Below are 56,914 nucleotides of genomic sequence, written 5' to 3'. Positions count from 1 at the left end.
AACTCCTGAAGCCAGCCTCGCAGGCCGTCAATGCCTCGATATGCCGCGTACGGGTAGCGCCGACGATACAAGCGTCTACCTGCCGATGATGAAAGGCGTAGTGCAGCGCAGGCGCCAGCGGAATATCGCCGCCCGCCAGGCAATGCACGGCGTAGAGGCGGGATCGGGCCTTGATTTGGCGCAAGTAGCCGGCGTAGCTTGGGCATTGCATGTTCAGCAGGTTGACCGGCACCGCGGCGCCGGCGAACGATCGCTCTCTCAACACCTGCAGGAAGCCGGCGCTGGGGTGGAACCCCAGGAGAATTCGCGAGGCAATCGCAATGGCCGCCTCCATCTGTTGCAGGATCGCTTCGAGCAGCGCGTATTGCTGTTGCGCAAGCAGAATGTCCAGCCAGTCGCCCCCCAGGGTCACTAGGCCCGGCTGGCAGTAGTGGATGATATCGAGGTCTTCGGCTATCTGTTGCGCATCGGCGGCGAAAGTATATCCAGGAGCCGTGTAGTAGTACTCCGGGTTGGCCTGGATCTGACGGACACTGACGCCCTGCCCCGTTGCCTGCTCGGTGACTCGCAGCAAAAACCGCGAATGATAGATATGCCGCGTTCGTGCGCCCCCAGCCAAGGCATTGCTGACAGCCTTGGCTGTGGACCAGTCGCCGCTGGCCAGGCCCAGTCCGGATTTGGCCAGAACCCTGCGCGCGATCTCCTCGACCTGTTGCGCCGAGTAAGGACTGCCGTAACGTTTAAGAAACCCCCGGTCGCCCAAGTACAGAATCGGCTCATCCATGAGTCTTTCCTCGCTCCGGGCAATCAACTACCAGCTCGCCGAGCTCTATGTCATTTTCCAGTCGGCAACGATGATCCACCAGCACCAGGGTGTTACCGCTACGCTCGGCGTAAAGGTGCAACGCTTGCACACGCTCGGCCAACTGCTCCGCGCGCAAAGCACTGAACGGCTCGTCCAGCAACAACAGATGATGGTGGTCCTCCGGCAACGCGCTCAGCCAAGTATCCAGCCAGCCGCTTGCCCCGGGTTCACCGCCGAGCAGCGCCTGGGAATTACTGTCCAGGTAATAGCAGTTTGATGTCATGGCCTGCACCATGCCCGCCTCTTCGATGATCACGTCGGTGATACCGGCCACGCCCTTGAGGTAATCGCTCTTGCCAGAACCGGAGTGCCCCGATAGCGAATACAACCGGCTCCGTTCCAGGCTCAGGGCACGATAGGCATGTTGAGCAATAAAGGGAGCAATGCTCAGGCTTTGCCCAGCAATCGCCACGACCACCGAGCTTTTGGGCCGGGCAAAATGCTGCAGACGCTCCACCGACACCGACTGCGACTTGAAACCTGTGACGGCCAAAAACACATTGGCCAGATCGGAACGCACCAGTAACAAAGCCGTGACCGCGAGCACAAAAGCCGAATCGCTGGGCCGGTAGAGCCAGCCCATCAGGACCACCAGAATAATCACTAGGTCGCTGAGCAAAGTGCAACTGGCTGCCGTGACGGTACGGGTGATAACACTGCGCATGCGAGTGGTGTAGAAATGCCTCACCCCCTCGACTATCGTCCCCCGCTGAGTGAGCGCTAGCCAATCTCCCATGCGTTCAAAACCCACGCCACCGGCCCGGGAAATAGAAAACGTCACATGGGCCGAGCGCAATAGGGAGTCAAATCCCTTAACGCTTTCCACCCGGGTCCGATATAGCTCGTTGATCGAAAGCCGGTACAACCCCGCCAGCAAGCCGCTGAACAGCAGCGCCACCGCGATGCCGAACAGGCCGAACCCCATCCACAAGGCCACGCCATTGCACAGCAATAGCGCGATAATCCAGGCAATGTCGTGGGCATACCAGGCAATACGTTCGAATGTCGTGGTGACGTCGCGAGAAACCACCTGCAGCGCATCGGCCAGGCCAGTGACCCGAATGTCTCGCAAGCCATCGGTGAACAAGCGGGAAAAGCGGCTGCGCAACAGATTCTCGATAAACAGCCCGGCAGCGATTCCTGCCCCTACCCCGACCACGGCATACAACAGAACCTGCCAAGGCGAGAAGCCTGCCTCTGGTAGCGTCAGGTTGGCGGCATAACTCATCATCAGCGCCGGCACCATCAACATCAGCACACCCCAGCCACAATACTTGAACAGATCGCCGAGACTGAAGCGATCCAGTGCCCGGCAGTTAGCCGGCACCGTCGAAGCCGTCCGCTCACTAACCTGCACGGGTGAGCCTTTGCGCTGCGCTATCGCTCTTGCTGCCGATGGGCTGAAGCTTACCCAGGACAGGCACTCCAAGGCGTCTTTCACTGCCAGCGCGGCCGCAGCGTCCAACGCCGAGAGGTCGTGGTCGATATTCAGGGTTCCGTCCTGGGCACGGGCCAGAAACACCCCGCGCAGCAGTTGCAGGCGCAGGCGTTGTCCGGCAGAGAGATTGCTCCCGTCCAGCTCGATGGGCAGCTGCAGGACCTGCTGTGGGTTCGGCCCCAGCTCGGGTACCAGCCGGAAAGCGCCCAGCAAGGCGTGCAGGTCCTCGCGCTGGCTCTCCAGCGGGCCAGGAATCAGTTCGACCAGCTTCGCAGGCCAGACCGGCCAGTCGGCATCGAACTCGATCACGCCCCGGGCCAGATCGGCGGCGGCGGGTCGCAGCACCGAATGCCTGGAGGAATTCTGATACAGACCATTGAGTGCTTCCAGAGAGCGGCCGATGGCCTTGTAACTCACATAGGATCGGGGCAGCGCTAGCACCGACGCCAGCAACGGGATGCTCAGCCAGAAAATCGCCCCTTCCCAGACCGTGGCCGATTCCGAGGTGCCCAGCAGCCCCAGCAACACAAAGGGAATCAAGCGACCGAAACCGATGATGTAGCTGTCGGCACCACGCAACAGAGTATCCAGGTTGCGCAGGCAGCGTTCGCCCCCCAGTGTCCGCTCGATGCTCTGCAAGACCGTCCGGTCGGCGAACTGCTTGAGCCACGGGCCTTTACGCAACCATGCCGAACACCGTTCGATACGCTGCGCCGCCATATCCATGATCCGCTGGTAGTTGCGGTCTGAGAGCCAGGACAGCAGATAGGAAAGCGGCAGGAACACACCGATCACCGCAACCGCCCAGAAACCTGCCGTGCCAAAGACCAACAACGCCAGCAGGATTGAAAGCAGCAGGAAAACCGGAATAGCCAACAGGTTAACGCTAGCACCGATGCCATCGAGAATGACGCTGAAATCCCGCGAAACCACCCGCTCCAGCACCGACACATCTACACGGGGCTGCATCTTGCGCGCCAGAAGGCGCTCGAACTCGCGGCATAACGTCAGGGAGATGTAGCGTTCCAGATTGAGCTCGCTCACCATCAGCAAAAAACCGCTGATGGCCAAGAACGCCAGGAGCACGGTGTCCGTCAGTACAATATCGACGATGCCTTGGGCCGCCACCAGTGTGCTCAGCTTGTAGATGAACAACAGCGGCACGGCGTATTGCAACAACGACACCCATACATAAGCGCCGACCGCCCAGGGCGCAAGGCTGAAGGCCAGGCCGAAAAAGCCGTCGGCGAAAGCTCGCTCTTCGGAGCGAGCGAACGGCTGATAGCGTAATGTCGGCGTAAAACAGTACATCCACTTCACGACAGCGCCTCCTCGCAGTACACCCGACCAGGCTCCAGGGCCTGTACACGCAGCAGGCAGTCTTGGATTTTCTGCAGATCATAATAGTGGGCGGGAATCTTCCGGCACTCACAGTAACGGGCCACCCATTCCTCCAGACTCCACGAACTTACCGGCCCCACCCCCAGGAAGCGGCTCAAGGACAAGATGTCGAACCACACACTGCGCTGCAGGGAATGAGTCTCCAAGTCGAGGATGCGCACGCCATCCACGGTAACGAGCAGATGCTCCGACTTGCAGTCACCGACGCTGATGCATTGCAGGTCGAACGGCGGCAAACGGCAGCGCGACGACAGGCAGGGATCGAGAAACTCAGGGGTACTGCGGTGCCCCATGACCCGCTGGATATTCGCAAGGGCCGTGGCATGCATCGCCGCGTAGGCCGCGATCACTTCAGGCAGGTCGGCCGGACCGGGCAAACGCCCTTGAAGAGACTCCAGCACGAGTACCTGGTGCCGCGCATCCTGACAGCGCATGCCTGCGATCGGCCCCGAGCGGAACAGCAAGTATCCGCTGGCTTCGGCGGTATAGGCCGCCTCATCGAAATAACGTTTGATCACCACCTGCTCGCCCGAGGCCATGCACACGCCCGAGCAGACCAGGGACTTCACCGACTGGCCAAGTACCCGCAGAACCTGATAACGCTCGGCCAACAGCTCGGCAAGCGCCTGTCGCTGCTGCTGTACCTGAGCTGCGCCGAGGAGTTCGAGATGCACATGCTCAAAGGCTCTTTGCCGGCTCATGGCGCAGTCACCAGGGACAGCTCATAACTGCGCAAGGCACGTCCATAGTCCACTTGCTCGTTGTAATACTCGAGCCAGAACGCCAGTGGGCTGTCATAGCGATCGCAGACATACCACTGCGATGCCGACAGGTTGAGCAGCTCCCATATCTGCAACTCGCCGAGAACCAGCTTGCAGAAATCGCCATGGTCGACACGGATGCCGTAGGGATAACGCTTGATCGCCCCCTCGCCTTCGTCCGGCACCTCGATGAACTCGACCCTGGACACATCCAGCACCCACTGTTGACCGGCGCCGTCGTCCCGGATCAATTGCAGCACCGCACGGCACGGACTAACGGGGCGCCCCAGGTAGTTGCTCTGGGCCATCAGGACCTGGCCGTAGCGAGTAATCAGCCAGGTCCTGGCCATTTCGTCGAGATGGGCCTTGATCCGCTGTGTATCAAGAGAGACCGTCTGGCGTCGCCCTTTCGGTGGGCAGGGCCCTACCTGTTCCTCGGATGCGCAGATCCAGCCAGCCGGTTCGCCAGGCCGAGCCGGCGCCACGTCAAAGCTTTCGCCGGGTGTCAGTGAGTGCACCGCCCGCAACAAAGACAGTTCGCTACAGATCTGCGCAAGTTCGAGGTTCGACCAGGGGTGATGCGTCTTGCCAAAGGGATCGCGATATCCATTGCCCGCGAGGAGCAGGGTCGGCACCTGGTTCAGTCGGCGCATCGGTCTATGTACGATTTCGTCCAGCAGACGCAAGCCGGACAGCCGGGTGTAGCGTTGGTCCGGCACCGGCAACAGGTTGTCCAGGCCAATCGGCCCTTGCGTCCCGCTGCACTGGAAATTATTGGTCATAACCATCACCTGGGGCCAGGCAACGGCTCCATTATTGACATCGGCAAAGTAGGCGTCGGCGATTCGGGTGTCGGACTGGATGAACACCGCCTCGCGGCCCTGATGCTCGACATGCAGCGACGCTACCCGGCTGTCCCAGAACAGTACCTCGGTGAAGGGCATGTAGAAGCGCAGCCTCAGCGAGCCGATAACGAACTCTGCCTGAGTATCGACCCGCCGCACCTCGTAACCGCATGCACGGACAATCGCCTCGGCCGCGCCGGGAAACAGTTCCGGGACATAGACCACTTTGCGCTTGAGCAAATGCCCGCAGTCCGACGACAGACGGCGCAAGGAGGCCGGGTGAAAGTGCTGCAGGTGCTCGGTGGTCAAGACAATGCCATCCACCGCCGGCATACGCTGCAGATCGACGTTGCGCGCCGGGATTATCGCAAACTGCCGGTCAGTATCGGAACCGAAGCCACCACCCAGCACCGGGTCAATCAACACATGGCAATCACCAGCCTGCAGTGACCAGCTTTCGTGGCCGATCATCGTCAGTTGCATGGGCACACCTCAAGATTGCGCATGCTGCGCCAGATGATTTTCGCCAAGAGCTCAGGGCTGCCGTTCTCGCCGTAATAGCTGTAGAAGAACGGGATCAGGCCATCGAAGATGCCGGTCTCAAACCAGGACTGGACCGAAACGCCGACGATGTCCCAGACCTGCAGGTCCCCTTCGACCATGCCGATGAAGTCCACCAAGGGCAGGCATACTCCAAAGGGATACAGCCCCACCAGCGATTCGAGCTGGTTATGCGCCTCAGCCTCGAACTGGCCGCTGATCAGATTCAGTGCATAGCTGTCCTGACGCCCCAGGGCATGGGCGACAAAACTGAAAACGATTCTTTTCGGCCCGAGCTTGCACCCGTTGTAGTGAGACATCGCCAACACCTTGCGTCCGGTGATAAACAACATCAGGCTTTTCGCCAGGCGTTGCAGCTCGGCTTGCGCACGTCGCAGCAACTCTTCATACGCCTCGGCGTCCTGCACGTCCGGGCGTACCGATGCGACCACCTCGACGGTCTTGCGGGCATCGATGAACTGGTCCAGCTCCCCCATTAGCAAGTTGTGCTGCACCTTATCCACCTGAACCCAGTCGATAACCGCCTGAGGCCTGGGATCAGTGTCCAGGGAAAAGGCTTCGCCTGGCAGCAGGCCGACAATATTGGTGTCCAGGCTGAGCTGATTGGCCAAGCGGCTCAATGTCGGCTGATCGGAAAACGGGAAAGCGGCGAAAGCGCCCAGGCGCTTGATGAACCCACCGCCGCAAAGGGCGATGTTCTCGGGTTGCACCGGAAAATCGTCCATGTAGCTGGTCAGCACGGCGCTGAGCACACCAATCCCCAACGGACCGACTTTACGGTTGCTGTCACTCGCGTTCTTGCCCCAGTTTTCCAGGGACTGAAAGGCTCCTGGAGGCGATACCCTAGAGTTGTTCGAGACGATCACCAGCTTGGGCGGTACCAGTCGTCCTGCGACGATATCGGTCTTGAACACTTCGGACACCAGGGCATCCACAGCAATGAAGATGCCACCGCTCGACTGCTCGGCCTCCTCGATATGCACCTGGGTGACCCGGCTTTCCCAGAAGGCAGTCTTCGGATCCGCCGGGTAGAAGCGTAGGCTCAAGTCGCCGACCCGCATTTGATCGGTGTCGTTGACTTGCGTAAGGGTGAACCCGAGGTCACGGATGCATTGTTTGACCGGTTCAACAATGGTCGCCCCCACCACAAACCGGGCGGAACGTGGTAACAGATTCAGCGACTTGATATCGAAATGATCGGAATGTTCGTGACTGAGGAAAATCAGGTCTATATCGGAAAGTGCGGCGGCATCGACGGTACGCGGCGGATAGATCTCGATCCGGTGCTCGTCGACTAGCCCGAAGTCTTCACATAACAGCGGGTCAATCAGGATCCTTGTACTTCCATGTTCCACTAGCCACGTTTGATGGCCGATAAAGATCGCCCTCATGTCCACCTCCCTGATCGACAACTGAATACTCAGTACCCAAAAAATGAAAAAGCAAGAAAGGACTTTCTTGCTTTTTCGGGGTCAGTTCAACGGTGGTACGCGCAGCTCGCAGCCTTGGTTTCGGAAACACGGGTCTTGGACTTCTTGATGGCATCGCTCAAGACCTGCAACTCTTCCTTGCTGAAGAATACTTTCTCTACGTCTTGATGATTGGGTGCGGTCGCACCTTTCTGGATATTCTGGTTCATGGCTTGCTCCTTGTCTAAGTGTTTACAGGTATGCCAAAAGGGTAATGGCACTTGCAAAAGCCGAGTCGCGGATAGGCAGCGACATGCCAACACTAGAACCCCGGTAGGGTGCCCGCAATGGAAAATGACCGGCAACAGCATCTTTGGGAAACGTCCGACAAGAAGGCGAGAACTCTAGTTTTCCGGCGCAAATACACATCACAAAGCTTGTCTAAGTGCGTGAACAGAAGCAGAAGGGCTCTTGCATCAATGGGCGTCTCGAGTTGAGCGAATTCAAACGCAAAAAAGGGTCGCGGCGCCATTGGCGTCGCGGCCCTTTTTCATGCCGTTAACATAAGCCCTGGCGGGCGGCCTCATTCTTTGCCTGTACACGGTTGGTGACATCCAACTTGCCGTAGATGTTGCGCAGATGAAATTTAACCGTGGCTTCAGAGGTGGCGCGAATCTGGCTGATTTCCCAGACGGTCTTGCCCTCGGAGGCCCATCGCAGGATTTCCAGCTCGGTGGAAGTCAGAGGCTTGCCGGACAAGCTCATGCGTTTTCTGATAGCCGTCGGCACGATAACCAACGGGCGATACGTCTCCTCGGGGCCACTCATTGTTCTCTCCTTATATCTGCTGATGCGCTGCCATCTTTCGGATTCCTCCCATTGACAGATGGCATAAACATTGACGCCGAACAGAGAGTTACATAAAGAGTGGAATCAAAGCGCACAGCACCGAACAAACAGCTTTGCCCTACAAATAATTAAGTTTCTTCCCACAGCAACTTCCAACTTGCCAGGGTTGAACATTCAGTTATCTATGCTTAGTCATCCAGCCCTGGAAAGCGGGTGGCAATCGCATCACCGGTCAAGGAGGGCACAACGCCTCGGGCCGTGTTGAACAAACGCAGTGTCACACAGTGCGGGTTTTCGCCGATGTCGAACCAGTGCGGTACACCGGCCGGGATGATCAGCAAGTCATTCTTCTCACAGCGCAAGCTGTACACATAGTCGCCTATGTGCAGCGTAAACAGCCCCTGGCCTGCGATGAAGAAACGCACTTCATCTTCACTGTAGGTACGTTCATCCAGGAACTGTGCGCGTAACTCGTCTTTCTGTGGATGGTCGTGGGTCACGCTGACCACTTCAACAGCGGCGTAGCCCAGAGCATCGGTCTGCGCCTGGTACGCGGCGATCATCTGCGCCGCACTGGCGCCCTTCTCGATTGGGCTGGGCTGCCAGCGCTCGAACCGCACACCGTGCTCGGCCAGGGTCGACTGGATGTCGTCGGCATGGGTCAACACTTTGTTCGGGGTGTCCGGGGTGGCGATGGAGTAGACGGCTACATAGCTCATTGCACGGTTCCTTGGTTCGGCTCTTGCAATCGAAGGCCAATGATAATGGCGGCGGCCAGGGCCGCGAGGCTGGCGATACTGAACGTGAAGGTTGGCCCCAGCAGGTTCCAACTGTAACCGGAATACAGGGCGCCGAGCGCGCCGCCGGTGCCGGCCAGCGCGGCATAAAGGGCCTGGCCCTGGCCTTGCTGGCGGTCACCGAAGCTGCGTTGCACAAAGGCAATTGCCGCCGCGTGGAAGCTGCCAAACGTGGCGGCGTGCATCAACTGCGCCACCAGCAGCAGCCAGAAAACCTCGGCAAATGAACCCAGCAGCCACCAGCGCAGCGCCGCCAGCAAGAAGCTGGCGAGCAGCACCCGGCGCACCGAAAAGCGCGCAAGAATACGGCTCATGGCCAGGAACATCAGCACTTCCGCCACCACCCCCAGCGCCCACAGCAGGCCGATCACGCCACGGCTGTAGCCCAAATGCTCCAGGTGCAGGGTGAGGAAGGTGTAATACGGGCCATGGCTCATTTGCATCAGCGCCACGCAGGCATAAAACGCCAACACGCCGGGGCTGCGCAATTGCTTGAGAAAACCATCGCCAGCCAGGCGGTTGCCGTGGCTGGCCGGCTGCGCGTTCGGTACCCACAGGCTGGCGCCGATGATGCCGGCCATGATCACCACGACCACCACCGGGTAAATATCCAGGCTCAGCCAATCGAACAGGCGCCCCATAACCACCACGGCGAGGATAAAACCAATGGAGCCCCACAGACGGATCTGGCTGTAGCGCGAGGTTTGCTTGTGCAGGTGGGCCAGGGTGATGACTTCAAACTGCGGCAGCACCGCGTGCCAGAAGAACGCGTGCAGGGCCATGACCATCGCCAGCCAGGCGTAGGTCTTGCTGACAAAAATCAGGCAGAAGCTGGCCAGGGTGCACACCGCGCCGAATCGCACAATGGCCAGGCGCCGGCCGGTGTAGTCGCCGATCCAGCCCCACAGGTTGGGGGCCACGCAGCGCATCAGCATGGGGATGGCCACCAGCTCGCCGATGCGCGCGCTGGAGAAACCGAGGTGATCGAAGTACAGCGCCAGGAACGGCGCGGTCGCCCCCAGCAGGGCGAAATAGAAGAGGTAGAAGCTGGAGAGGCGCCAGTATGGGAGCGGTGGGAGCATGTTATTGGGGCTGCTGCGCAGCCCAGCGCGAGCAAGCTCGCTCGCCACAACAAGCTCGCTCATTGCCCCAGGCGATCACAGTTGGCCCAGTATCGGGGTACTCACGCGCACATCGGCATTTTGCCCGCGGTTGCGCAGCAGATGGTCCATCAACACGATGGCCATCATGGCTTCGGCAATCGGTGTGGCACGGATGCCGACGCACGGGTCGTGGCGGCCCTTGGTGATCACATCCACCGGGTTGCCGTGCACATCGATCGAACGGCCAGGCGTGGTAATGCTCGACGTGGCCTTGAGCGCCAGGTGCGCCACGATCGGCTGGCCGGAAGAAATACCGCCGAGGATGCCGCCCGCGTTGTTGCTGAGGAAACCTTCAGGGGTCATCTCATCACGATGCTCGGTACCGCGCTGGGATACGCAGGCGAAGCCGGCGCCGATTTCCACGCCTTTCACCGCGTTGATGCTCATCAACGCATGGGCCAGTTCGGCGTCGAGGCGATCAAAGATCGGCTCACCCAGGCCCGGTTTCACGCCTTCGGCCACGACAGTGATCTTCGCGCCGACCGAGTCCTGGTCGCGGCGCAACTGGTCCATGTAGGCCTCCAGTTCCGGCACCTTGTCCGGGTCGGGGCAGAAGAAGGCGTTGTCTTCGACGCTGTCCCACGTCTTGAACGGGATTTCAATCGGGCCCAACTGGCTCATGTAGCCTCGGATGACGATGCCCTGGGTAGCCAGGTATTTCTTGGCGATGGCGCCAGCGGCCACGCGCATGGCGGTTTCACGCGCCGAGCTGCGGCCACCGCCACGGTAGTCGCGTTCGCCGTATTTGTGGTGGTAGGTGTAGTCGGCATGGGCCGGGCGGAACAGGTCCTTGATCGCCGAGTAGTCCTTGGACTTCTGGTCGGTGTTACGAATCAACAGGCCAATGGCGCAGCCCGTGGTGCGGCCTTCGAACACTCCGGAGAGGATTTCGACTTCGTCCGGTTCCTGGCGCTGGGTGGTGTGGCGGCTGGTGCCGGGCTTGCGGCGGTCGAGGTCGCGCTGCAGGTCGTCCAGGCTCAGCTCGAGGCCTGGCGGGCAGCCGTCGACAATGGCGACCAACGCCGGGCCATGGCTTTCGCCCGCGGTGGTGACAGTGAACAGCTTGCCGAAGGTATTGCCGGACATGCAGGGCGCTCCGTGAAATCAGTTGAATCAAGTCAACCGTAATAACTTAAGGCGGCCAGTATACGCAGGCTAACCGACTAGTTCATCCTCGAAACCTTACCGGTAGACGTTGGTCCAACCGGCACCTCTCCAATGATGGCGCTATGATGCTGCGAGCTCTGCTGTTCACCCTCACCCTGTTCACCGCCGTGGCCCAGGCCGCCTCCCCTGTTGTCTTGCAACGCCCGATCAGCCTGGACACCGGCAGCGGCCAACTCTTTGGCTCCCTGCTGTTGCCGCAATCGGATAAACCGGTGCCGGTGGTGCTGATCATCGCCGGCTCCGGCCCCACCGACCGTAACGGCAACAGCGCCGACGGCGCGCGCAATGACAGCCTCAAGCGCCTGGCCTGGGTACTGGCCCGGCATAACATCGCCAGCGTGCGCTACGACAAGCGCGGCGTGGCCGCAAGCCTGGCGGCCACGCCGGATGAACGCAACCTGACCCTGGAGGCGTATGTGGCCGACGCCGTGGCCTGGGGCAAGTTGCTCAAGGCCGACAAGCGCATGGGCCCGCTGATTGTTCTGGGCCACAGTGAGGGCGCGCTGGTCGCCGCCCTCGCCGCGCCGCAACTTGAACCGGCCGGGGTCATTTCCTTGTCTGGCAGCGCCCGCCCGGTAGATCAGGTTATCCGTCAGCAACTGGCCGATCACTTGCCCCCTGCCCTGCTGCTGCGCAGCAATGAAATACTCGATCACCTCAAGGCCGGCCAGGTGGACGCCGACGTGCCGCGCCCATTGGAGGGTATTTTCCGACCCAGCGTGCAGCCGTATCTGATCAGCCTGTTCCGCGCCGATCCGTCGGCCGCCTTTGCGCGCCTGGACATGCCGGCGCTGATCATTCAGGGCACCAACGATATCCAGGTTGGCGTAGGCGACGCCCGGCAACTGAAGCAGGCCAAGCCCGACGCGCAGTTGACGGTGATCGAAGGCATGAACCACGTGATGCGCATCGTGCCCAATAACGTGAAGCAGCAACTGGCCTCCTACAATGACCCGAAACTGCCGCTGGCCGCGGAGTTGGGCCAACGTATCGTCAGCTTTATCGAAGGACTTCAACCCCGTTAAGCGGCAATTGGCCTCCAGTCCTGGAAAAAACGGCCGATAAGTCCAGTGTCGACAGTAAAAAGACTGTCGGCTCGCAGGGCTTGGACAGGATCGCGCCGCATGACAACCACCGAAACAACACCCGAATCTACCGCCGAGACCACGGCCGCAACCGAAGCTGGCGCCGCAGCGGCCCTGCCGTGGGCCGACGTTCACGCCGAACATTTCAAGATGCTGCGCCTGGCCCCGCTGGCCACCGACCGCGCGACCGGCGCACGGCCGTTGCGCTTTGTGCAGTTCGGCTATGCCGAACGCCACGACAAACACCACAGTCTGTTGCGCATGGTCATCCAGTTACCGGGCCAGCGAGTACGGCGCGAGCAGAACCACCTGGATATCTGGGTCGATCACGATAAACACCGCGTGCACTTCGGGCCCGGCAACAGCCTGGAAATCGAGCCGGCCAACCGCGGTATCGGGCGCTTCCTGGTGGCCCAAGGCGCCGCCTGGGCGAAGAAGAAGTGGTCACACTACCGCGTCGACGGCGTGGACCTGGCCAACAAGGACGCCCTCAACGAAGCCACGCGCCTGCGCCGCGATCACTTCCTGCGTATCCAGGGATTTGATGTGGCCTATGCCGATGTGCAGCACCTCAAGGGCAATGTGCAACCCGGCAAGGTCAGCGACGTGCTCGACAGTTGGAACACTGAAAAAGTGCAGTTCGTAGAGATCCTGGAAGCCGCGCAGATGCTGCAACAGGCAGAGCAGAATCTGGCGGAGCAGGAAGTGAAGCTGCGCAAGGAAGAGGAAAAAGTCACCAAGTTCAAGCGTGAAGACAGCGGGCTGCGCTTTACCATCACCTGTCTGGTGGCGTTTACGGTGTTTCAGGCGGGGTTGTTGATCTGGATTGCCACGCACCGCTGATAGATTGAAATGCAATTAAAATGTGGGAGCTGGCTTGCCTGCGATAGCGATGTATCAGTAGCACAAGTGCAAGCTGACCCACCGCTATCGCAGGCAAGCCAGCTCCCACATTGGCCCAGTTTCTTCAGTTAGACCCGTGCGGCAAATACTGCCTGATGATCGCGGCACTGTTCAGCCGTGAGCATGAACACCCCATGCCCACCGCGCTTGAAGTCCAGCCAGGCGAAATCCACTTCCGGGTACAGCGCCTCGACATGCACCTGGCTGTTGCCCACTTCGACAATCAGCAAGCCCTTCTCGGTCAGGTGGTCCGCCGCTTCGGCCAGCATCCGGCGTACCAGGTTCAGGCCGTCGTCACCGCAGGCCAGGCCCAGTTCCGGTTCGTGCTGGTATTCATCGGGCATGTCGGCGAAATCTTCGGCATCCACGTAGGGCGGGTTCGACACGATGAGGTCGAAACGCTGGCCGGGTAACCCGTCAAAACCATCGCCCTGCACGGTGTAGACCCGCTCGTCGACGCCATGGCGCTCGATGTTCTGGTTCGCCACTTCCAGGGCTTCGAAGGACAAGTCTCCCAGCACCACTTCGGCCTCGGGGAATTCATAGGCACAGGCGATGCCGATGCAACCGGAGCCGGTGCACAGGTCGAGGATGCGTGCCGGCGGCTGGGCCAGCCAGGGTTCGAAGCGGTCTTCAATCAGCTCGCCTATGGGTGAACGCGGGATCAATACGCGCTCATCGACGATAAACGACATGCCGCAAAACCAGGCCTCCTTCAACAGGTAGGCCGTTGGCACTCGCTCGTGGATACGTCGATGCAGCAAGCGCTGCACATGGGAGATCTCCTCTTCTTCCAGGTTGCAATCCAAATAGCTGTCGGCGATTTCCCACGGCAGGTGCAAGGCGCCCAGCACCAATTGCCGGGCTTCGTCCCAGGCATTGTCGGTGCCATGGCCAAAAAACAGGTCTTCCCCATGGAAACGGCTGACAGCCCAACGGATATGGTCGCGCAAGGTGCGCAGGCGGGAAGTGATCACGGGGGCAAGCTCCTGGAAAAAACGACTGGCGATTCTAACAGCCTTCACCTGTACCGACGATGTACGAAAAACCTGGCGCCGTACGTCGGATTTCATCAAATCTGCCCGCATTGTGTTAAACAGGCCTGCCTCTTGACATGGCTGCACGCCAGCAACGGCGTACCTTACGATAGTAGCGATTCACAGAAGCGCTCAGCCAGTGGACAATGTCGCAAAAGCCCCACTCACAGGAGCCCCAGAATGTCCGTTCCAAAGACGATGTTTCAACTCAGCGGTCGCGGTTACGCAGCAGCCAACCTCAATCATGCGACCCTGGTGATCATCGACGCCCAGAAAGAATACCTCAGCGGCCCGCTCGCCCTCTCGGGCATGGACGCGGCGGTAGAGAACATCAAGCAGCTTGTGACCGCAGCGCGCAATGCCGGGCGCCCGATTGTGCATGTGCGCCACCTGGGCACCGTGGGCGGCCTGTTTGACCCCCAGGGCGAGCGCGGCGAATTCATTCCGGGCCTTGAGCCTGAGGGTGACGAAACCATTATCGGCAAACTGCTGCCCAGCGCCTTCCATGGCACCGGCCTGGAAAAACACCTGCAAGACCTCGGCTCCCTGGACCTGATCGTCTGCGGTTTCATGAGCCACTCCAGCGTCAGCACCACCGTGCGCGCGGCCAAGAACCTGGGCTTTCGCTGCACCCTGGTGGAAGACGCCTGCGCCACCCGCGACCTGCCCTACAAGGGCGGTATCCTGAGCGCCGAGCATGTGCAGCAAACCGAAATGGCCATCATGGCAGACAACTTCGCCACCCTGGCGCTGGCCAAAGACTTGATCTGATGCTGCTGGCGGTGAGCGGTGTGTTTATTGCTCCGCTCATCCGCAAAGCCCTCTCATTTGGCGCATTTACCTCTCCCCCCGGAACAACCTGTGTATCTTCCGGTCGAAGGGCCGATACCCTGGAGGAAAGGTCGGAATGAAGATATCCGATGGTTTTGATGCTCGTCGCTTGCGCCCCAAGGGCCCGAGCAATTGGCGTCTGCGCCTGGTAGCGTGCATTGCCGCGTTGCTGGCGATAGTAGGCTTGTTGTTGGCGGGCGCTGGTGGCGCCGGCCTGTTTGGGCATTCGCCCGCCCTGGGCGAACTGAATGCCAGCCCGGGCGGCTCGGCACTCCTGCTGGGGATCGGCTTGCTGGTGCTGTGGTTGGGCGTGTGGTTGTGGCGTCGCAGCCGCCGGAAAATGCGCCAGCCGCTGTCGCTGAATATCGCCTCTCACCTGATGAAAAAGCACGACTGATGGCGCTTGGATAGCGTTTCCTGCGCCCTGGCCGCCGCGATTTAGGTAAACTGCCCGCCCTTCGCGGAGGCTGACATGCAAGACGACGATTTTTCCCTGTTCAAAAACGAGCTGCGCGGCGTCAAGCCGATCAAGCACGACCGCGCCGACACCGGCAAACCCAAGACTGACCGGGCGCAGATCGCCAAGCTGCGCCAGGCCGCGACCGTGCGCACCGATGCCACTACCGTGGACGGCCTGTCGGACCAGTTCGTGATCGACGTCGGCCCCGAAGATGAACTGATGTGGGCCCGCGACGGCGTGCAGGAAAGCCAGATGCGCAAGCTCAAGGCCGGCCAGATCCCCTTCGAAGGCAGCCTCGACCTGCACGGCATGACCGTGGAAAAAGCCCGGGAAACCCTCTGGGCCTTCCTGGCCGAAGCGACCAAATTCGAAATCCGCTGCGTACGCGTCACCCATGGCAAGGCTGTGCGGTTGGACGGCAAGCGGCCGATGATCAAAAGCCACGTCAATACCTGGCTGCGCCAGCATGCCCAGGTGCTCGGCTTTACCTCCTGCCAGGCTCGTCACGGCGGTGCCGGCGCGGTGTATGTGATGCTCAAGCGCACCATGATGGAAGGGCGCGACGAGTAACAAGTGCCATCGTCAGGCTTGCAGCGATGTGTCCGCCACCGTAACCTTGCGCTTTGCGAAAATCCCACAGGTAGTTTCATGTCCCTGGAACAGAATTACACCGCGATCCTCGGCCAACTCGGCGAGGACGTGTCCCGCGAGGGCCTGCTCGACACGCCAAAGCGTGCCGCCAAGGCAATGCAGTATCTCTGCCGCGGCTATGAACAGACACTCGAGGAAGTCACCAACGGTGCCTTGTTCAGCTCTGACAACAGCGAAATGGTGCTGGTCAAGGACATCGAGCTGTACTCGTTGTGCGAGCACCACCTGCTGCCGTTTATCGGCAAGGCCCATGTGGCGTATATTCCGAGCGGCAAAGTGCTGGGCCTGTCGAAGGTCGCGCGTATTGTCGACATGTATGCGCGCCGCTTGCAGATCCAGGAAAACCTCAGCCGCCAGATCGCCGACGCCGTATTGGAAGTGACAGGCGCCCTGGGCGTGGCCGTGGTGATCGAGGCCAAGCACATGTGCATGATGATGCGCGGTGTCGAGAAACAGAATTCGTCGATGATCACCTCGGTGATGCTGGGTGAGTTCCGCGAGAACGCGGCCACCCGCAGCGAATTTCTCAGCCTGATCAAGTAACCGGCTGGGCAGGAAGGAACCGGCGTTCATCGCCGGTTTTTTTTCGCCTGCAGAAATCAGGTAAGCTGCGCCCCCTCAGTCATGGGCAAGAGGTTTCAGCCATGTTCGTCAAAGCACTTCGAGTGGGCCTCGGCCACGTCATCATCGCGGGCGACTTTCTTACCCGCCCACGTAAAAAACAACGCCCTGCCGAGCAACAGGCCAAGGTCAATGCTGCAGCCAAGGACCTGACCCTGTATCAGTTCCACGCCTGCCCGTTCTGCGTGAAGACCCGTCGCACCCTGCACCGCCTGAATGTGCCGGTGGCGCTCAAGGACGCGAAGAACAACGAGCAGGACCGCCAGACCCTGCTGGAGCAAGGCGGCAAGATCAAAGTGCCGTGCCTGCGCATCGAAGAGAACGGCCAGACCACCTGGATGTATGACTCCAAGGTGATCATTGACTACCTGGACAAGCGCTTCGCTGCGATCTGAAGCACACGGCGGTCAATGTGGGAGCTGGCTTGCCTGCGATTGCATCACCGCCGTACATCTGCTGCACCGCGGTGCCCGCATCGCAGGCAAGCCAGCTCCCACATTTGCTCTGCGGTGTTCTTAAGTCGGTATTGTCAGGTCGAGATCCAGCAGTGCCGAACCCAGGCACTTGCCGTGGGCGTCCAGGGCCAGCGAGCGGGTTACGCCGCCGCGCAGGATTCCCGGCAGGACGAAGTTCAGGGCCTGCACGTTCGGCAACTCATGGCGCTGAACCGGTGCCGCATCGGGATCGCGTAAATCGACAAAGAACTCAGCCACGCGCTCAGCCGTCAGCTGTTCACACAGCAACGGATAATCCTCGGCGCGATAGGCAATGATCGAGATGTTCGACGTGTCGCCCTTATCCCCGGTGCGGGAATGGGCCAGCCTGTGCAGTTTCATTCTTCAATCCTCGGTTTGACCGCTTCACGGGGCAACAGCAACGACGCCACCGCCACCACCTGACGCACGCTCTTGCTCGCCCCACCGCCGCCGGCCGGGCCATTGGTGTAGAGGGTCTCCACTTCATTGCCGACCCGCACGGCGTCGCTGCGCTCGTCACAACGGGCGGCAACCCGCAGGCGCACTTCCCAAGGCTCGACGCTGCTGCGAGGGCCGTGCAATGAATCCATGCCGATCAACTCGGCACGCAGGTCCTGCATGTTGACCCCGATCAACGCGAGACGCTTGAGCACCACTTCCCGCGCCAACTCGGCCCGTGCGACAGCGCCGGGACCACCGTAGGACATCTGCCCTTCACCAATCCAACCGTCCAGATAACCGACGCTGACCTTCAGTTGATCAGGCCGGGTACGCCCACTGGCTCCCTGGGCACGCACCCGGTCCACGCCCTCCTCGACAAACCCCACCTGGGAAAAGTCGGCCGTCACATCGGGGGTCAAATACGCCGAAGGGTCGTGAACTTCATAAATCAGTTGTTCGGCGCAAGTCGCGCGGCTGACCCGCCCACCCGAGCCTGCCACCTTGGTGATCAACGCATTGCCGTCGGCGTCGATCTCGGCCAGGGGAAAGCCCAGGCGCGCCAGATCCTCCACATCCTTGAAGCCTGGATCGGCGAAATAACCGCCACTGACCTGCCCCGCGCACTCAAGCAAATGCCCCACCAGTGTGCCCCGGCCCAGTCGCGGCCAATCATCGAAGGCCCAGCCGAACTCGAACATCTGCGGCGCCAGGAACAGCGAAGGGTCGGCCACGCGCCCGGTGATCACCACATCGGCGTCGGCGCGCAACGCTTGAACAATGCCCTCCACGCCCAGGTAGGCATTGGCAGAAATCAACCGCTCACCCAATGCGCCTACGGTCTGGCCGTTATCCAGCAACTGCTCGGCAGACAAGGTATGCAGCACGTCATCCCCGACCACTGCCACAACCTTGAGGCCCAGGCCCAGCTCGCCAGCAATGCGCCGTACTTCACTGGCCGCCGCCTGCGGGTTTGCCGCGCCCATGTTGGTGATCACGCGCAGGCGTCCACGCCCCGGCCCCTGCCCCACAAAGGGCAAGACACGGCGCATGCGCTCAGCCAGCAGCGGGTCATAACCGCCTTGCGGGTCGCTGATACGCGCCTGTTGCGCCAGGGCGATGGTGCGTTCGGCCAGGCATTCGAAGACCAGGTAATCCAGGTCGCCGTGTTCGGCCAGTTCCACTGCAGGTTCTATACGGTCGCCGGAGTAGCCGGCGCCGGAGCCGATGCGCAGGATGTTCATCTCAAATCACTCCCAGGAGCAACGCCGTCAGGGTCATCAACACCGAGGCGGCAAACAGGAAAGGAATGGTGAAGCGCTGGTGATCGGCCAGTTCGATCTTGCACAGGCCCACCAGCAGGAAGGTCGCAGGGGTCAGCGGGCTGACCGGGAAGCCGGTGGTGTGCACGCCCAGCAGCGAAGCCTGGGCCACCTGAAGCGGGTCGACGCCCAGGGCCTTGCCGACTTCGGCGATCACCGGCATCACGCCGAAATAGTAGGAATCGGGGTCAAACAACATGCTCATGGGCATGGACAAAAAGCCCACGACGGCCGGGATCAACTTGCCGTGGCCCGCCGGAATCTGCGCCACCGCCACTTCGGCGATGGCCTTGAGCATGCCGGTGCCTTGCATGATGCCGGTAAATACCCCGGCGGCGAGCAGGATACTGGCCATGGTCAGGGCGGTTTTCGCATGGGCGTCAATGCGCGCACGCTGGGCGTCCACGTTGGGGTAGTTGATGCACAACGCAACCACGGTGCCGAGCATGAACATCACCACCGGGTCGACCCAGCCGGCGATCATCACCACCATCACCAGCACAGTCAGCACCAGGTTGACCCAGAACAACCGTGGACGACGCAGCTTGATGTCGTTGTCGCTGAGCACTCGTTGCGGCACCGCCTCCACGCTGGAACCGGCGCCCAGGCCCAGGCGTTTTTCTTCGCGATGGCCCAGCCACCAGGCGCAGGCGAAAACAAAGATCAACCCGACGATCTGCACCGGGATCAGTGGCTGGAACAGGTCGGCCACTGGCACATGCAGCGCCGCCGACGAACGCAGCACCGGGCCGGTCCAGGGCAGGAAGTTGACGCCGGCGGCCATCGCACACACGCAGGCGAGGATGCGTTTATCAATGCCCAGCCGCGTATACAGCGGCAGCATCGCCGGCACCGTCACCAGAAAGGTCACCGCGCCAGAGCCGTCCAGGTGCACCAGCAACGCCAGGGTCGCGGTCCCCACCACAATCCGTGTAGGACGCGTGCCGACCGTGCGCAGGATGCGATCAATGATGGGATCGAGCATGCCCGCGTCGGTCATGATCCCGAAAAACAGGATCGCGAACACAAACATGCCGACCACCGGGGCGACGTTCTTGATACCGATAATGATGAAGGCACTGGTTTGCAGGCCGAAGCCGCCGATCAGCGCAGCGATGATCGGCAAGGCGATCAAGGCCACCAGTGGCGAGAGGCGCTTGCTCATGACGGCAGTGAGCAGGCACAGGATGGTGATGACACCCAGGGTTGCGAGCATGGGTTACTCCAGGGCGGCCTGGTTGGCCGGTTATTGTTTTCCCTGGAGTATTGGAAGCGGGTTAGTCTTTGTAAATTGGAATATTCGGCCTAGCACGTTCGGAAAAACAAAATGAAAAACTCGATCCAGCACATCCAGGCCTTCCTCGCGGTGGCCCGCACTGGCAGTTTCACCAAAGCGGCCAACGAGTTACACCTTTCGCCGTCGGCCCTCACCGTGCAGGTGCAACAACTGGAAGACTGGCTCGGCGTCGCCCTGCTCGACCGCAGCCCGCGCCACGTGAGCATTACCGCTGCGGGCCAGGAGGCGCGCGGGCCCATGGAAAAACTGCTGCTGGACCTGGACAACATCGTCACCGGCTCCCGCGACCTCGCCGCCTTGCGCCGTGGAGTGGTAACCATCGCCGCCCTGCCCTCAGTCTGCGCTGGCGCCCTGCCCCCGGCCTTGCGCCTGTTTCGCGAACGCTTCGCCGGCATCGAAGTGCGCCTGCATGACCTGGTGGCCCAGCGCATTCACGCAAAGGTCCGCAACGGCGAAGTGGATTTCGGCATCGGCGTGCGCGCCCGCCTGAGCCACGGCCTGGACTTCGTGCCCGTGCTTAATGATCGTTTGTGCGCATTTGTGCCGTCAGGCCATGCGCTCGCCCGCCATCGCCAACTGACGCTGGAACAATTGGCGGACCAGCCGATCATCCTGACCGGGCGCGACAGCAGTGTGCGCGAGCAAGTGGACACGCTGTTCGATGAGACACGGTTGACGCTGAACGCCGGCATGGAGGCCAACTACATGTCGACCGTATTGGCCTTGGTGCGCCAGGGCCTGGGCATCAGTGTGTTGCCGGAGTCAGCGGCCGATAGCCTGGACGGTTTGAAGCGGATCAGCATCGATCATCCCGGGGTGAATCGGGAGATCGGGTTGATCAGCCGTAGCGGGATGGGCTTGAGCCCGGCGGCGCAGCGCTGCTTTGAACTGCTCAACAAAGCACTGCCTGACACGCCGCCGCGCTGAATGTGGGAGCTGGCTTGTCTGCGATGCAGACACCTCGGTTTAGCCGGGGCACCAGGGTGACGCTATCGCAGGCAAGCCAGCCCCACATTGGACCGAGTGAATCAGTCGAGCATCGGCACATACCGAGGATGACTGGCCACCCGCTGCAACCACGCCTGCACCGCCGGATACGGCGCCAGGTCAAAGCCGCCTTCATGGGCCACATGGGTGTAGGCATACAACGCAATATCGGCAATGGAAAATTGCTCGCCCACTAAATAAGGCGTGGCTTGAAGCTGACGCTCCATCACTCTCAAGGCCTTGTAACCGCCTTTGTGGGTGGTCTTGTATTCTTCCAGCCGATCCTCGGGCATGTTCAGGTAAAACTGAATGAACCGCGCCACCGCAATGTAGGGCTCGTGGCTGTATTGCTCGAAGAATTGCCACTGCAGGACTTGCGTGCGCAGGCGCGGTTCGGTCGGCAGAAATTCGCTGCCATCGGCGAGGAAGTTGAGGATCGCGTTGGACTCCCACAGGCAGGTGCCATCTTCGAGCTCCAATACCGGGACCTTGCCATTGGGGTTCTTGGCCAGGAACGCCGGGGTCTGGGTATCGCCCTTGAGGATATCGATATCGATCCATTCATACGGGATGCCCAACAGATTGAGCATCAATTTGACCTTGTAGCAATTGCCCGACTTGTAATCGCCATAAACCTTGTACATGGGGCTCCCCTTTTCGCCGCGCTGACCGAATGCTTGCGCCCACAAGGTGCGGGTATCGAAGGCTTGTTTCAAGGCGTCGTGCAGAATAAATCCCTTGGCCTGGGCCTTTCATCCGTTTTCGCCGAGACAATCGAAAACATTATTTGCTTTATTTGTATACAAAAGCATAATTCGCCTCGTGCGAGTTTCTGACCTTTTGGTCAACAAAGCCCGCCAGTACCTCAAAGCGCGGTTGCCCACTCATGTAACCGGCGCTGGAAATAACAATAAAACGATTGAGGAGTACTCGCTGTGGATAGCCGTAAAACCGAAGCCCCTACGTTGGATCTGGCCGCGCCCCGAGGCGGTTGGCTGGAGCGCCTGTTCAAACTGCGCTTGCATGGCACCACAGTGAAGACCGAGCTGATCGCCGGCCTCACCACCTTTATCACCATGGCCTACATCATTTTCGTCAACCCCAACATCATGGCCGATGCCGGTATCGATCACGGCGCGGCTTTCGTCGCCACCTGCATCGCCGCCGCGCTGGGCTGCCTGTTGATGGGCCTGTACGCCAACTGGCCAGTGGGCCTGGCGCCGGGCATGGGCTTGAACGCGTTTTTCACCTACACCGTGGTCGGCACCATGGGCTACAACTGGGAAACCGCCCTCGGTGCGGTATTTGTCTCGGGTGTGCTGTTCATGATCCTGACGCTGTCGCGTATCCGCGAATGGTTGCTCAACAGTATCCCGGTCAGCCTGCGTCATGCCATGGGCGCGGGCGTGGGCCTGTTCCTGGGGGTGATCGGCCTGAAAACCGCCGGCATCATCGTCGACAGCCCGGCCACCCTGATCAAGCTCGGCTCCCTGCATGAACCCGCCCCACTGCTGGCGGCGGTGTGCTTCCTGCTGATCGCCATCCTCAGTTACCACCGCGTATTCGGCGCGATCCTGATCAGCATCATCGCCGTGACCCTGGCGGGCTGGGGCCTGGGCCTGGTGCATTACAACGGCATTCTCTCTACCCCACCGAGCCTGGCACCGACCTGGATGGCCATGGACGTAATGGGTGTGTTCAATGTGAGCATGATAAGCGTGGTATTTGCCTTTCTTTTTGTACACATGTTCGACACTGCCGGTACACTGATGGGCGTTGCCCAACGCGCCGGGCTAGTCAAGGCAGACGGCAAGATCGACAACCTGTCTCGTGCATTAAAGGCCGACAGTGCTTCCAGCGTGTTCGGCGCCATGGTTGGCGTGCCGCCTGTGACCAGCTATGTGGAAAGTGCTGCTGGTGTAGCTGCCGGCGGCCGCACCGGCTTGACTGCCGTGACCGTAGGCGTGCTGTTTGTGGCGGCGATGTTTTTCGCGCCGCTGGCCGGCATGATTCCCGCCTATGCCACGGCGGGCGCATTGATTTACGTGGCAATGCTGATGATGGCGAGCATGGCCCATATCAACTGGGATGAAGCCACCGACAGCATTCCGGCCATCGTGACCGCGATCATGATGCCGTTGACATTTTCGGTCGCCGACGGAATCGCCCTGGGCTTTATCACCTATGTGGCGTTGAAGGCCGGCACCGGCAAGTACCGCGAGATTTCCATCAGCCTGTGGGTGCTGTGCGCGATCTTTATCGCCAAGTTCATCTTTCTGTAGTTCAGGAAGGGCTGAGAAACCGCCTCACCTTCGGGTGGGGCTTTTGCACGTAAGGGAGAACTGTAGATGAACCTGGATACCTGGCTGTTGTTCAGCGGCGCTGCGCTGGTGGTGATTCTGATCCCCGGCCCGCTGTCATTGCTGATGATCAGCAACAGCCTCAACTTCGGCCTGCGCCGCTCTTACCCGGCGTTTCTGGGCGGCGTATTTGCTTCGATCTGTCTGCTGAGCGCCTCGGCACTTGGCCTCGGCGCGCTGTTGCTGGCATCCGAGCAATTGTTCAGCGCACTGAAGATCGTCGGCGCGCTGTACCTGTTCTACCTCGCCTGGCAAAGCTGGCAGCAATCGCGGCTGCCGAGCGCAGGCGCCGAAGTGCCACAGTCCCCGGCTGTGCCGCGCTTTGGTGCGTTGTTTGGCCGGGCCTTCGTACTGGGGGCCAGCAACCCCAAGGACATCCTGTTTTTCGCGGCCTTCCTGCCGCAGTTTCTCAGCGCCGAGCAGGCGTTTTTACCGCAATTGTTGATCATGATCGCCACCTGGACGGTGCTCGACCTGTTATGCAAGTTGGCTTACGGCTTGGGCGCCCATGGCGCCGCGCGGTATTTGCGCAGCGGTTCGGGCCAGAGCTGGTTCAACCGCACCAGCGCCGCGCTGTTTGGCGGTGCCGGTGCAATGGCTCTCATCAACGCTAAGGGATCAATTTGACGAAATAAACAGTGGGGGCCAGCTGTCCCTTTGTGGGCCACTGGATGCCGGCCGCAATCCGCACCAAGCGTTGTTCTTGCATCGCGTTGTCAACCGCCCTTAATAAAAGAGAGTCAGGGTGGGAGTTGATGGCTACCCGAACCCACTTGTCCGAAAGCTTCGTTCTCACGCGAATTCGCCCTGTCTCAAACCATTGGTAGGCCACGTAGTAAATTGTGCTCGAACGGGGATGAGTCACGACTGATTCAATACTGCTTTCTCCAAGAGGTAACCCTGGGCGTCGCACAGACAAGTCCTCAACGCGGTACCCCTGCTGCTCCAACACGGTTCTGACGGCGGCGCGCTCTGCTTCAAGCCTCTGCGTCCTGACCGGTCTGACAGCATATTGCAGGCTCGGGTCTAACGGATGAGGCGGCATGAAGTCAACACGCGTGAAGCCGGGCGCCTTGCCTTCAAAACCGATGTGTAGATATTCGCTGCGCCGTTCATTAGGTCGCAACATCCGGAGTAAATCATCCGTTTGGCCGCTCCTCGCAGGAGGCGCAGGTAGCCATTCGTCCAGCGTCGCGCGGATGTCGAGCAAATGGCTTGCCGTGGCAGCCCGGGAAGGACCTGACAACTCAACCAACCTTATGACGGCAAACGTTCGAGCGTCATTCGTCAGGGTGGGAAAGGCCATGCTCACATAGTGCCTCAACGGCCTGTCGAACAGTGCCGGATGATTTTGCCACCCACCTGAAGGCAAGCGTGATACGGGAATAGGCTGGTCGCGAATATCAGTGCTTGTCCAGCGCATGATATCGGTTAGCGCGGATCGCCCCGGTGGCTCATTTCGGGTGATAAACACCAGGCCGTTCAACGGTGCACGATCACCCTGCGGGAGCATCCGGTAAAAAACGCTGTTCGGATCCTGGATGTCGGTATAAGGAGGAGCCACGCGTAAAAACCTGGCATTGAGCGAAGAACCTCTGGGAGCTGCACCAACCTCAAACACTCCAGGCGCAGGGAAGTCCACAATTTGACTGCGGTTGACTTGAATTCCCCAACTCAGCCACTGGGTGTCCGTTGTACGTGACTGAACAATCCGATTCTCAGTAGCCGTGCGCGTACGAGGGGGTTGCCAATCCGGCAATGGGGAAACGGGCCATGGGTTATGCACCCCGGAGCTGGGCCCAGGTTGTGGCGCATTCATGCCCAACAACCACTCTTTAGGCTCTTGAATGTTGAGGACCAACTCATCCAGCCCCGGTTCCCGGCTATTTCGCAGGCGAAATACCTCTTCGTTTTCACGCTGGTAAACCGGGTAATGGTGCGTATCGTCCGCGACGAACTGCTCGCCGTTCTTGACATGCACGCCTTGCCTGCCCGGTCCTTTCAACGCTACGGCGCCCTCGGGCTTACCCTTGATTCTGAAACGCTCCAAGAGCTTCGATTGCGCCACCAGCGACGACGACGCGCTGGGCAAATGACTACGCATTGCCATCGGCAAGCGACGGATACGACTCAGAACCTTCATCGGCGAACGCATGCCTGTGACCTTACCGCCCTTCACTTTGGGAACAGGCGCAAAGTCTGTCGCCAGTTCGACCGCCAGAAACAGGGTCATGAACGCCACATCCACGGCATCGTTAGGGTCACCAAAGCGATGATAGCGTCGGGCAGCCAACAGCAACTCGTGGAAGGCGTTAACCTTCCCGAAAAACGGAATCAAAATACCCAGCAACCCGCGCCTGGTGGCCTCGCTCTGCTCTTCAAGGCGTTGAACCCGATAAGTCGCCAACATCCAGCTGGAGTTACTGACGGCTTGAACCCGCCCTTGCAGCTCCAGCGAGCTGGCCGCGTGCAGCAGTGCCATGGCGTCACGGTAGGTGGTGGGCACCACCGCCAACCAGTTCGACGGTGCACTGGCAATCTGCTCGTGGATCAGCGCTTCGATTTCACTGACCGCTGGCGTAGGCTCAAGGTGCGTGATTTTGAATGAGCGGAAAAACTCATAGCCCTTCCACACGCCTGCGATGAACGAAAAACCGGCGAGGATATAATCCACGTCAGAAATCGAGCTGTTCTCATTTGTTGCATCGACGTTATGGGTAATGGCCTGGAATGCCCATCCCGGTGCAACCTGTCGCGCCAGAACCTTAACGTAATCGGGCTCTACAGCCATACGATTGAGCGCCGCAAGGGCCATTTCCACACCGGTGTATTCGCTGATGACCAACGCGTGGGGCGCGGCCGGCCAGTAAACCACGCAGCGTCCGCTGGCCTGGTCCGCCATCACCACAATGCCTGCGATGTAACGATCATGCAGCATCGTGTGTCCTACCAAATGAACCACACTGAGCGTCAGCCGATGCCCGTTCTTTAACAGGTCTTCAGCCGTGCGGGCTGCCATTGCAACCTTGAACAGGCTCTGCGCCTGGGCGCTCAAACCCTGGGCGGTCGCCGAAAAAAGCTGCATCTGCGCGCAGTCCCGCAACGTGCGATTTATCAGCACAGGGATACGTTCTTCCCTCTGACCGCTCGCCCCCGCAGGGTAAAATGCACGGTGGGCCCGTATCGCGTAATTACCGCCGATATCCAGCGAAGACACGGTGTTGATCAGATAATCGGCGTTCAGTCGCTGGCGCCACTGCGGTTGCAGATAGCGGCCGCGTGTCAATCGCGGGCGTGTCCAGGGTGCTTGCGAGTCAAGGTTATGCAACGCCAGTTGCAGCATGCTGAACGTGTGGCGTTTGAGGCTGGGTGTCACGATGACTTTGCGATCGCCCGGCATGCAGCGACTTTCGTGGCCACAAAAACTGCTGTAGGTGTCATCCGGTAAGTCGATCAACGGCTTGTCGATGTCCAGTTCCGGGTAAAAACCGTCTTCAGTCAAACGAGCGATCAACGCACTGCGGGCGAAGGTGTCCAGGTCAGGCAGGATCTGCACGAGCCCGCTTTCAGCGGCAGCGGCACTGCCCAGGTACCTGCGCTTTAGGCGTTGGAATTGTTTGACTTGGGTAGGCGTTGCGCTGGCCAGCCACGCTGGGGAGCTTTTCATCTCAAGCGCAACTTTACGCAGCACGTCTACATTGGCCAACGCCTGGCTCAAAGCATGGTTGGGAGGAAACGCGAGATGTTGGTGCAGCTCGACCACCCACAACAAGCGGCTGACCATCGCATCCTTCACCTCGCCGAAAAGCCCCGCCATGCCACCGATGCGTTTGCTCAAACCTGCGTAGTACATCACCAGGTTTTTCAGCGAGAGACCAGTGGGGCTGATGTCGACAGGCTCGTAACGCACAGCCAGCGTGTTGCGCACCGCATGGGCGCGCAAGTCGTGGAGCTTATCCCGTTCGACACAACCCCATAACCTGGAATAGTCACTGCTGCCCAGTGTCGCTTTGAGCCCCAGCGTCAGCGCCTCCAGGCCGGAAAAAGCCATAAGCCCGCCATAGTCTCCAAATGCATACAGCACCACCGGAATTGCCCCTGCCGGTTTTTTCAGCGCCGCCACTCGAGTCACCACCCACAGGTTATGCAGCGGATAGAAGGCATCCGGCGCGCTGCCCACCGAGACCGACAGCACCTGGGTTTGACTGCCAGGGCGTTTGCGCGCTGCAGGCTGGTCCAGCACTTCGCTAATCACGTCACGATGCGCCGTGGATATGAGCTTGAGCTGGTGTTGCAACTCAACCTCACAGCGCAATGCTTCGACCTGGGCGCGCAAAAACAGCGCAGCACGCCTGCGCCCTCCCCCAGGGCGCGCAAGCCAGAACGGCAAATCGAACAGTTCATGCTGCGCATCCTTGATCTGTGCGCTCAGCACCTGCGTGTGCTCCTTGCGCTGGCGCTCGAGCGCCAACACCTGTTCGAACGCCGCGCTCTGCGCACTCAGATCATCCTGGTTGAGCAACCCAACCAAGCCCTTTTCATAGCGTTTGACCTGTTGCTCTGCCGTAAGCCGGGCCAGCTCGGGCATCGCACTGGCAAACAGGATTTCCGGCTGCCGTCGTTGCCGGTCCCAGGTAAGTAATTGGTCGCACACGTTGTGCAGCCGGGCGCTGCCTGCCAGCCGTTTGCGAGCTTGCTCGATCGAACGGAGAAAGGCTGTGGCCGACAACGTTTCAGGCCGCGGCCTGCTTGCAGCGAACACATGCGCATGATTGATCGCCAGCGCGCAGGCCAACTCATTCGCCCATTGGCCATCCAGCAACGCCCGGGCGCTCAGCGCCAACGCATCCTCCGTCACCGCCGCGCCACGCACGACAACGGAGGCTGGGCTCAGGTGATCAGGTCTGCATAATTGGTGACGACGCTTTAATGGCAAGCATTGCCAGAGTTCATCGAACAGCGTTTGACTGGTCAACGCCAACAGGCCGCATTGAAGCGAGAAGAACGACGGATACTCGTAAAAATGGCGGGCCACGCCCGGCAGGTAAATCACATGCGGCGCACCCTCGGGGTCGCCGTCTCGATAAATATGCAGTGCCCCGGGAATCGCGACTGCAGGCAAGCCTGGCCACATCAATTGGCTTACCCGCACGCTGGCCCAACTGCCCCCGGCGCGCTGGCGCGCCTCGGTGTCGGGGGCATCCACCAATTGCTGGACCAGGGTCATTCCCGCAACGGAAATCTCATCCAGTTGCCGTGCCATGAAAGCCTGCTCGGCAAAAGCTGCGGCGTATGATTCAGCCCAGCGTTCCTGACGTGTGTGCCACGATCCATGCGCCAAAGCCTGCCAATATTCCGTTACCGCTTGAGGCAGCCGCTCCAGCAGGTTCATCGCGATCATGCGTCGCAACACCTGCAAAGGCGTATACGGCAGCCGACGGTTTGGATCGCCTTTGACACTCAAGGAGGTGAATTGATTGAGGTTGTCCGGTACCGAAGGCAATGCCAGCGACAGCAGCGCCCGGTCGGTCAAACTGTCAACTTTAGCGGCCGCTCCCGGCAATGCCGCCTGGGTAAACAGCAGGCTGTCGGGGTCAATTTCAAATTCCTTGCGCAGCGCGGCACGAATCACTCCCAGAACCCGGGGCGCATGACCTATCAAGCGGGCGAGCACTCTGGTCGACTGGAAACACCGCCGGTCGGCCTGCGCGAGCTGGTTGACCAGGCGGCCGGGCTGGGGATGAGTGTTGATGCGCCGAGTCAGTTGATCGCGCATGTGCTGCTGCACGCGTTCGGCAGTGATATCCGGATCATCTGAATAGATGTTGCCGATGGTTGAAGTCATGGTGCTTTCTTCTTGATGGAAGGACAAACACCAGCCTAGGCAGCGTCGCGGCTCAAAAGGCGTTAGATAGTTGAACACACCACGGGCGAAAAAAAGCCCGCAGTGTGCGCGGGCGAAACCAACGAAGAGCATTTGGGGGTATGAAGCGAGGTGACGACTCAGCTACCGCGATAGGTGGAATAGCTGTAAGGCGAAATCAACAGGGGTACATGGTAATGCTCTTGCTCGGCGCTGATGCCAAAGCGCAGTACCACTACATCCAGGAAAGCCGGCTCCGGCAGCTGCACGCCACGGGCGCGGTAGTAATCGCCGGCGTTGAATTGCAGTTGGTAGACACCGCTGCGGTAATCGTCGCCTTGCAACAGCGGCGCATCGCAGCGGCCGTCGCTGTTGGTGGTGGCGGTAGCGACCAGCTCAAGCTGCGCACCTTCGACGCGGTACAGCTCAACCTTGATTGCGCTGCCGGGGCAACCGTGCGCGGCGTCCAAAACGTGTGTGGTCAAACGTCCCATGGCTTTTATGCGCCTCCCGAAGTCAGTCATAGAGAAACCCGCACTCTTTCAGGGCAGTGAAAAAGCCGGCGATGGCTGATTAAGACACTTTTCAGAAAAATTGTACACAATTAATTCAACAGCCCTCCAATCCCTTGTAGGAGCGAGCTTGCTCGCGAAAAACGCCAACGATGACGCGGGCTTTCAGGGTGAAAAGTGGCGCCCTCAGGTTATTTGCCAGCAAGCTCGCTCCTGCAGTGGGCTTTTTCATTTTAACCTGACCACTCAGGCAAGTTTCTTGCAGAGACCCGTAGAGAGCCCGTTCAGAAAAAATGCAGAAATGCAGGCTTACAAAGTTTGCAATAAGTTGTATACAATCACTCATCGCTGTGACGCCACTCAGTCATTTCACTGCCCGGACGCCACACACACCTGCTACCACGAACAAGAAGGAAGACTGCAGTGAGCGCTGACTACCCACGCGACCTGATCGGTTACGGCAGTAACCCTCCTCACCCCCACTGGCCGGGCAAGGCACGCATTGCGCTGTCGTTCGTACTCAACTACGAAGAAGGCGGCGAGCGCAACATTTTGCACGGTGACAAAGAGTCGGAAGCCTTCCTCTCGGAAATGGTCTCGGCTCAACCGCTGCAAGGCGAGCGCAACATGAGCATGGAGTCGCTGTACGAGTACGGCAGCCGTGCCGGTGTGTGGCGCATCCTCAAGTTGTTCAAAGAATTCGACATCCCGCTGACCATCTTCGCTGTGGCCATGGCCGCGCAGCGTCATCCGGATGTGATCCGCGCCATGGTCGCCGCCGGCCACGAGATTTGCAGCCACGGCTACCGCTGGATCGACTACCAGTACATGGACGAGGCCCAGGAGCGCGAGCACATGCTCGAAGCCATCCGCATCCTCACCGAACTCACCGGTGAACGCCCATTGGGCTGGTACACCGGCCGCACCGGCCCCAACACCCGTCGCCTGGTGATGGAGGAAGGCGGCTTCCTGTACGACTGCGACACCTACGACGACGACCTCCCCTACTGGGAACCCAACACCCCGAACGGCAAGCCGCACCTGGTGATCCCCTACACCCTGGACACCAACGACATGCGCTTCACCCAGGTGCAGGGTTTCAACAAGGGCGATGACTTTTTCGAGTACCTCAAGGATGCCTTCGACGTGCTGTACGCAGAAGGTGCCGAAGCGCCGAAGATGCTATCGATCGGCCTGCATTGCCGCCTGATCGGTCGCCCGGCACGCCTGGCCTCGCTCAAGCGCTTCATTGAATACGTCAAAAGCCATGATCAGGTGTGGTTCACCCGTCGCGTGGACATCGCCCGTCACTGGCACCAAACCCACCCTTTCCCGGGAGCGGCGAAATGACTGCGTTCCAGACCCTGAAACCTTCGACCTTGAGCCGCGACGCCTTTGTCCAGGCCTTTGCCGATATCTACGAACACTCGCCATGGGTGGCCGAAAAGGCCTTCGACCTGGGCCAGGACGCGTCGATCGACCAGATCGAAACCCTGCACCAGCGCATGAGCGATATCCTGTTGAGTGCTGATCACGCCTCGCAACTGGCGCTGATCAATGCTCACCCGGACCTGGCCGGAAAAGCTGCCGTCCAGGGCCAACTGACCCAAGCCAGCACCGATGAACAAGCGGGCGCGGGTATTCACCAATGCACGGCCGAAGAGTTTTCTCGCTTCACCGAGCTGAACGAGGCCTACAAAGCCAAGTTCAAGTTTCCCTTCATCATGGCGGTAAAAGGCAGCAACCGGCATCAGATCCTCGCCGCGTTCGAAACGCGCATCCACAACTCGGCAGACACCGAGTTCAAGTGCGCGCTGGACGAGATCAACAAGATCGCGTTGTTCCGTTTACTGACCCTCTAGCAGTCCATCCCCAGCCACTCTATCTAAGGCAGACAAGAAGAATGAAAGCTTACGCCGTACCTTTCGAAAAATTCGTCAACCTGGCCGACGCCCGCCTGGGCACCAAGATCATCTCGGTGACCGATGACTGGTTCGCTGACGCCAACCGCCTGTTCCAGCCGACCCCGGCCGTGTGGAAGGAGGGCGTTTTCGATGACAACGGCAAGTGGATGGACGGCTGGGAGTCACGCCGCAAGCGCTTCGAAGGCTACGACAGTGCGGTGATCCGCCTGGGCGTGCCGGGTTCGATCAAAGGCGTGGACATCGACACTTCATTCTTCACCGGCAACTTCCCGCCGTCGGCTTCCCTGGAAGCCTGCTTCCTGGCCTCGGGCGAGCCGGATGCCAACACCCAGTGGGTGGAAGTGCTGTCAGCCGTCGAGCTGCAAGGCAACAGCCACCACTACCACGAGATCAACAACGACCAGGCTTTCAGCCACCTGCGCTTCAACATCTACCCGGATGGCGGCGTGGCCCGTCTGCGTGTGTACGGCGTGCCGTTCCGCGACTGGTCTTCGGTGGGCGACAACGAACAGGTCGACCTGGCCGCCGCGCTCAATGGCGGCCGTGCCCTGGCCTGTTCCGACGAACACTTCGGCCGCATGAGCAACATCCTCAACCCGGGCCGCGGCATCAACATGGGCGATGGCTGGGAAACCGCACGTCGTCGCACGCCAGGCAATGACTGGGTGATCGTCGCCCTGGGCCACCCGGGCGAGATCGAGAAAATCGTGGTGGACACCCTGCACTTCAAGGGCAACTACCCGGACACCTGCTCGATCCAGGGCGCCTTCGTGAAAGGCGGCACCGACAGCCAGATCGAAACCCAGTCGCTGTTCTGGCGCGAACTGCTGCCGGCGCAGAAGCTGGAAATGCACGCCGAACACACCTTCGCCGAGCAGATCAAGGCGCTGGGGCCGATTACCCACATCCGCTTGAACGTGTTCCCGGATGGTGGTGTGAGTCGCCTGCGGGTTTTGGGCAAAGTCGCCAAGTAAGCGGTGACCCCATCGCAGGCAAGCCAGCTCCCACAGGTGAATGCATTCCAAATGTGGGAGCGGGCTTGCCCGCGATAGCAATAGACCAAACAACACAGTATTCGGATAAGAAGACAGCCATGCGCACACTGATGATCGAACCTTTGACCAAAGAAGCCTTCGCCCCCTTCGGAGACGTTATCGAAACCGACGGCAGCGATCACTTCATGATCAACAACGGGTCGACCATGCGCTTTCACAAACTGGCCACGGTCGACACCGCGAAGCCGGAAGACCACGCCATCATCAGCATCTTCCGCGCCGACGCGCAGGACATGCCGCTGACCGTGTGCATGCTGGAGAGACACCCGCTGGGCAGCCAGGCTTTCATTCCGCTGCTCGGCAACCCCTTTCTGATCGTGGTCGCGCCACTTGGCGATGAACCTGTATCGGGCTTGGTCCGCGCCTTCGTCACCAACGGCAGGCAGGGCATTAATTACCATCGCGGCGTCTGGCACCACCCGGTGCTGACGATCGAAAAGCGGGATGACTTCCTGGTGGTTGATCGCAGTGGCACAGGCAATAACTGCGATGAGCATTTTTTCAAAGAGGATGAGCGGTTGATCCTCGCCCCCCACCAATAAGAGAAGGTCTGATCACCCGACAACAAGGGTGACAGGCGAGAGGTAAAGACTGTGGAAGCACATCTGTTGGAATGGCTGAACCTGAGCGTGCGCTGGGTTCACATGATCACTGGCGTCGCCTGGATCGGCGCTTCTTTCTACTTCGTCTGGCTGGAAAACAACCTCAATCGCGTCAACCCCAAGAACGGCCTGGCCGGTGACTTGTGGGCGATCCACGGTGGCGGTATCTACCACCTGGAAAAATACAAACTGGCCCCGCCGACCATGCCGGACAACCTGCACTGGTTCAAATGGGAAGCCTATTTCACCTGGATGTCGGGCGTCGCGCTGCTGTGCGTGGTGTTCTACTTCAACCCGACGCTGTACCTGCTCGCCCCCGGCAGCAGCCTCAGCGGTACCGAAGGCGTGTTGCTGGGCATCGGTTCACTGTTCGCCGGCTGGTTCATCTACTCCTTCCTGTGCGACTCGGCCCTGGGCAAACGCCCTGCCCTGCTCGGCTTGATCCTGTTCGTGCTGTTGATTGCGGCGGCTTACGGCTTCAGCAAGGTGTTCAGCGGCCGCGGTGCCTACCTGCACGTGGGTGCAGTGATCGGCACGATCATGGTGGGCAACGTGTTCCGTATCATCATGCCGGCCCAACGCGCGCTGGTGGCGGCCATCGCCGAGAACCGCACGCCCGACCCGGCGCTGCCGGCCAAAGGTCTGCTGCGCTCACGCCACAACAACTACTTCACCTTGCCGGTGCTGTTCATCATGATCAGCAACCACTTCCCGAGCACCTATGGCAGCCAATACAACTGGCTGATCCTGGCCGGTATCGCGGTGGCAGCAGTGTTGGTGCGCCATTACTTCAACACCCGGCATGACAGCCAGAAGTATGCATGGACCTTGCCCGTGGGCGCCTTGGCGATGATCAGCCTGGCCTACGTGACCGGGCCCAAGCCGGCTGAACCGATTGCCAAGGCACCGGCTGCCATCGAGTACCAACCCCTGCCAGAAACCGCACTGGGCGGTGGCTTGAAACCGGCCGCGCCTGCCGCACCCGCCGCTGAACCGGCACCGGCCCAGGCCACCACGGACTTCGGCCAGGTGCACCACGTGATCGAGCAACGCTGCACCGTGTGCCATTCGGCCAAGCCCACCAGCCCGCTGTTCAGTACGGCCCCGGCTGGGGTGATGTTCGACACACCGGCACAGATCCAACAGCAGGCGGCGCGGATTCAAGCGCAGGCCGTGGCCAGCCAGATCATGCCGCTGGGCAACATTACCCAGATGACCCAGCAGGAACGGGATTTGATCGGCACCTGGATCAATCAGGGGGCCCGCACCAACTGACTGTTTCACACCGTTCCCATGTGGGAGCTGGCTTGCCTGCGATAGCGGCAGATCACCAACGCTTTCGGTGACTGACACACCGCCATCGCAGGCAAGCCAGCTCCCACAAGGGAGATCAGTGATGGCTTGAAGATTAAGTTTCATCCGGCAATTGAATGCCAAACAACACAAAAATAAAAAGATTCGAGGTGTTGCATGTCCCAGTTAGAAACGCAGACTCCTGCCGCGCCCGCCATGGTGCGGCTGCCCCTCTTGCAACTGATCCTGGTAGGCCTGCAACACGTCTTACTGATGTACGGCGGTGCCGTCGCCGTGCCCCTGATCATTGGCCAGGCCGCCGGCTTGAGCCGTGAAGAAATCGCCTTTCTGATCAACGCCGACCTCCTGGTGGCCGGTATCGCCACCATGGTGCAGTCGTTCGGCATCGGCCCCATGGGCATCCGCATGCCCGTGATGATGGGCGCCAGTTTTGCCGCCGTGGGCAGCATGGTCGCCATGGCCGGCATGCCCGGCATCGGTTTGCAGGGCATCTTCGGCGCGACCATCGCCGCCGGGTTCTTCGGCATGCTCATCGCACCGTTCATGTCCAAGGTGGTGCGCTTTTTCCCGCCGCTGGTGACCGGTACGGTGATCACCGCCATCGGCCTTTCGCTGTTTCCCGTGGCGGTGAACTGGGCCGGCGGGGGCAGCGCCGCCGCCACGTTTGGCTCGCCGGTCTACCTGGCGATTGCCGCCCTGGTACTGGCCACGATCTTGCTGATCAACCGCTTCATGCGCGGCTTCTGGGTGAACATCTCGGTACTGATCGGCATGGGCCTGGGTTACACGCTATGTGGTGTGATCGGCATGGTCGACCTCAGTGGCCTGGCCCAGGCGCCGTGGGTGCAGGTGGTGACGCCGTTGCACTTTGGCATGCCCAAGTTCGAGTTGGCGCCGATCCTGTCGATGTGCCTGGTGGTGGTGATCATTTTTGTCGAGTCCACCGGCATGTTCCTCGCCCTGGGCAAGATCACCGGCCAGGAGGTCACGCCGAAGATGCTGCGACGCGGCCTGTTGTGTGATGCCGGCGCGTCGTTCTTTGCCGGCTTCTTCAACACCTTTACCCACTCCTCCTTCGCGCAGAATATCGGCCTGGTGCAGATGACCGGCGTGCGCTGCCGCTCGGTCACGCTCATGGCCGGCGCGTTCTTGATCGTGCTCAGCCTGTTGCCCAAGGCGGCCTATCTGGTGGCTTCAATTCCACCTGCGGTGCTCGGCGGCGCGGCGATTGCGATGTTCGGGATGGTGGCGGCAACCGGGATCAAGATTCTGCAGGAAGCCGACATCGCCGACCGCCGTAACCAGTTGCTGGTGGCAGTGAGCATCGGCATGGGCCTGATCCCCGTGGTACGCCCGGAGTTCTTCGCACAGCTGCCGTTGTGGATGAGCCCGATTACCCACAGCGGCATCGCCATGGCCACCCTCAGCGCGCTGTCGCTCAACATCCTGTTCAACATCCTCGGCGGCGCTGAGCGCCCCGAAGTCGCGCATACGCATTGATTCCTTTGTTAGTACAAAAATAACAACAAACAGGGAACCCCCACATGCACAACCTTGACATGGGGCCGGCCACACGCCGCGCCCCATTCTTGCCCCTCGCGCTCTGTTACAGCGCACTTGAGCCCAGGCCTGGGAGCCAGTATTCTCCGCGCCCGCTCGAATCGACTCAAAAAAAAACAGCGAATGTAAAAGCTGACCTCAAGGCCAACTTATCCCGGCCTGATGTTTGCTGCCAAAGTGCGCAAAAGTCCCCTGAATTCGACTGCATCCGCTGCAGCCGACGGGGATTTTTTGGCTTTTTAAACACCTTGGCGCAGCTCTTGCTAAAAGCATTAAAGCTGACCGAACAGACGATTTTTGCAGCGAACCAAAAGGCGCCATACCAGAGCGTCTGCGTAGAAGAAAAAAAACCATAAAACTTTAACTCGGGAGCAACCGAATGAAACCCATGTTCAAAGGCCTGATGCTGGCAGGATCACTGTTGGCCGGTGGCCAGGCCGTCGCCGGTGACTTGTTGCAGTGGCAAAACAACAGCCTGACTTATCTGTGGGGCAAGAGCTTTACCGTCAACCCGCAGATCCAGCAAACCGTCACCTTCGAACATGCCGACGCATGGAAGTACGGCGACAACTTCTTCTTCCTCGACCGTATCTTTTACAACGGCAAGGAAGACGGCAATGTCGGCCCGAATACTTACTACGGCGAGTTCAGCCCGCGTTTGTCGTTCGGCAAGATCCTGGACAAGGACCTGTCGTTCGGCCCGATCAAGGACGTGCTGCTGGCCTTCACCTATGAGTTCGGCGAGGGCGATAACGAGTCCTACCTGCTGGGTCCGGCATTCGACTTGAACATCCCCGGTTTCGACTACTTCCAGTTGAACTTCTACCAGCGCCAGACCGAGGGCAATCGTCCGGGTGACGGCGTGTGGCAGATCACTCCGGTCTGGTCCTACACTATTCCCGTGGGCAATTCCGACGTGCTGATCGACGGTTTCATGGACTGGGTGGTGGATAACGACAAGAACGCCCGCGGCACTTATCACGCCAACCTGCACTTCAACCCGCAGGTCAAATACGACCTGGGCAAGGCGCTGCATTGGGGCGACAAGCAGTTGTATGTGGGTTTTGAATACGACTACTGGAAGAACAAGTACGGGATCGAGGATTCGGGGGCATTCAAAACGACTCAGGACACAGCAAGCTTCCTGGTCAAATACCACTTCTAAAGGTTGATCGTGGTTCCCTGTGGGAGCTGGCTTGCCTGCGATCGCGATATGTCTGTGCCAGCAGTGTTGGCTGGCATACCGCTATCGCAGGCAAGCCAGCGCCCACATTCAGTTCGGCGTCAGGCCCAGGAAACGGGTGATTTCTTCGCGCTTGGCCAGCGCATCCTTGCGCCCCAGTTCGATCAACTCACTGCAATATCCCGCCTCGAACAACAGATAGCTCAACACTCCTGCCCCGCTGGTCTTGGTTGCCCCAGGCCCGCGTAAAAACACACGCAACGCCGCCGGCAATTCCTGGCGATGTCGCGCGGCGATTTCATCGATGGGCTGGCTGGGGGCAATCACCAACACCTCTACCGGCGCCAGGCCCTGCACCGCCGCATCCGCAGGCACGACGCGGCTGAACTGGTTCAAGCGCTCCAGCAGCTCGATATCGCTTTCCAGGCTGTCAATGAAGGTGCTGTTGAGCATGTGCCCGCCGATTTGCGCCAGGGTCGGTTGCTGGCCGGTGTAGGTGCGTTGCGTCGAGGCTTCATTGCCCCTTGGGTTGCCGCTCACACCGACGACCAATACGCGGCTGGCCCCCAGGTGCAAGGCCGGGCTGATGGGCGCTGACTGCCGCACTGCGCCATCGCCGAAGTACTCTTCATCGAGTTTGACCGGAGCGAACAACAGCGGAATCGCCGAACTCGCCAGCAAGTGCTCCACCGTCAGTTGGGTCGGCACGCCGATCCGCCGATGGCGCAGCCAGGCATCGATGGTACCGCCGCCCTGATAGAAGGTCACCGCTTGCCCGGACTCATAACCAAAGGCCGTCACCGCCACCGCCTGCAAGTGCTGGCGGCGGATCGCCTCGTCGATGCCGTCCAGGTTCAAGCGCGCTTGCAGCAAGTCGCACAGTGGCGAGCTGTCGAGCAACGCCACCGGCACCTGGCGACCCAGGCCCAACAGGCTATGAATCAGGAAGCGACTGGCCTGGCGTATCACCCCCGGCCAATCGCTGCGCAGCACCTGATGGCTGCGAAAGCCCTGCCAGAATGCGGTCAGCCGCTGGACAGCCGCGCAGAAGTCACTGGCCCCACTGGCCAGGCTCACCGCATTGATCGCGCCGGCGGAGGTGCCGACGATCACCGGAAAAGGATTCGCTGCCCCTGGCGGCAGCAATTCGGCAATCGCCGCCAGCACCCCCACCTGATAAGCCGCTCGCGCCCCGCCGCCGGAAAGAATCAAGCCTGTGACCGGTTCCGCTGGGCGCATTGCGTCACTCCATGGTGAGAAGGGGTTGGGATTATCGACGGCGCTTTTCGTACAGCTTGGGCTCACCCGGCGGCCGACTCTTGAAGCGGCGATGGGTCCACAGGTATTGCTCGGGGCATTCGCGCACCGAGGCTTCGACCCACTGGTTGATGCGCAGGCAGTCGATCTCGTCGGTTTCACCCGGGAAGTCGGTCAGCGGCGGATGGATCACCAGGCGGTAACCGCTGCCGTCAGCCAGGCGCTCCTGGGTAAACGGCACCACCAGCGCCTTGCCCAGGCGTGCGAACTTGCTGGTGGCGGTGACGGTGGCGGCCTGGATGCCGAACAGCGGCACGAAGATGCTTTGCTTGGCGCCGTAGTCCTGGTCTGGCGCGTACCAGATGGCCCGGCCGGCGCGCAGCAGCTTGAGCATGCCGCGCACGTCGTCACGCTCCACGGCCAGGGAATCGAGGTTATGGCGTTCACGGCCACGGCGCTGGATAAAGTCGAACAACGGGTTGCCGTGTTCGCGGTACATGCCATCGATGGTGTGCTTCTGCCCCAGCAGCGCCGCGCCGATTTCCAGGGTGGTGAAGTGCAAGGCCATGAGGATCACGCCTTTGCCTTCCAAGTGTGCCTGGGTGAGGTGTTGCAACCCTTCGACATGGGCCAGGCGCGCCAGGCGCGGCTTGGGCCACCACCAGCTCATGGCCATTTCAAAGAAGGCGATACCGGTGGAGGCAAAGTTTTCCTTGAGCAGGCGTTTGCGTTCCTTGGCGGATTTTTCCGGGAAGCACAGTTCAAGGTTGCGCGCTGCGATACGGCGACGATCACCCGCCACACGGTACATGCCCGCACCGAGCAGGCGACCAATGGTCAACAATGCCCGGTACGGCAACTGGGTGACCAGCCACAGCAGGCCGAGCCCCAGCCATAGCAGCCAAAAACGCGGGTGAAGAAATACAGCTCGAAAACGCGGGCGATCCATTACAGATTCCGGTAAAGACAAGGGCCGCGCATTCTACAACGGTTCGACTCGGCTTGCGGCGGGTGAGTGTTCTCGTTATAAGTCTCGACACTTTTCGTGACAAGCCGCTTTCGCCGACCATGAGCCAAACCGAACCGCTAGACCAAGATCCCGTGTTCCAGCTAAAAGGCAGCATGCTCGCCATTACCGTGCTGGAACTGGCCCGCAATGACCTCGACGCCCTGGACCGCCAACTGGCCGCCAAGGTCGCCCTGGCGCCGAACTTCTTCAACAACGCCCCGCTGGTGCTGGCGCTGGACAAGCTGCCGGCTGGCCAGGGCGTGATTGATTTGCCCGGCCTGATGCGCGTATGCCGTTCCCATGGCCTGCGCACCCTGGCCATCCGCGCCAGCCGCATCGAAGACATTGCCGCCGCCATCGCCATTGAACTGCCAGTACTGCCGCCGTCCGGCGCCCGCGAGCGTGCGCTGGAGCCATTGGTCGGCGAAGAAAAGAAAAAACCGGAAAAACCACCCGAGCCTGCGATCAAGCCTACAAAGATCATCACCTCGCCGGTACGCGGCGGGCAGCAGATTTACGCCCAGGGTGGCGACCTTGTGGTGGTCTCCTCGGTCAGCCCGGGGGCGGAACTTCTTGCCGATGGCAACATCCATGTATACGGCCCGATGCGCGGACGCGCCCTGGCCGGCATCAAGGGGGATACCAAGGCACGTATTTTTTGCCAGCAGTTGACCGCTGAGCTGGTTTCCATCGCGGGTCAGTACAAGGTTTCCGAAGATTTGCGCCGCGATCCACTGTGGGGCGCTTCGGTACAGGTCAACCTGTCGGGCGATGTGTTGAACATCATCCGTCTTTAACGGATACTGCCGCATTTTCCAAGCATCTCTAGACTCTGATAGCAAAGCGAAACCGGCAAGACTTGTGTAGGACTTTTTGGAAGTTGGTGTTTCCCCATGGAAACCCCGTCTTTTTCCTGCAAAGGCTGTCCGCCTGCGGCGAGTTCCAAGAGATGTTTTTCAGGGACCGAAAGTCCTTTTTCCTTAGGGGTGAAACACCTTGGCCAAGATTCTCGTGGTTACATCCGGCAAGGGTGGTGTGGGTAAGACCACCACCAGCGCCGCTATCGGTACCGGCCTCGCTCTGCGCGGCCACAAGACAGTCATCGTCGACTTCGACGTCGGTCTGCGTAACCTTGACCTGATCATGGGCTGCGAGCGTCGCGTGGTGTATGACTTCGTCAACGTGGTGAACGGCGAAGCCAACCTGCAACAGGCCCTGATCAAGGACAAGCGCCTTGAGAACCTGTACGTGCTGGCCGCCAGCCAGACCCGTGACAAAGACGCGCTGACCAAAGAAGGCGTCGGCAAAGTGCTCGCCGAGCTCAAGGAAACCTTCGAATACGTGGTCTGCGATTCTCCGGCCGGTATCGAAACCGGTGCTCACCTGGCGATGTACTTCGCCGACGAAGCCATCGTGGTAACCAACCCGGAAGTCTCCTCGGTACGTGACTCGGACCGTATGCTCGGCCTGTTGGCCAGCAAGTCCAAGCGCGCCGAAGAAGGCCAGGACCCGATCAAGGAACACCTGCTGCTCACCCGCTACAACCCGGAGCGCGTCAACAACGGCGAAATGCTCGGTGTTGAAGACGTGAAGGAAATCCTCGCCGTGACCCTGCTGGGCGTGATTCCGGAATCCCAGGCCGTCCTGAAGGCATCCAACCAGGGCGTACCGGTGATTCTCGACGACCAGAGCGACGCCGGCCAGGCGTACAGCGATGCCGTGGATCGCTTGCTGGGCAAGACCGTGGAACACCGCTTCCTCGATGTCAAGAAGAAGGGATTCTTCGAGCGTATCTTTGGAGGCAACTAAACAATGAAATTTCTCGACTTCTTTCGCGCCAACAAAAAGCCAAGTACCGCGTCGGTAGCGAAAGAGCGTCTACAGATCATCGTGGCGCACGAACGCGGCCAACGCAGCACGCCGGATTACCTGCCAGCCTTGCAGAAGGAACTGGTCGAGGTGATCCGCAAGTACGTCAATATCGGCAACGATGACGTGCATGTCGCCCTGGAAAATGACGGCAGCTGCTCGATTCTGGAACTCAATATCACCCTGCCCGATCGTTGATCGAACGGGCGGTCGCCACGGCGGCTCGGTCACCTTGATCCCTTTTGGGGAACCGGGTGGGCGAGCCGCCGTTGGCGTTTGTTACGAGGCTGTTTAATGCCGCTGTCCAATATCCACATCCTGCATCAGGACGACGCTGTCCTGGTGGTGAACAAGCCGACCCTGCTGCTCTCGGTGCCTGGTCGCGCCGACGACAACAAGGATTGCCTGATCACCCGCCTGCAGGAAAACGGCTACCCCGAAGCCCGCATCGTCCATCGCCTGGACTGGGAAACCTCAGGGATCATCCTGCTGGCCCGGGACGCGGATACCCACCGCGAACTGTCCCGCCAGTTTCACGACCGCGAGACCGAAAAGGCCTACACCGCCCTGGCCTGGGGCCAGCCGGCACTGGACAGCGGCAGCATCGACCTGCCCCTGCGCTATGACCCGCCGACCAAGCCCCGCCATGTGGTCGACCATGAGTTCGGCAAACATGCACTGACCTTCTGGAAAGTCCTGGAGCGTTGCGGCGACTGGTGCCGCGTGGAACTGACACCCATCACTGGGCGCTCGCACCAGTTGCGCGTGCATATGTTGTCCATCGGGCATCCGTTGCTGGGTGACGGTCTGTACGCCCATGAACAAGCCCTGACCGCCTGGCCACGCCTGTGCCTGCATGCAAGCATGCTCAGCTTCACCCATCCGCAAAGCGGCGAGCGCCTGCGCTTCGAGTGCCCAGCCCCTTTTTGAAGGGCTGATGCGGTCAAATGTGGGAGCTGGCTTGCCTGCGATATCGGCGTGCCAGCCAATACATCTGGCACAGAAAGACCGCTATCGCAGGCAAGCCAGCTCCCACAGGGTTTGGTGTGGTTCTCGGCCCTGCACGCTCACTCCAAATATCTGGCCAATACGGTAAACTCTCGCCACTGCTGTCTGGAGCTATTTATGCGCGAAGCGTTGAATCAAGGCCTGATCGACTTCCTCAAGGCCTCCCCTACTCCTTTTCATGCCACTGCCGCCCTGGCCCAACGCCTGGAAGCGGCCGGTTACCAGCGTCTCGACGAGCGCGATACCTGGACCACCGAGGCCAACGGTCGCTACTACGTGACCCGCAATGATTCCTCGATCATCGCCTTCAAGCTCGGCCGCCAATCGCCGCTGCAGGACGGTATCCGCATGGTCGGCGCCCATACCGACAGCCCGTGCCTGCGGGTCAAGCCCCAGCCGGAGCTGCAACGTCAGGGCTTCTGGCAACTGGGCGTGGAAGTCTACGGCGGCGCGCTGCTGGCGCCCTGGTTCGACCGCGACCTGTCCCTGGCCGGGCGTGTCACCTTCCGCCGCGATGGCAAGGTCGAGAGCCAACTGATCGACTTCAAGCTGCCGATCGCCATCATTCCCAACCTGGCCATTCACCTCAACCGTGAAGCCAACCAGGGCTGGGCAATCAATGCCCAGACCGAGCTGCCGCCGATCCTGGCGCAGTTTGCCGGTGACGAGCGCGTGGATTTTCGCGCCGTGCTCACCGAACAGTTGGCCCGCGAGCATGGGTTGAATGCCGATGTGGTACTCGACTACGAGCTGAGCTTCTACGACACCCAAAGTGCCGCCGTGATCGGCCTCAATGGTGACTTCATCGCCGGGGCGCGCCTGGACAACCTGCTGTCGTGCTACGCCGGTTTGCAAGCCTTGCTCACCAGCGACACCGATGAAACCTGCGTGCTGGTGTGCAACGACCACGAAGAAGTCGGCTCCTGCTCGGCCTGCGGTGCCGATGGCCCGATGCTGGAACAGACCCTGCGTCGCCTGCTGCCAGAAGGTGAGGAATTCGTACGCACCATCCAGAAATCCCTGCTGGTGTCGGCAGACAACGCCCACGGAGTGCACCCCAACTACGCCGAGAAACACGACGCCAACCACGGCCCGAAACTCAACGCCGGCCCGGTGATCAAGGTCAACAGCAACCAGCGCTACGCCACCAACAGCGAAACCGCCGGGTTCTTCCGCCACCTGTGCATGGCCCAGGAAGTGCCAGTGCAAAGCTTCGTGGTGCGCAGCGACATGGGCTGCGGCTCGACCATCGGCCCCATCACCGCCAGCCACCTGGGCGTGCGTACGGTGGACATCGGCTTGCCGACCTTTGCCATGCACTCGATCCGCGAGCTGTGCGGCAGCCATGACCTGGCGCATCTGGTCAAGGTGCTGGGAGCGTTCTACGCCAGCCGCGATTTACCCTGAGACCGAGGCGCGCCCATCGCGGGCAAGCCCGCTCCCACATTTGATCTGTGAATGCATTTCAGTGTGGGAGCGGGCTTGCCCGCGATGGGTTTCCAAACAGATATAAGGCTATCTGACTCACATCAACTGCACTTCTGCCAATCCGGCCTAGACTTGTCAGAACTTCCAGTCCGACAAGGCCGCCCCTCGCCATGATCTCAATGTCCTCATTCCACGCCATGCTGATCCCCATCGTGATCGGCATGATCATGCTCGCGGTCGGCTTCAACTTTCGCGACAAGCCTCTGGGCGTGTTTGGCATGTGGATCGGCATGCTGTTGATCCTCGGCACCGTGCTCTACAAGATCCTCGCCAAACTGGCGCAGTGACAAATGCGCTCGCATTGGGCATAGCGGCCTCGTACACTCGGTCAATTCGTCGTTTTCAAGGTTGACCGCCTCGTGCTTTCCCGTCTGTTTGCCCTGCCCTGCTACCTGCTGATCGCCCTGCTCACGCTGCTGCCAGTGATGCCCGCCCAAGCCGTGGGCTTGCCCGGGATGCTGGGCGGTTCCAGCAAGACCCAACCCCAGGCGGAAGTGCCCCTGGGGCAGTCGCTGGACGAAGTGATCAAAACCCTGGAAAACGACCAGCAACGCACCCAGTTGCTCAGCGACCTGAAGAAACTGCGCGCCGCCACGCAAAAGGCCCAGCCCGCCGCCGAACTCGGGGTACTCGGGTTGATCGGCAGTACGCTGTCGGGCTTTGAGCAGCAGTTTTCCGGCGCCGACAGCCCGCTGGGGCGCTGGTCCAATGAAGTCGACCTGGCCAAGGATGAACTGGCCGCCCTGATGTTGCCGGCCAGCGAATGGCTGCCGATCATCTTCGGTTTTGCCGTGATCCTGGCCGTATGGAGCCTGCTGGCCGCCGCGCTGATCTGGCTCAGCCACCGGGTGCGCGAGCGCTTCGGCCTGCCCGAAGAGCTGCCGCAGCACCCGCGCACCTGGGACATGTTGCGCTTTGCCCTGCGCAAGCTGGGCCCCTGGCTGATCGCTTTGGTGATTACGGTTTACCTCAGTTACGCCCTGCCTTCCTCCCTGGGCAAATCCCTGGCCATGGTGCTGGCCTATGCCTTGGTGGTCGGCACCTGTTTCTCGGCAATCTGCGTGATTGCCTTCTCCGTACTCGACGGCCCGCACCGCCACCGCGCCTTGTATATCCTGCGCCACCAGGCGTTCCGCCCGCTGTGGTGGATCGGCAGTTTTGCCGCCTTCGGTGAAGCCTTGAGCGACCCGCGCCTGGTTGTCGCGCTCGGCCAGCATCTGGCCCACACCGCCGCGACCGTGGCCAATGTCATGGCGGCGTTGTCCACCGGGGTGTTTATCCTGCGTTTCCGTCGACCCATTGCGCACCTGATCCGCAACCAGCCGCTGTCGCGCCGACTGACCCGCCGCGCCCTCACCGATACGCTGTCGATCATCGGCACCTTCTGGTACATCCCGGCTCTTCTGCTGGTGGGCATCTCACTGTTCGCCACCTTCCTGTCGGCCGGCGACACCAGCACCGCCCTGCGCCAGTCGTTGCTGTGCACGGTGCTGCTGGTGTTGTGCATGGTGATCAACGGCCTGGTGCGCCGCCACGCTCTCAAGCCGCAACGCGGGCACAAACGCCACGCGCTGTACTCCGAACGCCTCAAAGGCTTTGTCTACACCCTGGTGCACCTGGTGGTGTGGCTGGTATTTATCGAACTGGGGCTGCGGGTCTGGGGCCTGTCGATGATTCGCTTTACCGAAGGTGAAGGCCATGAAATAGCCGTAAAGCTGTTCGGCCTCGGTGGGACCTTGTTGTTCGCCTGGCTGATCTGGATCCTCAGCGACACCGCGATTCACCACGCCCTGACCCGTTCGCGCAAAGGCCTGGCCAACGCGCGTGCGCAAACCATGATGCCGCTGATCCGCAACGTGCTGTTCGTGACCATCTTTATCATCGCCGCCATCGTGGCGCTGGCGAACATGGGCATGAACGTCACGCCACTGCTGGCCGGTGCTGGCGTGATCGGTATCGCCATCGGCTTTGGTGCGCAATCGCTGGTGGCGGACTTGATCACCGGCCTGTTCATCATCATCGAAGACTCCCTGGCCATCGACGACTACGTGGACGTCGGCGGCCACCTCGGTACCGTAGAGGGCCTGACCATCCGTACCGTGCGCCTGCGCGATATCGACGGCATCGTGCACACCATCCCGTTCAGCGAAATCAAGAGCATCAAGAACTACTCCCGCGAGTTCGGCTACGCGATCTTCCGGGTGGCGATCCCTTACAACATGGAAATCGACGACGCGATCAAACTGATGCGCGAGGTCGGCCATGCCATGCGCAACGACCCGCTGCAACGCCGCAATATCTGGTCGCCGCTGGAGATCCAGGGCGTGGAAAGCTTCGAGTCCGGCAGCGCGATCCTGCGCGCACGCTTCAAGACCGCGCCGATCAAGCAGTGGGAAGTGTCGCGGGCATTCAACCTGTCGCTCAAGCGGCACCTGGATGAAGCCGGGCTTGACCTGGCGACACCGCGCTTGAGCGTGCAGGTGCAGACTGCCGGCAGCGTGCAGGAGAAAGATCCACAACAATAAGCAAGGAGAGGTTGGTATGCGAATGAACGGTCTGACACACCAATGGGTTTTGGGTCTGCTCGGCGCGGTCGCGAGCAGTGCAGTGATCGCCGCCAGCAGCGGCCAGGACAGTGCCCGGGAAACCATTGCCGCCCAGGCAAAAATCCTCGAACCCAGCCTGTTGGAAACCCGCCGCGATATCCACGCCCATCCGGAACTGGGCAATACCGAAACCCGCACCGCCGAGTTGGTCGCCAAACAGTTGCGCGAACTCGGCCTTGAGGTGAAGACCGGGGTGGCCCGCACCGGCGTCGTCGCCATCTTGAAAGGCGCCCTGCCCGGCCCGACCGTGGCCCTGCGCGCCGACATGGATGCGCTGCCGGTCAAGGAAGTGGCCGACCTGCCCTTCGCCTCCAAAGCCAAGGGCACCTACCTGGGCAAAGAAGTCGACGTGATGCACGCCTGCGGCCACGACGCCCATACCGCTATCCTGCTGAGCACTGCGAAGATTCTTACCGGGATGCGCGAGCGACTGCCCGGCACCGTGGTGTTTTATTTCCAACCGGCCGAAGAAGGCCCCAGCGACTTTATCCCCGACGGCAAGAACACCTGGGGTGCGAAGATGATGGTGCAGGAAGGCGTGATGAAAGCGCCCAAGCCCGATGCGGTGTTTGGCCTGCATGTGTGGGCCGGTGTGCCTGCCGGGCAAATCGCCTACCGCCCGGGCCCGACCCTGGCCAGCTCCGATGACCTGCGCATCAGGATCCTCGGCAAACAGACCCACGCCGGCCGCCCCTGGGACGGCATCGACCCGATCACCGTTGGTGCGCAAACCATTGTCGGCCTGCAGACCGTGGTCAGCCGCCGTACCGATATTTCGTCATTCCCCTCTGTGGTGAGCATCGGCACCATCAACGGTGGCACCCGCTATAACATCATCCCCGAGTCGGTGGACATGAGCGGCACCATTCGCTCCTACGACTACGGTATCCGCCAGAAGCTGCATGCAGACGTGCGTCAAACCGTAGAGAAAATCGCCGAAAGCGGTGGCGCCAAGGCCGAAGTGACGATCATCGAGAAGTACGACCCCACCATCAACAACCCGGCGCTGACCGAGAAAATGCTGCCGAGCCTGCGCTGGGCGGCTCAGGATGACGTGGTGCAGGGCCCGTTGGTGGGTGGTGCCGAAGACTTCTCGTTCTATGCCAAGGAGGCGCCGGGGCTGTTTGTCTTCCTGGGGGTGACCCCAAGGGACCAGGACATGAGCAAGGCGGCGCCGAATCACAACCCAGGGTTCTTTGTGGATGAGTCGGCGTTGGTGGTGGGCGTGAGGACGCTGGCGTCGTTGGCGACGGATTACCTCTATACCCACACATCACTGTAATGCTTGATGTGGAGATGGCTTGCCCCCGACAGCTGTGTGTCAGCTAAACATTGGCTGGCTGATACACCGCAATCGGGGGCAAGCCCCCTCCCACATTTGAACCCAGGTGAATCAGTTGGCGAGGGCCGCGCCATCCATTTTCTGGCGCAGGCTCAACGGGCGCATGTCGGTCCACACTTCCTCGATATACGCCAGGCACTCCTTCTTCATGCCACTCTTGCCCACGGTGCGCCAGCCTTCCGGCACGGCCTTGTAGTCGGGCCAGATCGAATACTGTTCTTCATGGTTGACCACTACCTGAAAGAGGATGTCGTCGCGGTCAAATACTGAGGTCATTGCTGTTCTCCGTTGCTCAAAGGCTGGCTGCGCACCACGCGCAGCACTGATATCTGTAGAAACGTACCAAGGGCCTGGAAAATTACAGGCTGGCCACGGCCGCCGCCAAGGCGCGCCCGAAAATCTCAGCCACCTGGTCGACTTCGCCAGCGGTGATCACCAGCGGTGGCAGGAAACGCACCACACTGCCATGGCGCCCGCCCAGTTCCAGGATCAGCCCGCGCTTGAGGCATTCGCGCTGCACCAGCGGCGCCAGCTGGCGATGCACCGGTGGGTGGCCCTGACTATCAGGCGTGCCAGTCGGGTCTACCAGTTCCACCCCCAGCATCAGCCCACGCCCACGGATATCCCCCAGGTGCGGGAAGTCGCGCTGCAGGATGCGCAGGTGCTCGCCCAGGCGCTCGCCCATGGTCGTCGCATGGCCTGCCAGGTCGTGATCCTTGAGGTAGCGCATCACCGCCGAGCCCGCCGCCATCGCCATCTGGTTGCCGCGGAACGTCCCGGCATGGGCGCCCGGCAGCCAGGTGTCGAGCCAGTCGCGATACACCACCACCGCCAACGGCAGGCTGCCGCCAATCGCCTTGGACATGACCACCACGTCCGGAATGATGCCGGCGTGTTCGAAGGCAAACATTTTGCCGGTACGCCCAAAACCGCTCTGGATCTCATCGACGATTAGCGCCACCCCCGCTTGCGCGGTGATACGGCGCAGGCCACGCAGCCAGTCGAGGTCCGCCGGGATCACACCGCCCTCACCCTGGACCACTTCGACAATCACCGCCGCTGGCAACAGCACGCCGGCTTCCGGGTCGTTGAGCAGGTTTTCCAGGTAATGCAGGTTGACCCGCACACCTTCGGCGCCACCCAGCCCAAACGGGCAACGGTAGTCATACGGGAATGGCAGGAATTGCACGCCATTGCCGAGCAAGGCGCCCAAGGGTTTCTTTGGCCCCAGGCTGCCCATCAAACTCAGCGCGCCCTGGCTCATGCCGTGATAGCCGCCCTGGAACGACAGCACGGTGCTGCGCCCGGTGGCAGTGCGCACCAGCTTCAACGCGGCTTCCACCGCATCAGTGCCGGTGGGGCCGCAGAACTGGATTTTCGCTTCTCGCGCCAGTTCCGATGGGAGCAAACCGAACAGGTCCTGCACGAATTGATCCTTGACCGGTGTAGTCAGGTCCAGAGTATGCAGGGGCAGTTCGTCGCTCAGCACTTGCTGGATGGCCTGGATCACCACCGGGTGGTTATGCCCCAGCGCCAGGGTTCCGGCGCCGGCCAGGCAGTCGATAAACCGACGCCCCTCCACGTCCTCCACGTAAATGCCCTTGGCGCGTTTGAGTGCCAGGGGGATGCGCCGTGGGTAGCTGCGGGCGTTGGATTCCTGCTGGCGCTGGCGGGCCAGCAGCGGGCTTTCGTCAAACTGATAGAGCGTTTCCGCGGCCTGCACCGGGGCGTCTTCGATACGGCTGGTAGCGACTGACATCTCTGGATCCCTCAATACGCTGATGATCGTGACCAAACTGCCGATCCGTTGGCGTCTGGCCCAAGGGCATGCGCACGGATTTCCTGTTGTGGAGACGCTTCAGGTGCACGGGGATTTAGGAGGTTGGTCGGATATTTACCGATAGTGGGGAGATTAAAATGTGGGAGCGGGCTTGCTCGCGAAGGCAGTGTGTCAGTCGCTGCATCTGTTACGGCACTACCGCTTTCGCAGGCAAGCCAGCCCCACATTTGAACAGCGCTCAGCTCCGAAGCCCGCGGTATTTTTCATTCAGCGCATAAAGAATCGCGCACGTCTCTGCATCCAGGAATCCACAATAATCCCGTGGCCGAAAGTGCATCTGGAACGCCCGGGTGCGCTGTTCAAAGGCCCGGCGATTCTGCGCGGGCTTGTAGCCATAACGCTGAAACGCCCGCTCCACTTCGACCTCCGGCGGCAAGCCGAGACAAAAGCGGCGCTGGTACATCGCCCGGCTCGATTCATCAAACCAGGCCCCGATGCCGGCCTCATGCAGCACACGCCAGGGCAACCGAGGCCCAGGGTCGCTCTTGCGCCAGTAGGCCACGTCCGAATGCCCGAGCCAGTCAGTGGGGCCCACCTGCGGATAGCGCTCCAGCAGGTCGCGAAGCAATTCAATCAGTAGGTCAATCTGTGCCGGTGCGTACTCCGGAAAGGTAAAGCCCCCCGCTTCATCCCGCGCCAGGTTGACGATTTCAATGCCCACCGAGCGGCTGTTGAGATCGGCCTTCCCCGCCCAATAGCTCACGCCTGCGTGCCAGGCGCGCTGGTCCTCGTTCACCAGGCGAAACACCCGCAGCTCTTCATAACCGGCAGCGCGGTAACTGGGTTCAGCGGGGTCGGGCAGCAAATAGTGGGCGCTGACGCCATCTTGGGTGAGGGTGCGTAGCGAGGAAGCAAAGGGCGCGGCGGTGTAGTGCACAAGCACCTGCTGCACGGATTCGCCGCGGCGGTCGTTGAAATCCCTGGCGGGGAAACTGGTGTCGATCACCAACATAAGAACAGTCCTTTTCAATTCAGGCCGACTCATTCGGCCCGTTCAAGCGCAAAAAAATTACCGCCATCCTGAAGGCTTGAGCCTCAGGCGGGCGGTAATTATTTGCCACGTGAATAGGACTGCTCAGCGCCGCAACGGCATGCCCAGGTCGACCCGCATACCATCGGGCTGGCTGTCGAAGTGCAACGAGCAGGAACAGCGCTGCACGATCGCCTGGACAATCGCCAGGCCCAGGCCACAGCCTTCGCTGCTGCCATTGCGCCAGAAGCGTTGGGTGAGGTATTGCAGGTCTTCGCTGGAGATCTGCTGGCCATGGTCACGCACGCGGAACACCACATTATCCGGGGTAGAAAACACCTGCAGTTCCACGCGGGTATCGGCCGGGGTATGGCGCAAGGCGTTGTCCAGCAGGTTACGCAAGGCCGCGACGGCAAGGCCCACAGGCATTGCCACTGGAACAGGGGAAAGATCCGGCGCCAGGATCAGATCAATGCGTGAATTATCGCCGGCGTTGGCATCCTGGATCGCCAACCGGGCGACTTCCTCAGCACTGGACTGCAGGCCATCGTCAAACGACAGGCTGCCCTCCACCCGCGCCAGCAACAACAGTTGCTCCAGGGTGCGATGCAAGCGATCGGCGCCCTCCTCGGCGTGCGCCAGGGACTGGTCGCGGGCCGCGCCCTCGGTCATGCGCGCGACTTGCAGGTGGGTCTTGATCGCCGTCAACGGGCTGCGCAGTTCATGGGCGGCGTCACCGGTCAGGCGACGTTCGCGCTCGATGGTCTTGGCGATGCGCTGCAGCAATTGGTTCTGGGTGTCGAGCAACGGCTTGAGTTCACTGGGCAGCGGGTGAATCTGCAGAGGCTCGAGGGAGTCGACACTGCGCCGCATCAGGGCATCCCGCATACGGTTGAGCGGCACCAGGCTCTGGCCAATGCCCAGCCACAACAGGCACAGGCAGCCCAGCAATGCCACGCCGACCGGCACCGACGCCGCCAGCAGGATCGACAGGTTGAGGGCTTCACGCTCCACCTGGCGGTCGGCGGTGGTGATCAGCAAGTCGCCACGGGACAGGGTAAAACTGCGCCAGCCCACGCCGTCGATGATCTGGTCGCGAAAGCCGCTGCGGCGCGACTCCAACCCTTCCTCCGGCGTGGTATGGCTGCGCGCCAGGATCTCGCCACGCAAGGAGCTGACCTGGCAAGCCATGCCACCCGGCACATTCAGTTGTTCGGTGCGCAAATGCGCGCCCCCGCTGACGCTGGCCAGGCCCGGCATCTGCTCGGTGAGCCCGGCCACCATGCGCGCCGAAGCCACCAGACGCTGGTCGAGGGAAAACATCATCTGGTTGCGCAAGTCGTTGAGCATCCAGGCGGCCGCCAGCACCCAGATCAGTACAAAAGCGGCGCCCAGCTTGAACGTCAGGCGCAGACGCAAGCTCATCACGGCGTGTTTTCTCCGCCATCAGCCGTGCCGAGGCGATAGCCCAGCCCCCTGACGGTTTCGACGATGCCATTGCCCAACTTGCGCCGCAGGTGGTGGATATGCACGTTGAGGGCGTTGCTTTCCAGTTCGTCGCTGAAGCCGTAGACGCTGTCCTTGAGCTGTTCGCTGGACAGTACGCGGCCCTTGTTGTGCAACAGCGCCTGCAACAACGCCTGTTCACGCCGGGACAGGTCCACCGGCTGGCCGCCGAGGAAGGTCTCGCGGCTGCTGGGGTCGTAGGCCAGGCGGCCATGTTCGATCAGGTTGACGCTGCGCCCCGCCACCCGGCGCAACAGGGTTTGCAGGCGAGCGGCGAGTTCACGCAAGTCGAAGGGCTTGAGCAGGTAATCGTCGGCGCCGGCTTGCAAGCCATCGACGCGGTTGGTCACCGAGTCCCGCGCGGTGAGGATCAGCACCGGAATGTCCAACCCCTGGCTGCGCTGTTGTTGCAGCAGCTTGAGGCCGTCTTCGTCGGGCAGGCCAAGGTCGAGCACCATGATGTCGAAGGCCGCGGCCTTGAGCATCGCCCGCGCCGCCGAGGCCGTGGCCACGCGCTCCACGGTAAAGCCCTGGGCGGTCAGGCCGGCCACGATGCCACTGGCGATCAGTTCGTCGTCTTCACAGACCAGTACGTGCATGGTTAACCCTTCATGAAAGATGGCGCGATTAGAAAAGCCACGGATTAAGCGCGCATTATGCCGCTAAAGTTCGCAACACCGGACAATCTCTACGCTCTAGAATAGCGGCGGTTAATCATCGGTTAATCAACGCCACACATTGTGTGCCTCACTTGCATCGAACTAAGGCTTGACCATGCGGCATCTGTTTACCTTTCTGCTGGTGTTGTTCGCGGGATTCGCCCAGGCAGCGCCGGGCAGCCCCTTCGAAACCAAACCCGACTTCCTCCCGGTAGGCAAAGCCTTCGCCTTTACCTCCGAACGTCTGGAAAGCGGCGAAACCCAGCTGTTTTGGCAGATTGCCGACGGTTACTACCTGTACCAGCAGCGCATGAAGTTCGACGGCCTGGCCGAAAAACCCGTGCTGCCCGAGGGTGAAGCCCATAGTGATGAGTTCTTTGGTGAACAACAGGTGTATCGCCAGGGCCTGGAAGTGAAGATCCCCGCTGGCACCACCGGCCAGGTCAAGCTCGGCTGGCAGGGCTGCGCCGATGCGGGCCTGTGCTATCCGCCGCAGTCGATCACCGTGGACCTGGGCGGCAACCCGGCCGTCGCCGCGACCGAGCAAGCCCAGGATCAAAGCCTGGCCAGCGGCCTGCAGCAGCGCAGCCTGGGGTGGAGCCTGCTGGTGTTCTTCGGCCTGGGCCTGCTGTTGGCGTTTGCGCCCTGCTCGCTGCCGATGCTGCCGATCCTCGCTGGCCTGGTGGTCGGTAGCGGCGCCACCCCGCGTCGCGGCTTTGCCCTGGCCGGCAGCTACGTGGTGTGCATGGCGCTGGTGTATGCCGCCCTGGGGGTGATGGCCGCGTTGCTCGGCGCCAACCTGGCGGCGTTGCTGCAAACCCCGTGGATCCTCGGCAGCTTTGCGGCGTTGTTCGTGCTGCTCGCCCTGCCGATGTTCGGCTTCTTTGAACTGCAACTGCCCGCCTTCCTGCGCGACCGCCTCGATAACGTCAGCCGCCAGCAAAGCGGTGGCAGCCTGGTGGGTGCCGGTGTGCTCGGCGCGTTGTCCGGCCTGCTGGTGGGGCCGTGCATGACCGCGCCCCTGGCTGGCGCCCTGCTGTACATCGCCCAAAGCGGCAATGCGCTGCACGGGGGGCTGATCCTGTTTGCCATGGGCATCGGTATCGGCATTCCGCTGTTGCTGCTGGTCACCGTGGGCAATCGCTTCCTGCCCAAGCCGGGCACCTGGATGAACGTGCTCAAGGGCATCTTCGGCTTCCTGTTCCTGGGCACCGCGGTGCTGATGATTCGCCCGGTGGTCGGCGACAGCCTGTGGATCGGCCTGTGGGGCGCCCTGGCGCTGGTGATGGCTTACTGTGGCTGGGCGCTGGCCCGTGAGCCCGGCCTGGCGGCCAAGGTATTCGGCGCTGGTTCCCTGGTGCTGGGCCTGTGGGGCGCGGTGCTGGTGGTAGGGGCGGCCGGTGGCAGCGATGAGCTGTGGCAACCCTTGAAGGTTTACAGCGGCTCAAAGGTCGCCGGTGCATCGAGCGCCCACGATGCCTTCACCACGATCAACGACCCGGCCGTGCTGCAAAGCCAGCTCGACAGCGCCAAGGCCCAGGGCCAATGGGTGCTGCTGGACTACTACGCCGACTGGTGCGTGTCGTGCAAGATCATGGAGAAACAGGTGTTCGGCAAACCCGAGGTGATGGACGCGCTCAAAGACGTGCGCCTGTTACGCCTGGACGTCACCGCCGACAACGCCGCCAGCCGCGAGCTGCTGGGCCGCTACAAAATTCCTGGGCCACCGAGCTTCGTGTGGATCGGCCCGGACGGTGAAGAACGCCGCGCCCAACGCATCACCGGCGAAGTAGACGCCGCCGCCTTCCTGCAACGCTGGACCCAGACGCGGGACGCTCTCTGATGCTGACCCTCACCATCGGCACCTTCGCCATCGCCTTGAATCACCTGCTGCTGATCAGCGCGCTGATTCTCGCCACCCTGGTGGGCTGGCGCGTGGCCAAGCGCGGCGGCGAAAACCCGGAGTCGGTGCTGTTCAGCCTGTTTCTGCTGGGCCTGCTCGCCGCCCGCGTCAGCTTTGTGCTGATGTACTGGAGTTATTACAGCAACGACTGGGTAGAGATGGTCGACCTGCGTGACGGCGGCTTTCTCGCCTGGCCCGGCGTCATCGCGCTGATCCTTGGCGCGCTGGTCTACGGCTGGCGTCGCCCTGCCCTGCGCAAGCCGCTCAGCGCCGGGGTGATCACCGGCCTGTTGTTCTGGGGCATGACCAGCCTGTCCCTCAGTCTGTACGAAAAAGGCACGCGCCTGCCGGATATCACCCTGCGCAATGCCAATGGCGAGGTGGTGCAACTGGCGGATTATCAAGGCGGCCCGTTGGTGATCAACCTCTGGGCCACCTGGTGCCCGCCGTGCCGACGCGAAATGCCGGTGCTGGAAAACGCCCAGCGCATGCGCCCCGATGTGACCTTCCTGTTCGTCAACCAGGCCGAAAGCATGCAAAGCGTCAGCACTTACCTGGCCACCCAGGGCCTGAACCTCGACAACGTGCTGTTCGACGCCAGCGGCCGCCTCGGCCAGGCTGTGGGTTCCATGGCGCTGCCGACCACGTTGTTCTACCAAGCCGATGGGCGCCTGATCAACAGCCACCTGGGCGAACTCTCCGAAGCCAGCCTGGCCCGTGCCATGGAACCCTTCGACAACACCACGACAAGGAAACCGACATGCCTCGCCTCCGCCACCTGCTGACCCTGCTGCCTTTGACGCTAGCCGCTACGCTGGCCCAGGCCGAAGACCTGCCGGCCCCGATCAAACAGATCGAAGCCAAGGGTGCCAAGATCATCGGCAAATTCGATGCCCCCAGCGGCCTCACCGGCTACGCCGCCCAGTACCAGAACCGTGGCATGGCACTGTACCTGACCGCCGACGGCAAGCACGTGATCGCGGGCAACCTGTACGACGCCCAAGGCAATGACTTGAGCACCGCGCCCCTGGAAAAACTGGTGTACGCGCCGATGGCCAAGGAAGTCTGGGCCAAGATGGAAAACAGCAGCTGGATCCAGGACGGCGATAAAAACGCCCCGCGCACCGTCTACCTGTTCAGCGACCCCAACTGCCCGTACTGCAACATGTTCTGGGAACAGGCCCGCCCGTGGGTGAAGGCCGGCAAGGTGCAGTTGCGCCACATCATGGTCGGCATCATCCGCGAAGACAGCCCAGGCAAATCCGCCGCCCTGCTCGCCGCCAAAGACCCGCAAAAAGCCCTGCAAGAACACGAAGCCGCCGGCAAGGGCAGCAAGCTCAAGGCGCTGGAAAAGATCCCCGCCGAGGTCGAGGCCAAGCTTGATGCCAATATGAAGCTGATGGATGAACTGGAGTTGTCGGCGACGCCGGCGATTTTCTATCTGGATGACAAGGGTGGGTTGCAGCAGCAGCAAGGGGCGCCTTCGCCGGATAAGTTAGTGAAGATTCTCGGACCAAAATAAGCGCCGCCCTCGCGGGCGCCATCGCAGGCAAGCCAGCTCCCACATTTGAATGTATTCGCAACTCAAAATATGGGAGCTGGCTTGCCTGCGATGAGCATAGGTATCTACACAACTTCGGCACGACGCTAAATCTGTGGCGAGGGAGCTTGCTCCCGTGACGGCCTGGCAGCCGACACAGATATAACTGATGCCCCGCG

General features: G+C 61.0%; 53 protein-coding genes (1 of these 53 cut by a window edge). 29 read left to right on the top strand and 24 right to left on the bottom strand.

Annotated features, from left to right (window positions below):
• From GIV35_RS17650 to aroC, 10 genes are all read right to left on the bottom strand, one after another.
• On the bottom strand, positions 1–784 hold the 5' portion of the coding sequence (locus GIV35_RS17650) for a hypothetical protein (RefSeq protein WP_054920468.1). 11 nt of this gene lie to the left of the window's left edge; the window shows 784 of its 795 coding nt (coding positions 1–784); the start codon lies at positions 782–784; its stop codon lies off the left edge, out of view.
• A complete protein-coding gene (locus tag GIV35_RS17645) occupies positions 777–3,623 on the bottom strand; it encodes an ATP-binding cassette domain-containing protein (protein ID WP_105227504.1) in 2,847 nt (948 codons plus the stop codon). Before GIV35_RS17645 ends, GIV35_RS17650 begins: the two co-directional genes overlap by 8 nt.
• Positions 3,620–4,405 (bottom strand): hypothetical protein, encoded by a 786-nt coding sequence (locus tag GIV35_RS17640; protein ID WP_105227506.1) that lies wholly within the window; start codon positions 4,403–4,405, stop codon positions 3,620–3,622. The genes GIV35_RS17645 and GIV35_RS17640 overlap by 4 nt, the downstream gene beginning before the upstream one ends.
• Positions 4,402–5,793, bottom strand: a complete 1,392-nt coding sequence (locus tag GIV35_RS17635) for an MBL fold metallo-hydrolase (protein WP_213153510.1) — start codon at positions 5,791–5,793, stop codon at positions 4,402–4,404. Before GIV35_RS17635 ends, GIV35_RS17640 begins: the two co-directional genes overlap by 4 nt.
• The gene (locus GIV35_RS17630) at positions 5,784–7,262 is read right to left on the bottom strand and encodes an MBL fold metallo-hydrolase (RefSeq protein ID WP_213153509.1); all 1,479 of its coding nucleotides are present in this window, start codon (positions 7,260–7,262) and stop codon (positions 5,784–5,786) included. The genes GIV35_RS17635 and GIV35_RS17630 overlap by 10 nt, the downstream gene beginning before the upstream one ends.
• A gap of 86 nt (positions 7,263–7,348) precedes the next feature.
• Complete coding sequence (locus tag GIV35_RS17625; RefSeq protein WP_158688694.1) at positions 7,349–7,510, bottom strand: hypothetical protein; 162 nt, start codon at positions 7,508–7,510, stop codon at positions 7,349–7,351.
• A 328-nt stretch (positions 7,511–7,838) separates the two neighbouring features.
• The gene (locus GIV35_RS17620) at positions 7,839–8,108 is read right to left on the bottom strand and encodes a response regulator transcription factor (protein WP_054896323.1); all 270 of its coding nucleotides are present in this window, start codon (positions 8,106–8,108) and stop codon (positions 7,839–7,841) included.
• Positions 8,109–8,317: 209 nt separating this feature from the next.
• Positions 8,318–8,848, bottom strand: coding sequence for a 1,2-dihydroxy-3-keto-5-methylthiopentene dioxygenase (locus GIV35_RS17615; RefSeq protein WP_236265291.1), 531 nt, complete (start codon positions 8,846–8,848; stop codon positions 8,318–8,320).
• Positions 8,845–10,008, bottom strand: a complete 1,164-nt coding sequence (locus GIV35_RS17610; protein ID WP_236265289.1) for an MFS transporter — start codon at positions 10,006–10,008, stop codon at positions 8,845–8,847. Before GIV35_RS17610 ends, GIV35_RS17615 begins: the two co-directional genes overlap by 4 nt.
• Positions 10,009–10,083: 75 nt before the next feature.
• Entirely contained in the window at positions 10,084–11,175 is a 1,092-nt protein-coding gene (gene aroC, locus GIV35_RS17605; protein WP_003192786.1) for a chorismate synthase, read from the bottom strand.
• A 143-nt stretch (positions 11,176–11,318) separates the two neighbouring features.
• On the opposite strand from aroC, the gene GIV35_RS17600 reads away from it, so the two are divergent.
• Positions 11,319–12,281 (top strand): alpha/beta hydrolase, encoded by a 963-nt coding sequence (locus GIV35_RS17600; protein ID WP_161904472.1) that lies wholly within the window; start codon positions 11,319–11,321, stop codon positions 12,279–12,281.
• A 99-nt stretch (positions 12,282–12,380) separates the two neighbouring features.
• Positions 12,381–13,184 carry a hypothetical protein gene (locus tag GIV35_RS17595; protein WP_034126144.1) on the top strand — a complete coding sequence of 268 codons (804 nt, stop codon included), beginning with the start codon at positions 12,381–12,383 and terminating at the stop codon, positions 13,182–13,184.
• A gap of 128 nt (positions 13,185–13,312) precedes the next feature.
• On the opposite strand, the gene prmB is transcribed toward GIV35_RS17595, so the two are convergent.
• Positions 13,313–14,221 carry a 50S ribosomal protein L3 N(5)-glutamine methyltransferase gene (gene prmB, locus GIV35_RS17590; protein ID WP_105227516.1) on the bottom strand — a complete coding sequence of 303 codons (909 nt, stop codon included), beginning with the start codon at positions 14,219–14,221 and terminating at the stop codon, positions 13,313–13,315.
• Positions 14,222–14,461: 240 nt separating this feature from the next.
• Here prmB and GIV35_RS17585 point away from each other — a divergent pair, with 240 nt between their 5' ends.
• From GIV35_RS17585 to GIV35_RS17565, 5 genes are all read left to right on the top strand, one after another.
• Positions 14,462–15,052 carry a cysteine hydrolase family protein gene (locus tag GIV35_RS17585; RefSeq protein WP_057977001.1) on the top strand — a complete coding sequence of 197 codons (591 nt, stop codon included), beginning with the start codon at positions 14,462–14,464 and terminating at the stop codon, positions 15,050–15,052.
• Positions 15,053–15,188: 136 nt separating this feature from the next.
• Positions 15,189–15,509, top strand: a complete 321-nt coding sequence (locus GIV35_RS17580; RefSeq protein WP_020302242.1) for a hypothetical protein — start codon at positions 15,189–15,191, stop codon at positions 15,507–15,509.
• A 75-nt stretch (positions 15,510–15,584) separates the two neighbouring features.
• Positions 15,585–16,142 carry a Smr/MutS family protein gene (locus GIV35_RS17575; protein ID WP_003192796.1) on the top strand — a complete coding sequence of 186 codons (558 nt, stop codon included), beginning with the start codon at positions 15,585–15,587 and terminating at the stop codon, positions 16,140–16,142.
• Between the two features lie 78 nt (positions 16,143–16,220).
• Entirely contained in the window at positions 16,221–16,766 is a 546-nt protein-coding gene (folE, locus tag GIV35_RS17570; protein WP_014719282.1) for a GTP cyclohydrolase I FolE, read from the top strand.
• A 101-nt stretch (positions 16,767–16,867) separates the two neighbouring features.
• Complete coding sequence (locus GIV35_RS17565) at positions 16,868–17,239, top strand: glutathione S-transferase N-terminal domain-containing protein (RefSeq protein WP_020302241.1); 372 nt, start codon at positions 16,868–16,870, stop codon at positions 17,237–17,239.
• 120 nt (positions 17,240–17,359) lie between these two features.
• Here the strand turns inward: GIV35_RS17565 and GIV35_RS17560 are convergent, their stop codons facing one another.
• The 3 genes from GIV35_RS17560 to GIV35_RS17550 are packed head-to-tail and all read right to left on the bottom strand — an operon-like array spanning position 17,360 to position 20,296.
• Positions 17,360–17,680 carry an AtuA-related protein gene (locus GIV35_RS17560; protein WP_105227518.1) on the bottom strand — a complete coding sequence of 107 codons (321 nt, stop codon included), beginning with the start codon at positions 17,678–17,680 and terminating at the stop codon, positions 17,360–17,362.
• Positions 17,677–19,002 carry an acyclic terpene utilization AtuA family protein gene (locus tag GIV35_RS17555; protein ID WP_236304407.1) on the bottom strand — a complete coding sequence of 442 codons (1,326 nt, stop codon included), beginning with the start codon at positions 19,000–19,002 and terminating at the stop codon, positions 17,677–17,679. Before GIV35_RS17555 ends, GIV35_RS17560 begins: the two co-directional genes overlap by 4 nt.
• A 1-nt stretch (position 19,003) precedes the next feature.
• A complete protein-coding gene (locus GIV35_RS17550; RefSeq protein ID WP_105227521.1) occupies positions 19,004–20,296 on the bottom strand; it encodes a CitMHS family transporter in 1,293 nt (430 codons plus the stop codon).
• A gap of 111 nt (positions 20,297–20,407) precedes the next feature.
• On the opposite strand from GIV35_RS17550, the gene GIV35_RS17545 reads away from it, so the two are divergent.
• Positions 20,408–21,304, top strand: coding sequence for a LysR family transcriptional regulator (locus GIV35_RS17545; protein WP_223024171.1), 897 nt, complete (start codon positions 20,408–20,410; stop codon positions 21,302–21,304).
• Positions 21,305–21,405: 101 nt separating this feature from the next.
• Here the strand turns inward: GIV35_RS17545 and GIV35_RS17540 are convergent, their stop codons facing one another.
• The gene (locus tag GIV35_RS17540; RefSeq protein WP_105229169.1) at positions 21,406–22,008 is read right to left on the bottom strand and encodes a glutathione S-transferase family protein; all 603 of its coding nucleotides are present in this window, start codon (positions 22,006–22,008) and stop codon (positions 21,406–21,408) included.
• A gap of 291 nt (positions 22,009–22,299) precedes the next feature.
• On the opposite strand from GIV35_RS17540, the gene GIV35_RS17535 reads away from it, so the two are divergent.
• Positions 22,300–23,646 carry an NCS2 family permease gene (locus GIV35_RS17535; protein WP_034126137.1) on the top strand — a complete coding sequence of 449 codons (1,347 nt, stop codon included), beginning with the start codon at positions 22,300–22,302 and terminating at the stop codon, positions 23,644–23,646.
• 66 nt (positions 23,647–23,712) lie between these two features.
• Positions 23,713–24,351: a LysE family translocator gene (locus GIV35_RS17530; RefSeq protein ID WP_034126136.1), complete on the top strand. Its 639-nt coding sequence runs from the start codon at positions 23,713–23,715 to the stop codon at positions 24,349–24,351.
• Here the strand turns inward: GIV35_RS17530 and GIV35_RS17525 are convergent.
• Together GIV35_RS17525 and uraH are read right to left on the bottom strand one after the other, a co-directional pair.
• Positions 24,335–29,569: a dermonecrotic toxin domain-containing protein gene (locus tag GIV35_RS17525; protein WP_236265196.1), complete on the bottom strand. Its 5,235-nt coding sequence runs from the start codon at positions 29,567–29,569 to the stop codon at positions 24,335–24,337. The two genes, GIV35_RS17530 and GIV35_RS17525, sit on opposite strands and share 17 nt — an antisense overlap.
• A gap of 158 nt (positions 29,570–29,727) precedes the next feature.
• Positions 29,728–30,081: a hydroxyisourate hydrolase gene (uraH, locus tag GIV35_RS17520; protein WP_034126134.1), complete on the bottom strand. Its 354-nt coding sequence runs from the start codon at positions 30,079–30,081 to the stop codon at positions 29,728–29,730.
• A gap of 441 nt (positions 30,082–30,522) precedes the next feature.
• Here uraH and puuE point away from each other — a divergent pair, with 441 nt between their 5' ends.
• The 8 genes from puuE (at position 30,523) to GIV35_RS17480 (ending at position 37,720) form a co-directional block, all read left to right on the top strand.
• Positions 30,523–31,449, top strand: coding sequence for an allantoinase PuuE (puuE, locus tag GIV35_RS17515; protein ID WP_198862310.1), 927 nt, complete (start codon positions 30,523–30,525; stop codon positions 31,447–31,449).
• A complete protein-coding gene (gene uraD / locus GIV35_RS17510) occupies positions 31,446–31,961 on the top strand; it encodes a 2-oxo-4-hydroxy-4-carboxy-5-ureidoimidazoline decarboxylase (RefSeq protein WP_014719293.1) in 516 nt (171 codons plus the stop codon). Before puuE ends, uraD begins: the two co-directional genes overlap by 4 nt.
• A 41-nt stretch (positions 31,962–32,002) precedes the next feature.
• Positions 32,003–32,998 carry an allantoicase gene (alc, locus tag GIV35_RS17505; RefSeq protein WP_017137848.1) on the top strand — a complete coding sequence of 332 codons (996 nt, stop codon included), beginning with the start codon at positions 32,003–32,005 and terminating at the stop codon, positions 32,996–32,998.
• Between the two features lie 119 nt (positions 32,999–33,117).
• Complete coding sequence (locus tag GIV35_RS17500) at positions 33,118–33,621, top strand: ureidoglycolate lyase (RefSeq protein ID WP_014719295.1); 504 nt, start codon at positions 33,118–33,120, stop codon at positions 33,619–33,621.
• Between the two features lie 51 nt (positions 33,622–33,672).
• The gene (locus tag GIV35_RS17495; protein WP_105227531.1) at positions 33,673–34,956 is read left to right on the top strand and encodes a urate hydroxylase PuuD; all 1,284 of its coding nucleotides are present in this window, start codon (positions 33,673–33,675) and stop codon (positions 34,954–34,956) included.
• Positions 34,957–35,151: 195 nt separating this feature from the next.
• The gene (locus GIV35_RS17490; RefSeq protein ID WP_223024168.1) at positions 35,152–36,495 is read left to right on the top strand and encodes a nucleobase:cation symporter-2 family protein; all 1,344 of its coding nucleotides are present in this window, start codon (positions 35,152–35,154) and stop codon (positions 36,493–36,495) included.
• A 44-nt stretch (positions 36,496–36,539) separates the two neighbouring features.
• Entirely contained in the window at positions 36,540–36,911 is a 372-nt protein-coding gene (locus GIV35_RS17485) for a hypothetical protein (RefSeq protein ID WP_236265071.1), read from the top strand.
• Positions 36,912–36,934: 23 nt separating this feature from the next.
• A complete protein-coding gene (locus GIV35_RS17480) occupies positions 36,935–37,720 on the top strand; it encodes an outer membrane protein OmpK (protein WP_003192827.1) in 786 nt (261 codons plus the stop codon).
• A 108-nt stretch (positions 37,721–37,828) separates the two neighbouring features.
• On the opposite strand, the gene GIV35_RS17475 is transcribed toward GIV35_RS17480, so the two are convergent.
• Positions 37,829–38,977 (bottom strand): patatin-like phospholipase family protein, encoded by a 1,149-nt coding sequence (locus GIV35_RS17475; RefSeq protein ID WP_105227533.1) that lies wholly within the window; start codon positions 38,975–38,977, stop codon positions 37,829–37,831.
• Positions 38,978–39,008: 31 nt separating this feature from the next.
• Positions 39,009–39,944: a lipid A biosynthesis lauroyl acyltransferase gene (locus GIV35_RS17470; RefSeq protein WP_198715159.1), complete on the bottom strand. Its 936-nt coding sequence runs from the start codon at positions 39,942–39,944 to the stop codon at positions 39,009–39,011.
• Positions 39,945–40,063: 119 nt separating this feature from the next.
• Here GIV35_RS17470 and minC point away from each other — a divergent pair, with 119 nt between their 5' ends.
• The 8 genes from minC (at position 40,064) to GIV35_RS17430 (ending at position 48,257) form a co-directional block, all read left to right on the top strand.
• A complete protein-coding gene (gene minC / locus GIV35_RS17465) occupies positions 40,064–40,801 on the top strand; it encodes a septum site-determining protein MinC (protein WP_236265074.1) in 738 nt (245 codons plus the stop codon).
• A gap of 199 nt (positions 40,802–41,000) precedes the next feature.
• A complete protein-coding gene (gene minD / locus GIV35_RS17460; RefSeq protein ID WP_003192835.1) occupies positions 41,001–41,813 on the top strand; it encodes a septum site-determining protein MinD in 813 nt (270 codons plus the stop codon).
• A gap of 3 nt (positions 41,814–41,816) precedes the next feature.
• Positions 41,817–42,071 carry a cell division topological specificity factor MinE gene (minE, locus tag GIV35_RS17455; protein ID WP_003175252.1) on the top strand — a complete coding sequence of 85 codons (255 nt, stop codon included), beginning with the start codon at positions 41,817–41,819 and terminating at the stop codon, positions 42,069–42,071.
• Positions 42,072–42,167: 96 nt separating this feature from the next.
• On the top strand, positions 42,168–42,803 hold the full coding sequence (locus tag GIV35_RS17450; RefSeq protein WP_057700864.1) for an RluA family pseudouridine synthase: 636 nt from the start codon (positions 42,168–42,170) through the stop codon (positions 42,801–42,803).
• A gap of 195 nt (positions 42,804–42,998) precedes the next feature.
• Positions 42,999–44,288, top strand: a complete 1,290-nt coding sequence (locus GIV35_RS17445) for a M18 family aminopeptidase (protein ID WP_105227537.1) — start codon at positions 42,999–43,001, stop codon at positions 44,286–44,288.
• Positions 44,289–44,488: 200 nt separating this feature from the next.
• Positions 44,489–44,656 (top strand): hypothetical protein, encoded by a 168-nt coding sequence (locus tag GIV35_RS17440; RefSeq protein WP_003192842.1) that lies wholly within the window; start codon positions 44,489–44,491, stop codon positions 44,654–44,656.
• 72 nt (positions 44,657–44,728) lie between these two features.
• The gene (locus GIV35_RS17435) at positions 44,729–46,894 is read left to right on the top strand and encodes a mechanosensitive ion channel family protein (RefSeq protein WP_236265076.1); all 2,166 of its coding nucleotides are present in this window, start codon (positions 44,729–44,731) and stop codon (positions 46,892–46,894) included.
• Between the two features lie 16 nt (positions 46,895–46,910).
• Positions 46,911–48,257: an amidohydrolase gene (locus GIV35_RS17430; RefSeq protein WP_105227541.1), complete on the top strand. Its 1,347-nt coding sequence runs from the start codon at positions 46,911–46,913 to the stop codon at positions 48,255–48,257.
• A 111-nt stretch (positions 48,258–48,368) separates the two neighbouring features.
• On the opposite strand, the gene GIV35_RS17425 is transcribed toward GIV35_RS17430, so the two are convergent.
• The 5 genes from GIV35_RS17425 to GIV35_RS17405 all read right to left on the bottom strand — a co-directional run bounded on the left by GIV35_RS17425 (position 48,369) and on the right by GIV35_RS17405 (position 53,232).
• On the bottom strand, positions 48,369–48,593 hold the full coding sequence (locus tag GIV35_RS17425) for an MbtH family protein (protein WP_003192847.1): 225 nt from the start codon (positions 48,591–48,593) through the stop codon (positions 48,369–48,371).
• An 82-nt stretch (positions 48,594–48,675) separates the two neighbouring features.
• On the bottom strand, positions 48,676–50,076 hold the full coding sequence (locus tag GIV35_RS17420; protein WP_198715162.1) for an aspartate aminotransferase family protein: 1,401 nt from the start codon (positions 50,074–50,076) through the stop codon (positions 48,676–48,678).
• A 259-nt stretch (positions 50,077–50,335) separates the two neighbouring features.
• Positions 50,336–51,109: an N-acetylmuramoyl-L-alanine amidase gene (locus GIV35_RS17415; protein WP_236265077.1), complete on the bottom strand. Its 774-nt coding sequence runs from the start codon at positions 51,107–51,109 to the stop codon at positions 50,336–50,338.
• Positions 51,110–51,232: 123 nt separating this feature from the next.
• Positions 51,233–52,552 (bottom strand): ATP-binding protein, encoded by a 1,320-nt coding sequence (locus GIV35_RS17410; RefSeq protein WP_020302232.1) that lies wholly within the window; start codon positions 52,550–52,552, stop codon positions 51,233–51,235.
• Entirely contained in the window at positions 52,552–53,232 is a 681-nt protein-coding gene (locus GIV35_RS17405; RefSeq protein ID WP_014719307.1) for a response regulator, read from the bottom strand. Before GIV35_RS17405 ends, GIV35_RS17410 begins: the two co-directional genes overlap by 1 nt.
• A gap of 175 nt (positions 53,233–53,407) precedes the next feature.
• On the opposite strand from GIV35_RS17405, the gene dsbD reads away from it, so the two are divergent.
• The 3 genes from dsbD to dsbG are packed head-to-tail and all read left to right on the top strand — an operon-like array spanning position 53,408 to position 56,717.
• Positions 53,408–55,135, top strand: a complete 1,728-nt coding sequence (gene dsbD / locus GIV35_RS17400) for a protein-disulfide reductase DsbD (RefSeq protein ID WP_236265079.1) — start codon at positions 53,408–53,410, stop codon at positions 55,133–55,135.
• Positions 55,135–55,980: a TlpA family protein disulfide reductase gene (locus GIV35_RS17395; RefSeq protein ID WP_198715165.1), complete on the top strand. Its 846-nt coding sequence runs from the start codon at positions 55,135–55,137 to the stop codon at positions 55,978–55,980. Before dsbD ends, GIV35_RS17395 begins: the two co-directional genes overlap by 1 nt.
• Positions 55,956–56,717 carry a thiol:disulfide interchange protein DsbG gene (gene dsbG / locus GIV35_RS17390; protein ID WP_020302229.1) on the top strand — a complete coding sequence of 254 codons (762 nt, stop codon included), beginning with the start codon at positions 55,956–55,958 and terminating at the stop codon, positions 56,715–56,717. Before GIV35_RS17395 ends, dsbG begins: the two co-directional genes overlap by 25 nt.
• The last annotated feature ends 197 nt before the right edge of the window (positions 56,718–56,914 follow it).

Source organism: Pseudomonas sp. PA-1-6B, from assembly GCF_021609545.1.
Taxonomy (GTDB): domain Bacteria; phylum Pseudomonadota; class Gammaproteobacteria; order Pseudomonadales; family Pseudomonadaceae; genus Aquipseudomonas; species Aquipseudomonas fluorescens_BV.
The sequence above is the reverse complement of the archived record's forward strand: the minus strand, read 5'-3'. Positions and strand labels throughout refer to the sequence as shown.

Excerpts from the sequence above, each read along its gene's own strand:
- GIV35_RS17640 (WP_105227506.1), bottom strand. The coding sequence starts at position 4,405 with ATGAGCCGGCAAAGAGCCTTTGAGCATGTGCATCTCGAACTCCTCGGC.
- GIV35_RS17635 (WP_213153510.1), bottom strand. The coding sequence starts at position 5,793 with ATGCAACTGACGATGATCGGCCACGAAAGCTGGTCACTGCAGGCTGGT.
- GIV35_RS17630 (WP_213153509.1), bottom strand. The coding sequence starts at position 7,262 with ATGAGGGCGATCTTTATCGGCCATCAAACGTGGCTAGTGGAACATGGA.
- GIV35_RS17625 (WP_158688694.1), bottom strand. The coding sequence starts at position 7,510 with ATGAACCAGAATATCCAGAAAGGTGCGACCGCACCCAATCATCAAGAC.
- GIV35_RS17620 (WP_054896323.1), bottom strand. The coding sequence starts at position 8,108 with ATGAGTGGCCCCGAGGAGACGTATCGCCCGTTGGTTATCGTGCCGACG.
- GIV35_RS17615 (WP_236265291.1), bottom strand. The coding sequence starts at position 8,848 with ATGAGCTATGTAGCCGTCTACTCCATCGCCACCCCGGACACCCCGAAC.
- GIV35_RS17610 (WP_236265289.1), bottom strand. The coding sequence starts at position 10,008 with ATGCTCCCACCGCTCCCATACTGGCGCCTCTCCAGCTTCTACCTCTTC.
- aroC (WP_003192786.1), bottom strand. The coding sequence starts at position 11,175 with ATGTCCGGCAATACCTTCGGCAAGCTGTTCACTGTCACCACCGCGGGC.
- GIV35_RS17600 (WP_161904472.1), top strand. The coding sequence starts at position 11,319 with ATGATGCTGCGAGCTCTGCTGTTCACCCTCACCCTGTTCACCGCCGTG.
- GIV35_RS17595 (WP_034126144.1), top strand. The coding sequence starts at position 12,381 with ATGACAACCACCGAAACAACACCCGAATCTACCGCCGAGACCACGGCC.
- GIV35_RS17585 (WP_057977001.1), top strand. The coding sequence starts at position 14,462 with ATGTCCGTTCCAAAGACGATGTTTCAACTCAGCGGTCGCGGTTACGCA.
- GIV35_RS17580 (WP_020302242.1), top strand. The coding sequence starts at position 15,189 with ATGAAGATATCCGATGGTTTTGATGCTCGTCGCTTGCGCCCCAAGGGC.
- GIV35_RS17575 (WP_003192796.1), top strand. The coding sequence starts at position 15,585 with ATGCAAGACGACGATTTTTCCCTGTTCAAAAACGAGCTGCGCGGCGTC.
- folE (WP_014719282.1), top strand. The coding sequence starts at position 16,221 with ATGTCCCTGGAACAGAATTACACCGCGATCCTCGGCCAACTCGGCGAG.
- GIV35_RS17565 (WP_020302241.1), top strand. The coding sequence starts at position 16,868 with ATGTTCGTCAAAGCACTTCGAGTGGGCCTCGGCCACGTCATCATCGCG.
- GIV35_RS17560 (WP_105227518.1), bottom strand. The coding sequence starts at position 17,680 with ATGAAACTGCACAGGCTGGCCCATTCCCGCACCGGGGATAAGGGCGAC.
- GIV35_RS17555 (WP_236304407.1), bottom strand. The coding sequence starts at position 19,002 with ATGAACATCCTGCGCATCGGCTCCGGCGCCGGCTACTCCGGCGACCGT.
- GIV35_RS17550 (WP_105227521.1), bottom strand. The coding sequence starts at position 20,296 with ATGCTCGCAACCCTGGGTGTCATCACCATCCTGTGCCTGCTCACTGCC.
- GIV35_RS17545 (WP_223024171.1), top strand. The coding sequence starts at position 20,408 with ATGAAAAACTCGATCCAGCACATCCAGGCCTTCCTCGCGGTGGCCCGC.
- GIV35_RS17540 (WP_105229169.1), bottom strand. The coding sequence starts at position 22,008 with ATGTACAAGGTTTATGGCGATTACAAGTCGGGCAATTGCTACAAGGTC.
- GIV35_RS17530 (WP_034126136.1), top strand. The coding sequence starts at position 23,713 with ATGAACCTGGATACCTGGCTGTTGTTCAGCGGCGCTGCGCTGGTGGTG.
- GIV35_RS17525 (WP_236265196.1), bottom strand. The coding sequence starts at position 29,569 with ATGACTTCAACCATCGGCAACATCTATTCAGATGATCCGGATATCACT.
- uraH (WP_034126134.1), bottom strand. The coding sequence starts at position 30,081 with ATGGGACGTTTGACCACACACGTTTTGGACGCCGCGCACGGTTGCCCC.
- uraD (WP_014719293.1), top strand. The coding sequence starts at position 31,446 with ATGACTGCGTTCCAGACCCTGAAACCTTCGACCTTGAGCCGCGACGCC.
- alc (WP_017137848.1), top strand. The coding sequence starts at position 32,003 with ATGAAAGCTTACGCCGTACCTTTCGAAAAATTCGTCAACCTGGCCGAC.
- GIV35_RS17500 (WP_014719295.1), top strand. The coding sequence starts at position 33,118 with ATGCGCACACTGATGATCGAACCTTTGACCAAAGAAGCCTTCGCCCCC.
- GIV35_RS17490 (WP_223024168.1), top strand. The coding sequence starts at position 35,152 with ATGTCCCAGTTAGAAACGCAGACTCCTGCCGCGCCCGCCATGGTGCGG.
- GIV35_RS17485 (WP_236265071.1), top strand. The coding sequence starts at position 36,540 with ATGCACAACCTTGACATGGGGCCGGCCACACGCCGCGCCCCATTCTTG.
- GIV35_RS17480 (WP_003192827.1), top strand. The coding sequence starts at position 36,935 with ATGAAACCCATGTTCAAAGGCCTGATGCTGGCAGGATCACTGTTGGCC.
- GIV35_RS17475 (WP_105227533.1), bottom strand. The coding sequence starts at position 38,977 with ATGCGCCCAGCGGAACCGGTCACAGGCTTGATTCTTTCCGGCGGCGGG.
- GIV35_RS17470 (WP_198715159.1), bottom strand. The coding sequence starts at position 39,944 with ATGGATCGCCCGCGTTTTCGAGCTGTATTTCTTCACCCGCGTTTTTGG.
- minC (WP_236265074.1), top strand. The coding sequence starts at position 40,064 with ATGAGCCAAACCGAACCGCTAGACCAAGATCCCGTGTTCCAGCTAAAA.
- minE (WP_003175252.1), top strand. The coding sequence starts at position 41,817 with ATGAAATTTCTCGACTTCTTTCGCGCCAACAAAAAGCCAAGTACCGCG.
- GIV35_RS17450 (WP_057700864.1), top strand. The coding sequence starts at position 42,168 with ATGCCGCTGTCCAATATCCACATCCTGCATCAGGACGACGCTGTCCTG.
- GIV35_RS17445 (WP_105227537.1), top strand. The coding sequence starts at position 42,999 with ATGCGCGAAGCGTTGAATCAAGGCCTGATCGACTTCCTCAAGGCCTCC.
- GIV35_RS17440 (WP_003192842.1), top strand. The coding sequence starts at position 44,489 with ATGTCCTCATTCCACGCCATGCTGATCCCCATCGTGATCGGCATGATC.
- GIV35_RS17430 (WP_105227541.1), top strand. The coding sequence starts at position 46,911 with ATGCGAATGAACGGTCTGACACACCAATGGGTTTTGGGTCTGCTCGGC.
- GIV35_RS17425 (WP_003192847.1), bottom strand. The coding sequence starts at position 48,593 with ATGACCTCAGTATTTGACCGCGACGACATCCTCTTTCAGGTAGTGGTC.
- GIV35_RS17420 (WP_198715162.1), bottom strand. The coding sequence starts at position 50,076 with ATGTCAGTCGCTACCAGCCGTATCGAAGACGCCCCGGTGCAGGCCGCG.
- GIV35_RS17415 (WP_236265077.1), bottom strand. The coding sequence starts at position 51,109 with ATGTTGGTGATCGACACCAGTTTCCCCGCCAGGGATTTCAACGACCGC.
- GIV35_RS17410 (WP_020302232.1), bottom strand. The coding sequence starts at position 52,552 with ATGAGCTTGCGTCTGCGCCTGACGTTCAAGCTGGGCGCCGCTTTTGTA.
- GIV35_RS17405 (WP_014719307.1), bottom strand. The coding sequence starts at position 53,232 with ATGCACGTACTGGTCTGTGAAGACGACGAACTGATCGCCAGTGGCATC.
- dsbD (WP_236265079.1), top strand. The coding sequence starts at position 53,408 with ATGCGGCATCTGTTTACCTTTCTGCTGGTGTTGTTCGCGGGATTCGCC.
- GIV35_RS17395 (WP_198715165.1), top strand. The coding sequence starts at position 55,135 with ATGCTGACCCTCACCATCGGCACCTTCGCCATCGCCTTGAATCACCTG.
- dsbG (WP_020302229.1), top strand. The coding sequence starts at position 55,956 with ATGCCTCGCCTCCGCCACCTGCTGACCCTGCTGCCTTTGACGCTAGCC.